Source organism: Streptomyces sp. NPDC029164, from assembly GCF_055563995.1.
Genome location: NZ_JBVHWW010000024.1, coordinates 1 through 55541 on the forward strand (window position 1 = coordinate 1; position 55541 = coordinate 55541).

General features: G+C 72.5%; 54 protein-coding genes. 37 read left to right on the forward strand and 17 right to left on the reverse strand.

The window, feature by feature from the left end; all coding sequences use genetic code 11:
• Positions 1-108: 108 nt before the first annotated feature.
• A complete protein-coding gene (locus tag ACZ4VT_RS22905) occupies positions 109-1095 on the reverse strand; it encodes an MTH938/NDUFAF3 family protein (protein WP_467952210.1) in 987 nt (328 codons plus the stop codon).
• A gap of 163 nt (positions 1096-1258) precedes the next feature.
• On the opposite strand from ACZ4VT_RS22905, the gene ACZ4VT_RS22910 reads away from it, so the two are divergent.
• Positions 1259-1645 (forward strand): VOC family protein, encoded by a 387-nt coding sequence (locus tag ACZ4VT_RS22910; RefSeq protein WP_362814835.1) that lies wholly within the window; start codon positions 1259-1261, stop codon positions 1643-1645.
• 23 nt (positions 1646-1668) lie between these two features.
• Here the strand turns inward: ACZ4VT_RS22910 and ACZ4VT_RS22915 are convergent, their stop codons facing one another.
• The 3 genes from ACZ4VT_RS22915 to ACZ4VT_RS22925 form a co-directional block, all read right to left on the reverse strand.
• The gene (locus ACZ4VT_RS22915) at positions 1669-2859 is read right to left on the reverse strand and encodes a GDSL-type esterase/lipase family protein (RefSeq protein ID WP_467952212.1); all 1191 of its coding nucleotides are present in this window, start codon (positions 2857-2859) and stop codon (positions 1669-1671) included.
• A gap of 280 nt (positions 2860-3139) precedes the next feature.
• Positions 3140-4759, reverse strand: coding sequence for a malate synthase A (gene aceB / locus ACZ4VT_RS22920; RefSeq protein WP_467952214.1), 1620 nt, complete (start codon positions 4757-4759; stop codon positions 3140-3142).
• Between the two features lie 252 nt (positions 4760-5011).
• Positions 5012-5623: a nucleotidyltransferase family protein gene (locus ACZ4VT_RS22925; RefSeq protein ID WP_467952216.1), complete on the reverse strand. Its 612-nt coding sequence runs from the start codon at positions 5621-5623 to the stop codon at positions 5012-5014.
• Positions 5624-5860: 237 nt separating this feature from the next.
• Here ACZ4VT_RS22925 and yczR point away from each other — a divergent pair, with 237 nt between their 5' ends.
• Positions 5861-7348, forward strand: coding sequence for a MocR-like transcription factor YczR (gene yczR, locus ACZ4VT_RS22930; RefSeq protein ID WP_467952218.1), 1488 nt, complete (start codon positions 5861-5863; stop codon positions 7346-7348).
• 43 nt (positions 7349-7391) lie between these two features.
• Here yczR and ACZ4VT_RS22935 read toward each other — a convergent pair whose 3' ends face one another.
• Together ACZ4VT_RS22935 and ACZ4VT_RS22940 are read right to left on the reverse strand one after the other, a co-directional pair.
• Positions 7392-8027, reverse strand: coding sequence for a response regulator (locus tag ACZ4VT_RS22935; protein ID WP_467952220.1), 636 nt, complete (start codon positions 8025-8027; stop codon positions 7392-7394).
• A 2-nt stretch (positions 8028-8029) separates the two neighbouring features.
• Positions 8030-9256, reverse strand: coding sequence for a sensor histidine kinase (locus ACZ4VT_RS22940; RefSeq protein WP_467952222.1), 1227 nt, complete (start codon positions 9254-9256; stop codon positions 8030-8032).
• A 134-nt stretch (positions 9257-9390) separates the two neighbouring features.
• On the opposite strand from ACZ4VT_RS22940, the gene ACZ4VT_RS22945 reads away from it, so the two are divergent.
• Both ACZ4VT_RS22945 and ACZ4VT_RS22950 read left to right on the forward strand, forming a co-directional pair.
• Positions 9391-10476 (forward strand): ABC transporter permease, encoded by a 1086-nt coding sequence (locus ACZ4VT_RS22945; RefSeq protein ID WP_467952224.1) that lies wholly within the window; start codon positions 9391-9393, stop codon positions 10474-10476.
• Positions 10473-11189: an ABC transporter ATP-binding protein gene (locus ACZ4VT_RS22950; RefSeq protein ID WP_467952226.1), complete on the forward strand. Its 717-nt coding sequence runs from the start codon at positions 10473-10475 to the stop codon at positions 11187-11189. The genes ACZ4VT_RS22945 and ACZ4VT_RS22950 overlap by 4 nt, the downstream gene beginning before the upstream one ends.
• A 121-nt stretch (positions 11190-11310) precedes the next feature.
• On the opposite strand, the gene ACZ4VT_RS22955 is transcribed toward ACZ4VT_RS22950, so the two are convergent.
• The gene (locus ACZ4VT_RS22955) at positions 11311-12114 is read right to left on the reverse strand and encodes an IclR family transcriptional regulator (RefSeq protein WP_467952227.1); all 804 of its coding nucleotides are present in this window, start codon (positions 12112-12114) and stop codon (positions 11311-11313) included.
• 337 nt (positions 12115-12451) lie between these two features.
• Here ACZ4VT_RS22955 and allB point away from each other — a divergent pair, with 337 nt between their 5' ends.
• The 3 genes from allB to ACZ4VT_RS22970 all read left to right on the forward strand — a co-directional run bounded on the left by allB (position 12452) and on the right by ACZ4VT_RS22970 (position 15643).
• Positions 12452-13786, forward strand: a complete 1335-nt coding sequence (gene allB, locus ACZ4VT_RS22960) for an allantoinase AllB (RefSeq protein ID WP_467952384.1) — start codon at positions 12452-12454, stop codon at positions 13784-13786.
• Between the two features lie 2 nt (positions 13787-13788).
• Positions 13789-14901 carry an allantoicase gene (alc, locus tag ACZ4VT_RS22965; RefSeq protein WP_467952228.1) on the forward strand — a complete coding sequence of 371 codons (1113 nt, stop codon included), beginning with the start codon at positions 13789-13791 and terminating at the stop codon, positions 14899-14901.
• A 265-nt stretch (positions 14902-15166) separates the two neighbouring features.
• Positions 15167-15643 (forward strand): pyridoxamine 5'-phosphate oxidase family protein, encoded by a 477-nt coding sequence (locus tag ACZ4VT_RS22970; RefSeq protein WP_467952230.1) that lies wholly within the window; start codon positions 15167-15169, stop codon positions 15641-15643.
• Between the two features lie 333 nt (positions 15644-15976).
• Here ACZ4VT_RS22970 and ACZ4VT_RS22975 read toward each other — a convergent pair whose 3' ends face one another.
• The gene (locus tag ACZ4VT_RS22975; protein WP_467952231.1) at positions 15977-16708 is read right to left on the reverse strand and encodes an SDR family oxidoreductase; all 732 of its coding nucleotides are present in this window, start codon (positions 16706-16708) and stop codon (positions 15977-15979) included.
• A 185-nt stretch (positions 16709-16893) separates the two neighbouring features.
• On the opposite strand from ACZ4VT_RS22975, the gene ACZ4VT_RS22980 reads away from it, so the two are divergent.
• Positions 16894-17508 carry a dihydrofolate reductase family protein gene (locus ACZ4VT_RS22980; RefSeq protein ID WP_467952233.1) on the forward strand — a complete coding sequence of 205 codons (615 nt, stop codon included), beginning with the start codon at positions 16894-16896 and terminating at the stop codon, positions 17506-17508.
• Position 17509: 1 nt separating this feature from the next.
• Here the strand turns inward: ACZ4VT_RS22980 and ACZ4VT_RS22985 are convergent, their stop codons facing one another.
• Positions 17510-17881 carry a hypothetical protein gene (locus ACZ4VT_RS22985; protein ID WP_467952235.1) on the reverse strand — a complete coding sequence of 124 codons (372 nt, stop codon included), beginning with the start codon at positions 17879-17881 and terminating at the stop codon, positions 17510-17512.
• A gap of 133 nt (positions 17882-18014) precedes the next feature.
• On the opposite strand from ACZ4VT_RS22985, the gene ACZ4VT_RS22990 reads away from it, so the two are divergent.
• Complete coding sequence (locus ACZ4VT_RS22990; protein ID WP_467952236.1) at positions 18015-18932, forward strand: DMT family transporter; 918 nt, start codon at positions 18015-18017, stop codon at positions 18930-18932.
• A gap of 63 nt (positions 18933-18995) precedes the next feature.
• Here ACZ4VT_RS22990 and ACZ4VT_RS22995 read toward each other — a convergent pair whose 3' ends face one another.
• Positions 18996-20009, reverse strand: coding sequence for a Gfo/Idh/MocA family protein (locus ACZ4VT_RS22995; protein ID WP_362805445.1), 1014 nt, complete (start codon positions 20007-20009; stop codon positions 18996-18998).
• A gap of 195 nt (positions 20010-20204) precedes the next feature.
• On the opposite strand from ACZ4VT_RS22995, the gene ACZ4VT_RS23000 reads away from it, so the two are divergent.
• From ACZ4VT_RS23000 to ACZ4VT_RS23040, 9 genes are all read left to right on the forward strand, one after another.
• On the forward strand, positions 20205-21215 hold the full coding sequence (locus tag ACZ4VT_RS23000; protein ID WP_467952237.1) for a substrate-binding domain-containing protein: 1011 nt from the start codon (positions 20205-20207) through the stop codon (positions 21213-21215).
• Positions 21212-22246 (forward strand): ABC transporter permease, encoded by a 1035-nt coding sequence (locus tag ACZ4VT_RS23005; protein ID WP_467952239.1) that lies wholly within the window; start codon positions 21212-21214, stop codon positions 22244-22246. Before ACZ4VT_RS23000 ends, ACZ4VT_RS23005 begins: the two co-directional genes overlap by 4 nt.
• Positions 22213-23106, forward strand: coding sequence for an ATP-binding cassette domain-containing protein (locus ACZ4VT_RS23010; protein WP_467952241.1), 894 nt, complete (start codon positions 22213-22215; stop codon positions 23104-23106). The genes ACZ4VT_RS23005 and ACZ4VT_RS23010 overlap by 34 nt, the downstream gene beginning before the upstream one ends.
• A complete protein-coding gene (locus tag ACZ4VT_RS23015) occupies positions 23103-24275 on the forward strand; it encodes an ROK family glucokinase (protein ID WP_467952242.1) in 1173 nt (390 codons plus the stop codon). Before ACZ4VT_RS23010 ends, ACZ4VT_RS23015 begins: the two co-directional genes overlap by 4 nt.
• On the forward strand, positions 24272-24865 hold the full coding sequence (locus ACZ4VT_RS23020) for a hypothetical protein (RefSeq protein ID WP_467952244.1): 594 nt from the start codon (positions 24272-24274) through the stop codon (positions 24863-24865). Before ACZ4VT_RS23015 ends, ACZ4VT_RS23020 begins: the two co-directional genes overlap by 4 nt.
• Before the next feature lie 46 nt (positions 24866-24911).
• On the forward strand, positions 24912-25544 hold the full coding sequence (locus ACZ4VT_RS23025; RefSeq protein ID WP_467952245.1) for an MBL fold metallo-hydrolase: 633 nt from the start codon (positions 24912-24914) through the stop codon (positions 25542-25544).
• 30 nt (positions 25545-25574) lie between these two features.
• On the forward strand, positions 25575-26360 hold the full coding sequence (locus ACZ4VT_RS23030) for an exodeoxyribonuclease III (RefSeq protein WP_467952247.1): 786 nt from the start codon (positions 25575-25577) through the stop codon (positions 26358-26360).
• A 95-nt stretch (positions 26361-26455) separates the two neighbouring features.
• A complete protein-coding gene (locus ACZ4VT_RS23035) occupies positions 26456-26896 on the forward strand; it encodes a DUF6278 family protein (protein WP_467952248.1) in 441 nt (146 codons plus the stop codon).
• A 111-nt stretch (positions 26897-27007) separates the two neighbouring features.
• Complete coding sequence (locus ACZ4VT_RS23040) at positions 27008-27751, forward strand: amino acid ABC transporter ATP-binding protein (RefSeq protein WP_467952250.1); 744 nt, start codon at positions 27008-27010, stop codon at positions 27749-27751.
• 26 nt (positions 27752-27777) lie between these two features.
• Here ACZ4VT_RS23040 and ACZ4VT_RS23045 read toward each other — a convergent pair whose 3' ends face one another.
• Both ACZ4VT_RS23045 and ACZ4VT_RS23050 read right to left on the reverse strand, forming a co-directional pair.
• A complete protein-coding gene (locus ACZ4VT_RS23045) occupies positions 27778-29373 on the reverse strand; it encodes a CocE/NonD family hydrolase (RefSeq protein WP_467952252.1) in 1596 nt (531 codons plus the stop codon).
• 133 nt (positions 29374-29506) lie between these two features.
• Positions 29507-30676: a L,D-transpeptidase gene (locus ACZ4VT_RS23050; RefSeq protein WP_467952386.1), complete on the reverse strand. Its 1170-nt coding sequence runs from the start codon at positions 30674-30676 to the stop codon at positions 29507-29509.
• A gap of 253 nt (positions 30677-30929) precedes the next feature.
• Here ACZ4VT_RS23050 and ACZ4VT_RS23055 point away from each other — a divergent pair, with 253 nt between their 5' ends.
• The 6 genes from ACZ4VT_RS23055 to ACZ4VT_RS23080 all read left to right on the forward strand — a co-directional run bounded on the left by ACZ4VT_RS23055 (position 30930) and on the right by ACZ4VT_RS23080 (position 37800).
• The gene (locus ACZ4VT_RS23055; protein WP_467952254.1) at positions 30930-32099 is read left to right on the forward strand and encodes a lipid II:glycine glycyltransferase FemX; all 1170 of its coding nucleotides are present in this window, start codon (positions 30930-30932) and stop codon (positions 32097-32099) included.
• Positions 32096-33763 carry a murein biosynthesis integral membrane protein MurJ gene (murJ, locus tag ACZ4VT_RS23060; protein ID WP_467952256.1) on the forward strand — a complete coding sequence of 556 codons (1668 nt, stop codon included), beginning with the start codon at positions 32096-32098 and terminating at the stop codon, positions 33761-33763. The genes ACZ4VT_RS23055 and murJ overlap by 4 nt, the downstream gene beginning before the upstream one ends.
• Before the next feature lie 40 nt (positions 33764-33803).
• A complete protein-coding gene (locus tag ACZ4VT_RS23065; RefSeq protein ID WP_467952258.1) occupies positions 33804-34487 on the forward strand; it encodes a response regulator in 684 nt (227 codons plus the stop codon).
• A gap of 6 nt (positions 34488-34493) precedes the next feature.
• Entirely contained in the window at positions 34494-35939 is a 1446-nt protein-coding gene (locus ACZ4VT_RS23070) for an ATP-binding protein (protein WP_467952260.1), read from the forward strand.
• The gene (locus ACZ4VT_RS23075; protein WP_467952262.1) at positions 35936-36469 is read left to right on the forward strand and encodes a hypothetical protein; all 534 of its coding nucleotides are present in this window, start codon (positions 35936-35938) and stop codon (positions 36467-36469) included. The genes ACZ4VT_RS23070 and ACZ4VT_RS23075 overlap by 4 nt, the downstream gene beginning before the upstream one ends.
• A 71-nt stretch (positions 36470-36540) precedes the next feature.
• A complete protein-coding gene (locus tag ACZ4VT_RS23080; protein ID WP_467952264.1) occupies positions 36541-37800 on the forward strand; it encodes a cytochrome P450 in 1260 nt (419 codons plus the stop codon).
• On the opposite strand, the gene ACZ4VT_RS23085 is transcribed toward ACZ4VT_RS23080, so the two are convergent.
• Positions 37760-38488, reverse strand: coding sequence for a hypothetical protein (locus ACZ4VT_RS23085; protein ID WP_467952266.1), 729 nt, complete (start codon positions 38486-38488; stop codon positions 37760-37762). The two genes, ACZ4VT_RS23080 and ACZ4VT_RS23085, sit on opposite strands and share 41 nt — an antisense overlap.
• Before the next feature lie 158 nt (positions 38489-38646).
• Between ACZ4VT_RS23085 and ggt the strand changes: the two genes are divergently transcribed.
• Entirely contained in the window at positions 38647-40452 is a 1806-nt protein-coding gene (ggt, locus tag ACZ4VT_RS23090; protein WP_467952268.1) for a gamma-glutamyltransferase, read from the forward strand.
• A 3-nt stretch (positions 40453-40455) separates the two neighbouring features.
• Here the strand turns inward: ggt and map are convergent, their stop codons facing one another.
• Positions 40456-41223: a type I methionyl aminopeptidase gene (map, locus tag ACZ4VT_RS23095; protein ID WP_467952270.1), complete on the reverse strand. Its 768-nt coding sequence runs from the start codon at positions 41221-41223 to the stop codon at positions 40456-40458.
• 65 nt (positions 41224-41288) lie between these two features.
• Here map and ACZ4VT_RS23100 point away from each other — a divergent pair, with 65 nt between their 5' ends.
• From ACZ4VT_RS23100 to ACZ4VT_RS23135, 8 genes are all read left to right on the forward strand, one after another.
• Complete coding sequence (locus ACZ4VT_RS23100; protein WP_030715317.1) at positions 41289-41540, forward strand: helix-turn-helix domain-containing protein; 252 nt, start codon at positions 41289-41291, stop codon at positions 41538-41540.
• 87 nt (positions 41541-41627) lie between these two features.
• Positions 41628-41828: a hypothetical protein gene (locus ACZ4VT_RS23105; RefSeq protein WP_467952272.1), complete on the forward strand. Its 201-nt coding sequence runs from the start codon at positions 41628-41630 to the stop codon at positions 41826-41828.
• A gap of 9 nt (positions 41829-41837) precedes the next feature.
• Positions 41838-42218: a PPOX class F420-dependent oxidoreductase gene (locus ACZ4VT_RS23110; RefSeq protein ID WP_351292618.1), complete on the forward strand. Its 381-nt coding sequence runs from the start codon at positions 41838-41840 to the stop codon at positions 42216-42218.
• A 99-nt stretch (positions 42219-42317) separates the two neighbouring features.
• Complete coding sequence (locus ACZ4VT_RS23115) at positions 42318-43841, forward strand: hypothetical protein (RefSeq protein ID WP_467952274.1); 1524 nt, start codon at positions 42318-42320, stop codon at positions 43839-43841.
• Positions 43842-44369: 528 nt separating this feature from the next.
• Entirely contained in the window at positions 44370-45212 is an 843-nt protein-coding gene (locus ACZ4VT_RS23120) for a nitrilase-related carbon-nitrogen hydrolase (RefSeq protein WP_467952275.1), read from the forward strand.
• Complete coding sequence (locus ACZ4VT_RS23125) at positions 45209-46504, forward strand: aspartate aminotransferase family protein (RefSeq protein ID WP_467952277.1); 1296 nt, start codon at positions 45209-45211, stop codon at positions 46502-46504. Before ACZ4VT_RS23120 ends, ACZ4VT_RS23125 begins: the two co-directional genes overlap by 4 nt.
• A 10-nt stretch (positions 46505-46514) precedes the next feature.
• Positions 46515-47915, forward strand: a complete 1401-nt coding sequence (gene hydA, locus ACZ4VT_RS23130) for a dihydropyrimidinase (protein WP_362805494.1) — start codon at positions 46515-46517, stop codon at positions 47913-47915.
• An 18-nt stretch (positions 47916-47933) separates the two neighbouring features.
• Positions 47934-48935, forward strand: a complete 1002-nt coding sequence (locus ACZ4VT_RS23135) for a TIGR03842 family LLM class F420-dependent oxidoreductase (RefSeq protein ID WP_467952280.1) — start codon at positions 47934-47936, stop codon at positions 48933-48935.
• Positions 48936-49026: 91 nt separating this feature from the next.
• Here the strand turns inward: ACZ4VT_RS23135 and ACZ4VT_RS23140 are convergent, their stop codons facing one another.
• Together ACZ4VT_RS23140 and ACZ4VT_RS23145 are read right to left on the reverse strand one after the other, a co-directional pair.
• Complete coding sequence (locus ACZ4VT_RS23140) at positions 49027-49344, reverse strand: hypothetical protein (RefSeq protein ID WP_467952282.1); 318 nt, start codon at positions 49342-49344, stop codon at positions 49027-49029.
• A 296-nt stretch (positions 49345-49640) separates the two neighbouring features.
• Positions 49641-51053: an MFS transporter gene (locus ACZ4VT_RS23145; RefSeq protein WP_467952284.1), complete on the reverse strand. Its 1413-nt coding sequence runs from the start codon at positions 51051-51053 to the stop codon at positions 49641-49643.
• Positions 51054-51194: 141 nt separating this feature from the next.
• On the opposite strand from ACZ4VT_RS23145, the gene ACZ4VT_RS23150 reads away from it, so the two are divergent.
• The 4 genes from ACZ4VT_RS23150 to ACZ4VT_RS23165 all read left to right on the forward strand — a co-directional run bounded on the left by ACZ4VT_RS23150 (position 51195) and on the right by ACZ4VT_RS23165 (position 55040).
• Positions 51195-52016: a helix-turn-helix transcriptional regulator gene (locus ACZ4VT_RS23150; RefSeq protein WP_467952388.1), complete on the forward strand. Its 822-nt coding sequence runs from the start codon at positions 51195-51197 to the stop codon at positions 52014-52016.
• A 110-nt stretch (positions 52017-52126) separates the two neighbouring features.
• Entirely contained in the window at positions 52127-52951 is an 825-nt protein-coding gene (locus tag ACZ4VT_RS23155) for an inositol monophosphatase family protein (protein WP_467952286.1), read from the forward strand.
• Positions 52952-53050: 99 nt separating this feature from the next.
• Complete coding sequence (locus ACZ4VT_RS23160) at positions 53051-54469, forward strand: phytoene desaturase family protein (protein WP_467952288.1); 1419 nt, start codon at positions 53051-53053, stop codon at positions 54467-54469.
• Positions 54470-54521: 52 nt separating this feature from the next.
• Entirely contained in the window at positions 54522-55040 is a 519-nt protein-coding gene (locus ACZ4VT_RS23165; protein ID WP_467952289.1) for an O-acetyl-ADP-ribose deacetylase, read from the forward strand.
• A gap of 19 nt (positions 55041-55059) precedes the next feature.
• On the opposite strand, the gene ACZ4VT_RS23170 is transcribed toward ACZ4VT_RS23165, so the two are convergent.
• The gene (locus ACZ4VT_RS23170; protein WP_362805508.1) at positions 55060-55539 is read right to left on the reverse strand and encodes an Lrp/AsnC family transcriptional regulator; all 480 of its coding nucleotides are present in this window, start codon (positions 55537-55539) and stop codon (positions 55060-55062) included.
• Positions 55540-55541 lie beyond the last annotated feature (2 nt).

Consider the following 55541-nt stretch of genomic DNA (forward strand, 5'->3'; position numbering starts at 1 on the left):
CCCCCCCCCCCCCCCCCCCCCCCCCCCCCCCCCCCCCCCCCCCCCCCCCCCCCCCCCCCCCCCCCCCCCCCCCCCCCCCCCCCCCCCCCCCCCCGTGCGCGCACCCGGTCAGCAGGTCGAGTGGAAGAGGCCGGCGACCCGCTCGGTGGCGGCCAGCCGGTTGTAGACCTCCACGGCCGCGGTCGTCTCCGCCACGTGCGCCTCGACCCCGGCCGCCCGGAGCACCTCCAGCGTCTGCGGGGCGATTCCGAGGCGCTTGTCCATGCCCTGGCTGAGCACCACGGCCGTCACCCCCAGGTCGAGGAACTCGCGCACCTCCTGCGGCCGGACGCCGGGCTCGTGCCGCGTGCCGTGCTCGGACCAGTCCCAGGGGCGGCCGCCACCCGGGTAGAGCCTGAAGTCCTTGCCGGGGGCGAGCCCTTCGGCCTCGACCCGGCCCCACGAGAGGTGCGTGATGCGCGGGGAGCGCTCCGGAGCCGGCACCGGCACCGGCACCGGCTCCGGGGGAGTCCACAGCATCAGGTTGCTCATCAGCTCGGCCTGTTCGATCGCGTCGTCCAGGGCGTGGTGCGTGTGGCGCCGCCGCGACAGCAGTGCGCGGGGCATCCGGCCCTTGACCGCGGCGCGCAGCGGCACCCGCGCCTTCGTCGCGTACAGGGTCTTCATGTCCAGGCAGCCCGAGTGGCCGAAGGGGCTGTCCCCGCCGAAGCGCATCAGGTACCAGTACAGGAAGGTCCAGTCGAAGGGGGCCGGGTAGCCGCACATCACCGGCTGGGCCCCGGCCTCGGCCGACACCTCCCGCACCCAGGTGCGGAACTCGTCCATGGCCGTCGCCGGGTCGGCGCCCTCCCGCAGCAGCCGGTCGCGGTCCAGCCCGCTGACGGCGAGCGCCTCGGGCACGTACGCCTCGCTGATCGGCCGCAGCTCCCGGTAGAAGGTCTGCCGTTCCGGATCGGCGGCCGTATACGACGCGCCGTCCTGCCGGCCGGCGACCGCCGCCCCGAAACTGATCATCGAGTAGGGGCCGGGGATGGGTCCGTCGGCCTCGACGTCGACGGAGATGTAGAGGCTGGGACGTGCGGTGCGGGCTGCCATGCGCGAGAGCATGCCAGCCCGCGCCGCGCCGTTCATCCGGATTCACGGGGGTCCCACGCGGAGTGACCGGCCGCGGACGGTCCGCGCACCCTCCCGTCGGTCGACGGCCGACGCCCTCGGGAGGAGGATGGAGAGCGGGGAGCGTCGGAGCGAAGGAACGGTCATGTTCGCAGACACCAAGGCATTCAGCGGATTCTCCGTCGACGACCTCGGCAGGGCCAAGGAGTTCTACGAAGGCACCCTCGGCCTGCGCGTCTCGGAGAACAAGGACATGGGCCTGCTGTCGCTGCACCTGGCGGGCGACAACACGGTCATGGTCTACCAGAAGGACAACCACGAGCCCGCGAGCTTCACGATCCTCAACTTCCCCGTCGACGACGTCGACCGGGCCGTCGACGAACTCACCGGCCGGGGCGTCCGGTTCGAGCGCTACGAGGGCTTCGACACGGACGCCAAGGGCATCGTCCGGGAGGCGGAAGGCGGGCCCACCATCGCCTGGTTCAAGGACCCGGCGGGCAACGTCCTCTCCGTGCTGGACGGTTCCTTCTAGCGCCTCCCGCCCCCGCGCGGGCCTCAGGAAGCCGGGGTCAGGAACATCCCGGTCTGGTCCCCGCCCGCGGTGTTCTTGCAGCTGAAGCCGGAGCTCGCGGGCTGGGCGACGACCAGCGCGAGGCAGCGGCCGGCCGCCAGCTGGCCGAAGTAGTTCGGATGCATGGACTCCTGGATCAGGCCCTGCGACTCGTTGTTGTCGATCCAGCGCGCCCACTCGCTCGTCTTCGCCGAGGCCGGCACCGTGGAGCTCACCTGCTTGCTCGCCTTGGCGCACACCTCACGGCCCTGCATCATGTCCCGCAGGTCCAGGAACTGCACGCCCTTGGCCGCGGCGACCCCCTTGATCCGGTTGGCCATCTGCGGCACGAGCGAGTCCCGCGCCCAGTCCGAGTCCCGGTTCCAGAACGGACAGCCGCCCGTGTTGAGCCGGCTCCAGTCGCTCTGGGTGTACCGGTTCTCCGCGCTCCGCGGGATCGGCGACGGGTAGGACTGCAGCACGATCCGGTACGAGGAGTCGGCGTACCCGGCCGCGCGCATCACGGCCCGCACCTCGTCGACGGACTTGCCGACCTTGCCCATGACCGCGTCGATCTTCTGGTCGACCCCGTACTGCTGATTGTCGTAGCAGTACGAGTTCCAGATGACGAAGTCGAGCGCGCAGTCCTTGATGATGTCGGCGAAGCCCAGGTCGTTGCCGCCGATGGACAGCGCGATGACCTTGACGTCGTGGCTCGCGGCCACCGCGGCGAGCTGGTCCGCCTGCGGCGCCTCGCCCTTGAAGGCGACGCCGCCGTTGGAGGCGCGGAACACGTTGTCGGAAACCGCCCCCGAACAGGCCAGATTCACGGCGACGTCGGCGATCGCCCCGGCGCTGCGCACCTCGGCGGAGTCGGAGCGGTGACACCCGCCGGCCGTGCTCCCGTACACCTTGCCGGGATCGTAGGTGCTGCCGCTGACCCAGCCCCGGTCGGTCCCGTTCCTGCTTCCGGTGTTGGTGAGGGTGTTGCCCTTCCAGCGTCCGGCCTCGCCGGAGATGTAGCTGTCGCCCATGGACACCACGGCGGTGGGTCCGGTCCCGGGGCTGGCCACGGAGGTCCCGGCGCCGCCGGCCACCAGCGCGCCCGCGGCGAGCGGCAGGACCAATCCGGCCCCGGCCAGTCGTCGCACCCGACTGCGGTACCGGTCCCTGCTGACGTTGCGGAATCCGATCACTGCGGAACTCCTGCGTTTTCGGCCATGCCGAAGTCGGCAACGACTCCGTTGCGTGGCTGGGAAAGTGGGGGTACCGCCGGCCGGTGGCATCGGAAAGGTGACACGGGCCCACTTGTTACCGCTAGGTACAGTGACGTTACGAACGAGTAACAACCGATCGGTCGTTCGGGAGTCCGCTCCTCCTGTTGTGGAACGCAAACGGCTCCGCCCCCGTGCCGTGAAGGCGACGGGGGCGGAGCCGGCGGGTTCGGCCGCTGTGCGAGTCAGCCGAATCCGGGGATCAGCCGACCAGCTGGTCGTACGCGGGGAGCGTGAGGAAGTCCGCGTAGTCCGCGTCCAGGGAGACCTGGAGCAGGAGGTCGTGGGCCTGCTGCCACTTGCCGGCCGCGAAGGCCTCCTCGCCGACCTCGGCGCGGATGGCGGTCAGTTCCTCGGCCGCGATCTTGCGGGTCAGCTCGGCGGTGGCGGTCTCGCCGTTCTCGAACACCACGCCGGCGTTGATCCACTGCCAGATCTGCGAGCGGGAGATCTCGGCGGTGGCCGCGTCCTCCATCAGGCCGAAGATGCCGACGGCGCCCAGGCCGCGCAGCCAGGCCTCGATGTAGCGGATGCCGACCTGGACCGCGTTGCGCAGGCCCTCGTACGTCGGCTTCGCGTCCAGGGAGTCGATCGCGATGAGCTCGCCCGCGGCCACCGAGACGTCCTCGCGCAGCCGGTCCTTCTGGTTCGGCTTCTCGCCGAGGACCGCGTCGAAGGAGGCCATCGCGATCGGCACCAGGTCGGGGTGGGCGACCCAGGAGCCGTCGAAGCCGTCGCCCGCCTCGCGGTCCTTGTCGGCCTTGACCTTCTCGAAGGCGACCTTGTTGACCTCGGCGTCCTTGCGGGACGGGATGAAGGCCGCCATGCCGCCGATGGCGTGCGCGCCGCGCTTGTGGCAGGTGCGGACCAGCAGTTCGGTGTACGCCCGCATGAACGGGGCGGTCATCGTCACCGCGTTGCGGTCCGGCAGGACGAACTTCTCGCCGCCGTCACGGAAGTTCTTCACGATGGAGAAGAGGTAGTCCCAGCGGCCCGCGTTCAGGCCCGCCGCGTGGTCGCGCAGCTCGTAGAGGATCTCCTCCATCTCGTACGCGGCGGTGATCGTCTCGATGAGGACGGTGGCGCGGACGGTGCCCTGCGGGATGCCGACGTAGTCCTGGGCGAAGACGAAGATCTCGTTCCAGAGGCGCGCCTCCAGGTGCGACTCCGTCTTCGGCAGGTAGAAGTACGGGCCCTTGCCGAGGTCGATGAGGCGCTTCGCGTTGTGGAAGAAGTACAGGCCGAAGTCCACGAGCGAACCGGAGGCCGGGCCGCCCTCGAAGCGCAGGTGGCGCTCCTCCAGGTGCCAGCCGCGCGGCCGCATCACGACGGTGGCGAGCTGGTCGGCGGGCTTCAGGGCGTACGCCTTGCCCGTGCGCGGGTCGGTGAAGTCGATGCGGCGCTCGTAGGCGTCGATGAGGTTGAGCTGGCCGAGGACGACGTTCTCCCAGGTGGGAGCGGAGGCGTCCTCGAAGTCGGCGAGCCAGACCCTGGCGCCCGAGTTCAGGGCGTTGATGGTCATCTTGCGGTCCGTCGGACCGGTGATCTCCACACGACGGTCGTTCAGCGCGGCCGGGGCCGGCGCCACCTTCCAGTCGCCCTCGCGGACCTGTGCGGTGTCCGGGAGGAAGTCGAGGGTGGAGGTCCGGGCGATCTCGGCACGGCGCTCGGCGCGGCGGGCGAGGAGCTCGGCACGGCGGGGGGCGAACCGCCGGTGGAGCTCGGCCACGAAGGCGAGAGCCGCTTCGGTGAGGACTTCGTCCTGCCGGGGCAGGGGCTCGGCGTCGACGATGGCCAGCGGGGACGGCGCTGGTGCGGACATATCTGTCACTCCTTCAGCGGCGGTGCCTGGCGGCCGCGGGGGAATGCTCGCGCGAGACGGCACGCAGTGCCGTCGGGTGTGGAGAGTTCCGGAATACGGTCGCGGGCGCCGTCTGGGGGTTCAGGGCGCTTCTGACCAGTGGATAGTAATTTCCTCATGGTGGAAGTTCAATGGTTTGTTGATATCGAGATTCTCTGAGTCGACAGATTCCACTTCCCGGTGGCCCTCAGTGCCATCGCCGTCACGCCGTGCTCAGAGGAGACGCACCAGGTCGGGCGGTGTGTCGATGTCGAAGGCCTCCGCGATGTCCGAGCACTCCACCAGCATGAGCTCTTCGGCGTGTCGTGCGAGATGCACGCGCGCGCCCCTGTCGCCCGTCGCCGTCGCCGCGATGTCCGCCCAGCGCTCCGCGCCGAACAGCACCGGGTGGCCGCGCACCCCGTCGTACGCCGCCGCCACCAGGCTCGCGGGGGAGCGGTAGGCCTCCCGGACCCGGGCCACGGCCGCCGGGCCGATGCCCGGCTGGTCCACCAGCGAGACCAGGGCCGCGCGGGCGCCCGTACCGGCCAGCGAGGTGAGCCCGACCCGCAGGGAGGAGCCCATCCCCTCCGCCCATTCCGGGTTGTCCACGACCACGCAGCCGGTCAGGTCGGCCCGCTCGCGGACCTCGGAGGCCGAGGCCCCGAGCACCACGTGCACCGGGCCGCAGCCCGCCTCGCGCAGCACCCGTACGGCGTTCTCGACGAGCGGGCGGCCGCGGTAGGGGAGCAGGGCCTTGGGCCGCCCGCCGAGCCGGCGGCCGCCGCCGGCCGCCAGGAGCAGGCCCGCGATCATGGGTGAAGCGGAGGGGGAGTTGGCTGGCATGCCACCGATTCTCGCTCCTGTACGGAGTCCCGCGAGCGCCGCGCCAGAGTGCGGCGTACGGAGTCCAGCACGGCCCCGATGCGCAGCGGCCGGGAGACCCGGTTCTCGGCGGCAGCCAGCAGGGCACGTTCGTCACGGTCGGTCAGCATCTCGCCGTCTCCTTGCCAATAGGGGGCCAATACGGCGAGTCTGGTCCTCGATTGGCCTGGCCGTCAGAGCCAATCAGGGGAGGTTGGCATGGCAAACGGGCGAGTGGTCCAGACAGCGGACAGAACCATCGGCAGCCGGCAGCTCGCCGCCCTGCTGCCCGCGGAGGTCCTGGCCCGCCCCGGCTACCGGGCGCTCGCCGACGCCGTCCGCACACTGATCCTCGACGGCCGGATCGCCCTGCACGTCAGGCTGCCCGCCGAACGCGAACTCGCCGAGGCCGTCGGCGCCAGCCGGGCCACCGTCACCGGCGCCTACGACCTGCTGCGCGAGAGCGGCTACGTCCGCAGCCGGCGCGGCTCCGGCACCTGGACCGAACTCCCCGACGGCCACCGCCCGGTCGGTGCGCACGCCATCGTCGGGGGGATCGGCGGCCGCCCGGACGGCGAACCGGGCATCGACCTCGCCATCGCCGCCATGGGCGCCCCCGAAGGCAGCCTGGCCGAGGCCTTCGCCTGGGCGGCGCCCCGCCTGCCCCAGCTCGCCCGCAGCCCCGGCTACCACCCGTTCGGCCTGCCCGACCTGCGGACCGCCGTCGCCGAGCGGTTCAGCCGGCGCGGACTGCCCACGCGCCCGGAGCAGATCCTGCTCACCTCCGGCGCCCAGCAGGCCTTCAGCCTGGTCGTCAGCCTGCTCTGCCGGGCCGGAGACCGGGTCGTCACCGAGAGCCCCACCTACGCCAACGCCCTCGACGCCCTGCGCCACGCGCGGCTGCGCACCGGTTCCATCGCCGTCTCCGACGCGGGCTGGGACATGGAGATCGCCGAGTCCACCCTGCGCCAGACCGTGCCGAGGATGGCGTACGTGATCCCCGACTTCCACAATCCGACGGGCGCGCTGATGCCGCCGGAACAGCGGCTGCGGCTGCTCGCGGCGACCCGTGCGACCGGGACGTGGCTGGTGGTCGACGAGACCATCGCCGACATCGCGCTGGACGTGCCGGCGCCCGCGCCGCTGGCCTCCCTCGCGCCGCGCGGCGGCGCGGACCACGTGATCACCATCGGCTCGCTCAGCAAGACGCACTGGGGCGGCCTGCGCGTGGGCTGGATCCGGGCCACCGCGAAGATGATCGCCGAGCTGACCGCGGTACGGGTCTCGGCCGACATGACCGGCTCGGTCCTCGACCAGCTGGTCGCGCTCCCGCTGATGGACGACATGGACCGGGCCCTGCCCGCCCGCCTGGCCCAGCTGAGGATCCAGCGCGAGGCCCTGGTGCAGGCCCTCCAGCGGCACACGCCCGAATGGTCCTGGCAGGTCCCGCCGGGCGGGCTCTCGCTCTGGGTCGACCTGGGCGAGGCGGTCAGCTCCGCCCTGGCCGAGCGCGCCGCGGCCGCCGGCGTGCACATCGGCCGCGGCGCCCGCTTCGGGGTGGACCCGGGCACCTTCGAACACCGGCTCCGGATCCCCTACACGCTCTCCGCGGACCGCCTGGACGAGGGCGTGCGCCGCCTCGCGGGCGCCTTCCACGACGGGATCCCGCTGCCGTCGGCGGTGGACCGCCCGCACTGGGTGGCCTGAACCCCGCGATCCGGCGGCCCGGGTCCGTCACGGCGTGCTCCGCTCACGGCGTCCGGATCAGGCGGCGGGTCGCGGCGGCCGCGACCGCCGAGGTGCGGGAGTCGACGCCGAGCTTGGCGTAGATGTGCACCAGGTGGGATTTGACCGTGGCCTGGCTGAGGAAGAGCTTCTTCGAGATCTGCTGGTTCGACAGGCCGTCCGCGACCAGCTGCAGCACCTCCAGCTCCCGCTTCGTCAGCGCCTCCGCCGGGGTCCGCATCCGGTCCATCAGCCGCAGCGCCACCGCCGGGGCCAGCGCCGACTGACCCGCGGCGGCCGTCCGTACCGCCGCCGCCAGTTCCTCCGGCGGGGCGTCCTTCAGCAGGTAGCCCGAGGCGCCCGCCTCCACCGCCGCCAGGATGTCCGCGTCCGTGTCGTACGTGGTCAGGACCAGTACCCGGGGGGAGCCCGGGCGGGCGGTGATCAGGGCCGTCGCGTCGGAGCCGTGCATGCCGGGGCCCGGCCCGAACTGGAGGTCCATCAGGACCACGTCCACCGGCTCGGAGCCGGCCAGCTCCACCGCCCGCTCGGCGGTCGCCGCCTCGGCCACCACCGCGAAGTCCGCCTCCGTGTCCAGCACCGCGCGCAGTCCCGCCCGGACCACCGGATGGTCGTCGGCCAGCAGCAGCCGGATCGTCATCGTCAGACCTCCAGGGGCAGCGGCAGGGTGACGGCCACGGCGGTGCCCTGGCCCGGGCCGGACTCCACGGTGAACAGCCCGCCCAGGGTCTCGGCGCGCGAGCGCATCGCGGGCAGCCCGAAGCCGCCGTCACCGGAGGCCGACGCGGCCGAGGCGGCCGGGGAGGGGTCGAAGCCGTGCCCGTCGTCCACGACGTCCAGCGTGACCGAGGCGTCCATGAAGGTCAGGGTGATCTCGGCGCGCCCGGCCCGCGCGTGCCGCACCACATTGGCCAGCGCCGACTGCGCGATCCGCAGCAGCGCCACCTCGTACGGGGTGGGCAGCACCCGCGGGCTGCCGCTCAGCGAGAACCGCACCCGCGGCCCCGGCACCCCCGCGCACAGCCGCTCCAGGGCGGCGGCGAGCGATCCGTGCTCCAGGTCCGGCGGGGTCAGGGCCCGTACGAAGCGGCGCGCCTCGGCGAGGTTCTCCTGGGCGGCCTCCCGGGCCCGGGCGATGTGCTCCAGCGCCGGAGCCTCCTCGGGCAGCGCCCGCTCGGCGGCCCGCAGCAGCAGCTGGATGGAGGACAGCCCCTGGGCGAGGGTGTCGTGGATCTCCCGGGCGAGCCGCTCCCGCTCGGCCAGGATCCCGGCGCCCCGCTCGGCCGCGGCCAGCTCGGCCCGGGTGGTGATGAGCTCCTCGATCAGCTCGCGGCGGCGCTCGCTCTCGCGGTACAGCGCCTGGTAGCCCAGTACGGTCGCCACCGCCACGGCCCCGCCCAGCAGCGGCCCCAGGAACGCCCCGGGGGTCGCCGCGCTGCTGTGCGCGAGGAACCCGCCGATGGCCGCGCAGGCGGTCAGCGCGACGGCCGCGACGCCCCAGCGCAGCCGCAGCAGGTGCAGCTCCAGGAAGTACAGCGGGAAGGCGATCCACAGCCCGTCGGGGGAGACCACCAGCAGCGCCGCCCAGGCCGCGCCGAGCCCCGCCAGCCACACCGCCCCGGCGCGCGGCGAGCTGTGCACGGCGGGGGCCCGTACGCCGCCCGCGTACACGGCGGCCAGCACCGCGCAGGCGGCGATCACCCAGCCGGCGCGGGGCGCGGAGTCGGTCACGGCCCGCCCGGCGGCGAGCGCGAGCAGCCCGAAGAACAGCGCGTGCAGGCACAGCCGCAGCACCTTCGACACCGGGGTGAGGGAGCGGGAAACGGGGAGGCGGGAAACGGAGGGAAGAGGGGCAGCGGCAGCAGTCATGGCGGGACCAGCGTAAGTCGGGCCCGCCCGGCCCCGGTCAACCGAAAGTTTGATGTACCGGTGCGCCCTTCGATACGAGGATCCCTCCTGTGGCGCGATGCCTTGTGTCCACGCGGAACACCAAGGTGGGGAACATGTTCGTCGCATGGAGAGATCTACGGTTCGCCAAGGGACGCTTCGCCCTGATGGGGTCGGTCGTCCTGCTGATCACGCTGCTGGTCGGCCTGCTGTCCGGGCTCACCTCCGGCCTGGCCCGGGAGAACATCTCGGCCATCACCGGCCTGCCCGCCTCGCACCTGGCCTTCGCCGCGCCCGCCGGGGACCAGAAGGTGTCCTTCACCAACTCCCAGGTCCCCCAGTCCGCCTGGCTGGCCTGGCGCAAGCAGCCCGGGGTGACCTCGGCGGAGCCGCTCGGCATCCGCACCACCAACGCCGTCTCGGGTGAGCGCACCGCCGCCGTCTCGGTCTTCGGCGTGGATCCCGCCGGCCGGCTCGGGCCGCGGAACGCGGGCCTCACCCAGGGCCGGGTGGTCCTCGCCGAGAAGGCCGCGAAGGAGCTCGGCGGCCTCACCGCGGGCGCCAAGCTCAAGATCGGGCCGCTGGAGCTGACCGTGGCCGCCGTCTCCGGGACCGCCGCCTACAGCCACACCCCGGTGGTCTGGATGGACCTCAACGACTGGCAGCGCATCGGCAACCCGGGCACCTCCATCGACACCCTCGCCACCGTCGTCGCCGTCTCCGGCGGCGGCCTGGACCTCGCGGCCGCCGACGGGGCCGCCGCGACCAAGGCCCAGACCGTCGACGAGGCCCTGGGCGCCATAGGCTCGTACCAGGCCGAGAACGGCTCCCTCCAGCTGATGCGCGGCTTCCTCTTCGTCATCTCCGCCCTCGTCATAGGGGCCTTCTTCACGGTGTGGACCATCCAGCGCAGCGGCGACATCGCCGTCCTGAAGGCACTGGGTGCCTCCACCCCTTACCTGCTGAAGGACGCCCTCGGCCAGGCCGTGGTGATCCTCGCCACCGGCACCGGGCTGGGCACCGCGCTGGCCGCCGGCTTCGGCGCGCTGATCAGCGGCGGGGACGTGCCCTTCGTGCTCGACGCCGCCACGGTCCTCGTCCCCGCCGCGATCATGATCGTGCTCGGCGCGCTGGGCGCGGCCCTGTCCATCCGGCGGATCACCGCCGTCGACCCGCTGACCGCCCTCGGGAGCGCCCGATGACCCTGCTCGTCCACGACGTCACGCTCACCTACCCCGACGGCGAGAGCCGGCTCACCGCCCTGGACGCGGTCCGCCTGGAGGTGCCCGCCGGCACCCTGACGGCGGTGATCGGACCCTCCGGCTCCGGCAAGTCCAGCCTGCTCGCGGTCGCCGCCACCCTGGTCACCCCGGACTCCGGCCGGGTCGTCGTGGCCGGCCGGGACACGGCGGGGCTCAGCGCCGCCGAGAAGTCGGCCCTGCGCCGGGAGGAGATCGGCATCGTCTTCCAGCAGCCGAACCTGCTGGCCTCGCTGACCGCCGCCGAACAGCTCCAGGTCATGGCGCACCTCTCCGGGCGCTCCAAGGCCCCGCGCCGCCGCGCACTGGAGCTGCTGGACGCGGTGGGGCTGGCGGACAAGGCCGACAAGCGGCCGCACCAGCTCTCCGGGGGCCAGCGCCAGCGGATCAACATCGCCCGCGCCCTGATGAACGAGCCCGCCGTGCTGCTGGTCGACGAGCCGACCAGCGCCCTGGACCACGAGCGCGGCGCGGCCGTGCTCGACCTGCTGGTCACGCTGACCCGCGAGCGCTCCACCGCCACGGTGGTGGTCACCCACGACCACGCCCACCTGGAGCGGATGGACCGTACGGCGACGATGGCCGACGGCCGCCTGACGCCGCTCCCGGAGCCGGGTGCCGAACCCGGCGCCCTGAGCGGCGTACGGGCCTCCTGAGGGGCGTACGAGGGCCCGCACGCCCTCACCTACGCCGCCACACGCCCGCCCGCACGCGAAGGCCCCGGCCGTTCCTCGATCCGAGGGACGGCCGGGGCCTTCGCGTCCGGGCGTGTACCGCCTAGGCCGGGGTCTGGTTGGACAGGGCCACCGACAGCTCGGCGGCGACGCCCTGCAGGATCGGCACGAAGGACTCGGCCACGGCCTCGGTGACCCGGCCCGCCGGGCCCGAGATGGAGATCGCGGCGGCGGTCGGCGAGTTCGGCACCGAGACGGCGAGGCAGCGGACTCCTATCTCCTGCTCGTTGTCGTCGACCGCGTAGCCCGCCTTGCGGACCTGCTCCAGCGCGTCGAGGAAGCCCTCGGGCGTGGTGATGGTCCTCTCGGTCGCCGCCGGCATGCCGGTGCGCGCGAGGAGGGCGCGTACCTCGTCGGCGGGGGTGTGGGCCAGGAGCGCCTTGCCCACGCCCGTGGAGTGCGGCAGCACCCGGCGGCCGACCTCGGTGAACATGCGCATGGAGTGCTTGGAGGGCACCTGGGCGACGTAGACGATCTCGTCTCCGTCGAGCAGGGCCATGTTCGCCGTCTCGCCGGTCTCCTCGACGAGGCGGGCGAGGTAGGGGCGCGCCCAGGTGCCCAGCAGCCGGGACGCGGACTCGCCGAGGCGGATCAGACGCGGGCCGAGGGAGTACCGTCGGTTGGGCTGCTGGCGGACGTAACCGCACGCCACCAGCGTGCGCATCAGGCGGTGGATCGTGGGCAGGGGCAGACCGCTGGCGGCGGAGAGCTCGCTGAGGCCGACCTCGCCCCCGGCATCGGCCATGCGTTCGAGCAGATCGAAGGCGCGCTCAAGGGACTGGACGCCACCGCTGGCGGCAGGGGTCTTTGAGGAAGCGTCGGTGGTGCTGGCGCTGGACGTCGGCACGGCGCGGTCCTTTCGGTGCTGGCAGGCAAGGGAGCAGCCTACCCGGCGGCCGGCGTCGGTCCCAGTGCTGGGGTCGGGACCGTCGCCGCCGGTCAGAGGCGGTTTGTCCTGGTGGCGGACGTCCTCGGGAAGTTACCTGCCCGGTTCCCGGTGGTGGTAGCTGCATTCTGGATAGTGAAATCTTAATTCCATCCTGTGGAAACATCCAATCGCTGTCCCGGTGTGTCAGTGGTCCGTCCGGGCGCTCTTGACTGCTCCCGGATCGCCGTGAAGACTCCGTCAACAGAACGTTGAATTTCGCTCTGTGGAAGTAGATGGGGAGGTTCCGGTGGCCGACGTGGCTGTGGAACTGGTACTGCGCTCGACGCGCGTCATCACCCCCGAGGGGACGCGTGCCGCCTCGGTGGCCGTCGCCGGCGGGAAGATCACGGCCGTGCTGGCGTACGAGGCCGAGGTACCGGCCGGAGCCCGGCTGGAGGACTTCGGCGACGACGTCCTGCTCCCCGGCCTGGTCGACACCCACGTCCACGTGAACGACCCGGGCCGCACCGAGTGGGAGGGCTTCTGGTCGGCCACCCGCGCCGCGGCGGCCGGCGGTATCACCACGATCCTCGACATGCCGCTGAACTCCCTGCCCCCGACCACCACGACCGACAACCTGCGCGTCAAGCAGGAGGTCGCCCGCGCCAAGGCGCACGTGGACGTCGGCTTCTGGGGCGGCGCCCTGCCCGACAACGTCAAGGACCTGCGCCCGCTGCACGACGCCGGCGTGTACGGCTTCAAGTGCTTCCTGTCGCCCTCGGGCGTGGACGAGTTCCCCGAGCTCGACCAGGAGCAGCTGGCCACCTCCCTCGCCGAGATCACCGGCTTCGGCGGCCTGCTGATCGTGCACGCCGAGGACCCGCACCACCTCGACGCCGCCCCCGTCGTCCCCGGCCCCAAGTACGCCGACTTCCTCGCGTCCCGTCCGCGCGACGCCGAGAACACCGCGATCGGCAACCTGATCGCCCAGGCGAAGCGGCTGAACGCGCGCGTCCACGTACTGCACCTGTCGTCCTCCGACGCGCTGCCGCTGATCGCCGCCGCCAAGGCCGAGGGCGTCAAGATCACCGTCGAGTCCTGCCCGCACTACCTCACCCTCACGGCAGAGGAAGTACCGGACGGCGCCAGCGAGTTCAAGTGCTGCCCGCCCATCCGCGAGGCCGCCAACCAGGACCTCCTGTGGGACGCGCTCGCCGACGGCACCATCGACTGCATCGTCTCCGACCACTCGCCCTCCACCGCGGACCTGAAGACCAGCGACTTCTCCACCGCGTGGGGCGGCATCTCCTCCCTCCAGCTGGGCCTGCCCGCCATCTGGACCGAGGCGCGCCGCCGCGGCCGGACCCTGGAGGACGTAGTGCGCTGGATGTCCGCGGCCCCGGCCGCGCTGGCCGGCCTGGCGCAGAAGGGCGCGATCGAGGCCGGCCGCGACGCCGACTTCGCCGTGCTCGCCCCCGAAGAAACGTTCACCGTGGACCCGGCCGAACTCCACCACCGCAACCAGGTCACGGCGTACGCGGGCAAGACCCTGCACGGCGTCGTGAAGTCCACCTGGCTGCGCGGTACGCAGATCGCCGACCACGGCACCCCGACCGAGCCCACGGGCCTCCTCCTCGAAAGGCAGAACTGACAGTGGCGATTCCTTCCTTCACCGGCAACGCGAACCCGTACGGAGGCGGCGACCCGTACGCGGACTACCGCACCGCGGACTTCCCGTTCACCCAGTACGCGAACCTCGCCGCCCGTGAGCTGGGCGCCGGTGTCATCGCCGCCAACGACGAGTTCTTCGCGCAGCGCGAGAACCTCCTCATCGCCGAGGCCGCGCACTTCGACCCCGAGCACTTCGGCCACAAGGGCAAGATCATGGACGGCTGGGAGACCCGCCGCCGCCGCGGCGTCTCCGCCACCCAGCCCTGGCCGACCGCCGAGGACCACGACTGGGCGCTCGTCCGCCTGGGCGCCCCCGGCGTCATCCGCGGCATCGTCGTCGACACCGCCCACTTCCGCGGCAACATGCCGCAGGCCGTCTCCATCGAGGGCACCTCGGTCGACGGCGCGCCGACCCCCGAGGAGCTCCTCGGCGACGACGTGAAGTGGACCACCCTGGTCCCGCGCACCGCGGTCGGCGGCCACGCGGCCAACGGCTTCGAGGTGAGCACCGAGCAGCGCTTCACGCACCTGCGCGTCAACCAGCACCCGGACGGCGGCATCGCCCGCCTGCGCGTCTACGGCGAGGTCCTGCCCGACCCCAAGTGGCTCGCCGCGCTCGGCTCGTTCGACGTGGTGGCCCTGGAGAACGGCGGCTCCGTCCAGGACGCCTCCAACCGCTTCTACTCCCCGCCGACCAACACCATCAACCCGGGCCGCTCCCGCAAGATGGACGACGGCTGGGAGACCGCGCGCCGCCGCGACAACGGCAACGACTGGATCCGCTACCAGCTCGTCACCGAGTCCGAGATCCGCGCCGTCGAGATCGACACCGCGTACCTCAAGGGCAACTCGGCCGGCTGGGCCTCCCTCTCCGTCAAGACGGGCGAGGAGGGCGAGTGGACGGAGTTCCTGCCGCGCACCCGCCTGCAGCCCGACACCAACCACCGGTTCGTCCTGGACGCCCCGGCCGTCGGCACCCACGTACGGATCGACATCTTCCCGGACGGCGGCTTCTCCCGCCTGCGCCTGTACGGCTCCCTGACGGAGACCGGCGAGGCCGCGCTGGCCGCACGTCACCAGGAGCTGGGCGGCTGACGCCACCCCGTTCGACCGCCCCGGGAGCCGACACTCCCGGGGTCACGCACGGCCCGAGGGGGGGGGGGGGGGGGGGGGGGGGGGGGGCGTCTCCTTCCCCCGCCCCCCCCCCCCCTCCCCCCCCCCCCCCCCGCCCCCCCCCCCCCCCCCCCCCCCCCCCCCCTCGGCATTCCCCCCTGCCGTACGAACTCCCGTACAGGTGCGGCACAGTGGAGCGCGGCGGCTCCGCCCGGGGGCCGGCCGTGACGGACAGGAGCAGGCCCGCATGACGGAGCAGACCATCCAGGCCATCCCCCCGCAGCCGCGCCCGCACGAGGAGCGCCTCAAGGACACCCTGGCCCGCTTCGAGAACGACGTGGACGTGTGGGTCGCCACCGCCGACGCGGACGGCGTCCCCTGCATGGTCCCGCTCTCCTTCCTCTGGGACGACGGGACCTTCCTCGTCTCGACCCAGCGCACCAACCCCACCGCCCGCAACCTGATCGCGAACGGCCGGGTCCGCCTGGCCTTCGGCGTCACCCGGGACGTGGTCCTGGTGGAGGGCACCGCGACCACGCTGGAGCCGGCCGACCTCGCCCCGGCCGTACGGGAGGCGTTCGCGGCCCACACGGGCTTCGACCCGGGCGACTGCGCCCCGCCCTACCCGTACTTCCGGATCACGCCGGTGTGGATCCAGGCGTGGCGCGAGGTCAACGAGATCGCGGACCGCCAACTGATGACGGCCGGCCACTGGCTCCCGTGACGGGTTGGCCGCCGGTTGGCTGCGCCGCTTGGGCGGGGCCGGGGTGGGGGCCGGTTGTGCCGGGGTCGGGCGCGCGCCGGGGTGTCTCCTCGGGCGCCGAACGTGGCGGGGGGTCGGATTGATCGGCCTTGTTGTGTTCGGCGCCCTACGGGGACACCCCGACACACACCCGACCCCGTCCCAACCGGCAAGTTCATCCATCCGGCCTCGCCGCACTACTCCAGCCCCTCCGGCGTTTGAGGAGCGGGTCCGGGCGGAGCCCGGCGGGGTCTGGGGCGGAGCCCCGGTTGCGGCGCCGCACCGGAGACGGCGGCATCCCCAGGCGGGAGCCGACTAGGCGGCGTGGCCGCCGTCGACCGCGAACTCCGCCCCCGTCACGTACGCCGCCCCCGGCCCGGCCAGGAAGGCCACCAGGTCGGCCACCTCCCCCGCCGTTCCGAAGCGCCCCAGGGCGGTCATCGCCGCCTGCGGCTCCGCGTAGGGCCCGTCCGCCGGGTTCATGTCGGTGTCCACGGGCCCCGGGTGGACGATGTTCGCGGTGATCCCGCGCCCGCCCAGCTCCCGGGCGACCGCCTTCGTCAGCCCGATCAGCGCCGACTTGCTCATCGCGTAGAGCGTTCCGCCGGGCCCCGGCACCCGCTGGGTCATGCAGGTGCCGATGGTGATGATCCGCCCGCCCGGCCCCAGCTCGGCGGACGCGGCCTGCGTGGTGGCGAACACCCCGCGCACGTTGACCGCGAGCACCCGGTCCACGTCGGCCGCGGTCAGCGCCTCCAGGGGCCCGAGCACGCCCACACCCGCGTTGTTGACCAGCACGTCGAGCCGCCCGAATTCCCGCACGACCCGCCCCACGACCTCGGCGCCGGCCCCCGGATCCCCGGCATCGGCCCGCACCGCGAGCACCCGCCGCCCCAGCGCCTCGACCTTCCCGGCCACCTCGGTCGCGGCCGCCTCGCCGCTGACGTAGGTGAACGCGACGTCCGCGCCCTCCTCGGCCAGCCGCAGGACCGTCGCGGCCCCGATCCCCCTGCTGCCACCCGTCACCAGTGCCACTGTGCCGTCCATGACGTTCCTCCCTCGTTTGGCCACCAGTTGGTTGCGAGTTCAATCAAACCTCGGGTGGGTCGACCCCGCTGGCAGGATTCCGACCTCGCGTTCCCGCGCGGCGGTGTGCGTGGCGGCGCGATGAGGTTCCGGGGGTCCGGGAGTCTGCATTCGTGTAGGGACGACCGAGCTAGGAGCGCAGAGCCATGGGCAAGCTGACCCTGACCACCTTCGTGACCCTCGACGGCGTGATGCAGGCGCCCGGCGGGACGGAGGAGGACCGCCGCGGCGGATTCGAGTACGGCGGGTGGCTGGTGCCGTTCGCCGACGAGGGCATGCTGGAGTTCGTCAAGGACGTCTACGGGCGGACCGAGGCGTTCCTGCTCGGGCGGCGCACGTACGAGATCTTCGCCGGGTACTGGCCGCACCACGACGATCCGGCCGATCCCATCGCGGGCAACCTGAACCGGCTGCCGAAGTACGTGGCCTCCACCACGCTCAAGGAGCCGGCCTGGGGCCCGGTCACCGTGCTCGACGGGGAGCACCTGCAGAGCGAGATCGTCCGGGTCAAGGACACGCTGGCGGGGGAGCTCCAGGTGCACGGCAGCGGGCAGCTCGCCCAGTGGCTGCTGGCCCGGGACCTCGTGGACGAGCTGAACCTGCTGGTCTTCCCGGTGTTCCTGGGCGCGGGGCGGAAGCTGTTCTCGACCGGCGGGCTGCCGACCGCCTTCGAGGTGACGGACTCCCGTACGACCTCGGCCGGAACCTCCATCCACACCTACCGGCCGAAGGGGCGGGCCGCCTTCGGCACGTTCACCTGAGTCAGCGAGGGTCGAGCGCGAGCTGGACCACGCGGCCCTCGCGCAGGACCAGCAGGTCGGGGGCCTCGTGCTCGTAGTGGCGGATGCGGCCGACGGGGCCCGGCGGGCGGATGTGGGGGGCCACGAGCAGCAGGAAGTCCTCCAGGTCCGGGAGCTGTTCCGCGTGGACCTCCTGGCGGGCCGTCAGCGCCCAGCCGCCGTGTTCGGTCGGGGCGAACTCTCCGACGAGGACGCCCCGGACGCGCCAGGCCGGGCCGCGGGCGCAGAGGAGCCCGGTGTCCGGCTCCAGCTGGCGCCGGACCTCCGCGAGCACGGCTTCCGGCGTGGTGTCGAGCAGGTCGAACGCCAGGTCCAGGGCGTAGAGATCAGCCATGTGCCCGATGCTACGGGTCGGCGCGGGCGGCCCGGAAAGGGGTCGCCCGCCATGATCGGCTCCGGTAGCGTGCCCCCTGCACCTGTGCGAGCCGCCGATGTCTCCACCCCTCATGAGCTGTTGGAGACCTGCGTTGACCGTGCTCTCGCCCGCCGTCGCAACCCCCCGCCGGGCCGCCTGGCTCGCCGACCTGCCGGTCCTGGCCGTCGCCGTCGTCTGGGGCGGCAGCTACCTCGCCGCCAAGGGCATCACCACCACGCACACCGTCATCGCCGTGCTCGTGCTGCGGTTCGCCCTGGTCCTGCCCGTCCTCGTCGTCGCAGGCTGGTCGCGCCTGCGGGCCCTGACCCGGGCTCAGTGGCGCGCCGCCGGACTGCTGGGGCTCGTACTCGCCGGGATCTTCCTCCTGGAGACGTACGGGGTCGTCCACACCTCCGCCACCAACGCCGGGCTGATCATCAGCCTGACCATGATCTTCACCCCGCTCGCCGAGGCCGCGGTGCGGCGGCAGGCGCCCTCCACCGGATTCCTCGGGGCCGCGGCCGTCTCCGTGGCCGGGGTCGTGCTGCTCACCCAGGGCGCCGGGTTCAGCGCGCCCGGCCTCGGCGACCTGCTGATCCTCGGGGCCGCCCTCGCCCGGACCGTGCACGTCCTGCTCATGGCCCGGACCGAGGCCGTCCGGGACGCCGACGCGCTGTCGCTGACCACCGTGCAGCTCGGCGGCGCCGTACTCGTCTTCGCACTGCTGGCCGCCGTGCCCGGGACCGGGGCGAGCCCGTGGGCCGCCGCGGCCGGTTTCGGGGCCGCCGAGTGGGCCGGGCTGGCCTTCCTCTCCGTCTTCTGCACCCTCTTCGCCTTCTTCGTGCAGATGTGGGCCGTACGCCGCACCTCGCCCTCCCGGGTCAGCCTGCTGCTCGGCACCGAGCCGCTCTGGGCCGCCGTCGCCGGCATCGCCATCGGAGGGGAGGATCCGGGGCTCCTCGGTTACGTGGGCGCCCTCCTGGTCCTGGTCGGCACCGCCTGGGGCCGGCGCGCCGTGACCACCGCCTGAGGGTGGCCGGAAAGCGTCGCAGCCACAGGTGATCACCCGGCTTAGTGTGGCCCCGTGCCCCGCTTACAGAACCGGCAGGTCCGGGAGTTCCTCCAGCCGGACCCGCCGCCGCTCCCGGCGCGAGAGTTCGCAGGCCTCCGCGATCCGGAAGGCCGCCAGCGCCTCGCGGCCGTCGCACGGGTTGGGCCCCTCGCCCCGCACCAGCTGGATGAAGGCCGCGAGCTCGGCCTCGTACGCCGGGGCGAAACGTTCCAGGAAGCCGGTCCACGGCTTGCTCGCCGGCGGCGGGCCGTGCGGTTCGGTGGAGGCGATCGGCGTCCGGTCGTCCAGCCCCACCGAGACCTGGTCCAGCTCCCCGGCCAGCTCCATCCGTACGTCGTACCCGGCGCCGTTGCACCGCGTACCGGTGGCCGTGACCAGGGTTCCGTCGTCCAGGGTCAGCACGGCGGCCGCCGTGTCGATGTCGCCCGCCTCCCGGAACAGAGCGGGTCCCGCGTCCGACCCGGCCGCGTACACCTCGACCACCTCGTGCCCGGACACCCAGCGGACCATGTCGAAATCGTGGACCAGACAGTCCCGGTACAGCCCGCCCGAGGTCGCCAGGTACGCGGCGGCCGGCGGAGCCGGATCGGCCGTCATCGTCCGCACGGTGTGCAGCCGCCCCAGGGCGCCCGAACGGACCAGCTCCCGGGCCGTGCCGTAGCCCGCGTCGAAGCGGCGCATGAACCCCACCTGGAGCAGCCCGCCCGCGGCCCTCACCTCACGCAGCGCCGCCAGGGTCCGGTTCAGGTCAGGGGCCAGCGGCTTCTCGCAGAACACCGGCAGCCCGCCGCGCACCGCCCGTACGACGAGATCCGCGTGCGCCTCGGTCGCCGACGCCACCACCACGGCGTCCACGCCCCAGGTGAAGACCTGCTCGACCGAGGGCGCGGCAGTGGCCCCGAGCCGGTCGGCGAGGCGCGCCGCCCGCGCGGGATCGGCGTCCGCGAGCAGGAGCGAGCCCGCATCCCGGTGGCGGGCGAGCGCCGCCGCGTGGAAGGACCCGATCCGGCCCGTTCCGATGAGCCCGATGCGCATGCACTCAACCTGACCCCGTCGGCGGAACCTGTCAATCCGCCCGCGCATGTCAACCTGACCCCGAGTGCCCCGATGACCCTTCATGGTCGACTGTGGCGGATACTGAGCGGCTGGACCGGAATGGAGCCGTAATGACCGGATTGGTGACCGGCTCGACGGCGGACCGAATTGGTGACGAGGGAAGGGCGCGGCGACGTGGCTAGGGTTCGGACAGGGGTACGCGTCGTGGGCGCCGTGCTCGCGGCGGTACTGGGGGCCTCGCTCGCGGGCTGCAGCAGTACGGGGGGCAAGCGCGCCGAGGAGCGGGCGAAGGCCGCCGAGGCGGGCCGGCCCGCCGTCTCCACCCCGCGCTGGACCTTCGCGATGGTCACGCACGCGGGCGACGGCGACACCTTCTGGGACATCGTCCAGAAGGGCGCCAAGGAGGCCGCGGCGAAGGACAACATCAACTTCGTCTACGCCCACGACGACCAGGCTCAGCAGCAGGCGCAGTTCGTGCAGAACGCCATCGACCAGAAGGTCGACGGGATCGTCGTCAGCCTCGCCAAGCCGGAGGCCCTCAAGGACGTCATCGCCAAGGCCGTGAAGGCCGGCATCCCGGTGATCACGGTCAACTCCGGCTCCGCCCAGTCCGCGGCGTACGGCGCGCTGACCCACATCGGCCAGGACGAGGAGATCGCCGGCGAGGCGGTCGGCACCGAGCTGAACAAGCGCGGCCGCAAGAAGGCCGTCTGCGTCCTGCACGAGCAGGGCAACGTCGGCCACGAGCAGCGCTGCGCCGGGGCGAAGAAGACCTTCTCCGGCACGATGGAGAACCTGTACGTCGAGGGCACCAACATGCCGTCCGTCCAGGCGTCCATCCAGGCGAAGCTCCAGGCCGACCCCTCCGTCGACGCGATCGTCACCCTCGGCGCCCCCTTCGCCCCGACCGCGATCAAGGCGAAGGACGCGGCGGCCGCCAAGGCCGAGGTCGACACCTTCGACCTCAACGCCTCCGTGGCCCGCGACCTCAAGTCCGGGGCCCTCGGCTTCGCCGTCGACCAGCAGCCCTACCTCCAGGGCTACGAGGCCATCGACCTGCTCTGGCTGTACCGCTACAACGCGAACGTGCTCGGCGGCGGCCGCCCGGTGCTCACCGGCCCGCAGATCGTCACCGCCGCCGAGGCGTCCAAGCTGGAGGAGTTCATCAAGCGGGGCAGCCGATGAGCACGCCCGCCGCCGTCGACGAACGGCTCGCGCCCACCTCCGTCGTGCGCAAGCTGCTCGCCCGCCCGGAGCTTGGCTCCGTGGTCGGCGCCGCCGCCGTCTTCGTCTTCTTCTCCTTCGCCGCCCCCAGCTTCCTGCAGGCCTCCAGCCTGAGCACGATCCTGTACTCGGCCTCCACCATCGGGATCATGGCCGCGCCGGTGGCCCTGCTGATGATCGGCGGCGAGTTCGACCTCTCCGCCGGTGTCATGGTCACCACATCCGCACTGGTGAGCTCGATGTTCAGCTACCAGATGACGGCCAACATCTGGGTCGGCGTCGCGGTGTCCCTGCTGGTCACGCTGGCGATCGGCTTCTTCAACGGCTTCATGCTGACCCGCACCAAGCTGCCCAGCTTCATCATCACGCTCGGCACCTTCCTGATGCTGACCGGCCTGAACCTCGGCTTCACCAAGCTGATCAGCGGTTCCGTCTCCACCAAGACCATCGCCGACATGGAGGGCTTCTCCTCCGCGCGGGCCCTCTTCGCCTCGCAGTGGAACGTCGGCTCGGTCACCCTCAAGGTCACCATCCTGTGGTGGCTGGCCATCGTCGCCGTGGCCACCTGGATCCTGCTGCGCACCCGCGCCGGGAACTGGATCTTCGCCGTGGGCGGCGGGGCCGACGCGGCCCGCGCGACCGGCGTGCCCGTCGTGAAGACCCGTATCGGCCTCTACATGGGCGTCGCCCTGTGCGCCTGGATCTCCGGGCAGCACATCCTCTTCTCGTTCGACGTGGTCCAGTCGGGCGAGGGCGTCGGCAACGAGTTCCTCTACATCATCGCGGCCGTCATCGGCGGCTGCCTGATGACCGGCGGCTACGGCTCCGCCATCGGCTCGGCGGTCGGCGCCTTCATCTTCGGCATGACCAGCAACGGCATCGTGTACGCGCAGTGGAACCCGGACTGGTTCAAGTTCTTCCTCGGCGCGATGCTCCTGCTGGCCACGCTGCTCAACGCATGGGTCCGCAAGCGGGCGGAGGCACGGGCATGACCGGCGACGCACTCGTGAAGCTGACCGACGTCAGCAAGTACTACGGCAACATCCGCGCCCTCCAGGGGGTCTCCCTGGAGGTCTCGGCGGGCGAGATCACCTGTGTCCTCGGTGACAACGGCGCCGGCAAGTCCACCCTCATCAAGATCATCGCGGGCCTGCACCGGCACGACGCGGGCACCTTCGAGATCGAGGGCGAGGAGACCGTGCTCGCCAACCCGCGCGCGGCCCTGGACCGCGGCATCGCCACCGTCTACCAGGACCTCGCCGTCGTCCCGCTGATGCCGGTCTGGCGCAACTTCTTCCTCGGCTCCGAGCCCACCAGGGGACGCGGCCCCTTCCGCCGCCTCGACGTGCCCCTCATGCGCGAGACCACCCGCGCCGAGCTGCTGCGCATGGGCATCGACCTGCGCGACGTGGACCAGCCCATCGGCACCCTGTCCGGTGGTGAACGCCAGTGCGTGGCCATCGCCCGCGCCGTGTACTTCGGCGCCAAGGTCCTCGTACTCGACGAGCCCACCGCGGCCCTCGGCGTGAAGCAGTCCGGCGTGGTCCTCAAGTACGTCGCCGCCGCCCGCGACGCGGGCCTCGGCGTGGTCCTGATCACCCACAACCCGCACCACGCGTACCTGGTGGGGGATCGTTTCGTCCTCCTCAAGCGCGGCACCATGGCCGGCAGCCACACCCGCGACTCGATCACGCTCGACGAGCTCACCCGGCAGATGGCGGGCGGCTCCGAGCTCGACGAACTGAGCCACGAGCTGGAGCGAGTGGCAGAATCGGGGGCAGACGCCCCACCCGGCGCAGCCGACCCGGCTTCCCGTACCACCCCACCCAAGAGGGACGACACGACTCGATGAGCACGTACCGGGACTTCACGCTCACCCACCGGGGGTCGGCGCGAGGCACCGTCCTGCGGACCATCGGAACCCGTGAGCGCCGGTCACACCTGACCGCCCCGCGCGTGCCGACCGTCGGCATCGACATCGGCGGCACCAAGGTGATGGCCGGGGTCGTCGACGCCGACGGCATCATCCTGGAGAAGATCCGCACCGAGACGCCGGACAAGTCCAAGAGCCCCAAGGTCGTCGAGGACACCATCGTCGAGCTGGTGCTGGACCTCTCCGACCGGCACGACGTGCACGCGGTCGGCATCGGCGCCGCCGGCTGGGTCGACGCCGACCGCTCCCGGGTGCTGTTCGCACCCCACCTGGCCTGGCGCGACGAGCCGCTGCGCGACGCGCTCCAGTCCCGGCTCGCGGTCCCGGTCATGGTCGACAACGACGCCAACACCGCAGCCTGGGCCGAGTGGCGCTTCGGCGCCGGGCGCGGCGAGGACCACCTCGTCATGATCACGCTCGGCACCGGCATCGGCGGGGCCATCCTGGAGGGCGGCCAGGTCAAGCGCGGCCGCTTCGGGGTCGCCGGCGAGTTCGGCCACATGCAGGTGGTCCCCGGCGGCCACCGCTGCCCCTGCGGCAACCGCGGCTGCTGGGAGCAGTACAGCTCCGGCAACGCCCTGGTCCGCGAGGCCCGCGAACTGGCCGCCGCCGACTCCCCGGTCGCGTACAACATCATCGCCAGGGTCGGCGGCAACGTCCACGAGATCACCGGGCCGCTCATCACCGAGCTGGCCCGCGAGGGCGACGCCATGTGCGTCGAGCTGCTCCAGGACATCGGCCAGTGGCTCGGCGTCGGCATCGCCAACCTCGCCGCCGCCCTCGACCCCTCCTGCTTCGTCATCGGCGGCGGCGTCAGCGCCGCCGACGACCTGCTGATCGGCCCCGCGCGGGAGGCCTTCCGCCGCCACCTCACCGGCCGCGGCTACCGGCCGGAGGCCCGGATCGCCAAGGCCCAGCTCGGCCCCGAGGCCGGTATGGTCGGCGCCGCCGACCTCGCCCGGCTCGTCGCCCGGCGCTTCCGCCGCGCCACCCGCCGGCGGGTCGAGCGCTACGAACGGTACGAGCGCTACGCGCAGCAGCTGGGCCGGCGCGAACCCGCCGGCTCCGAGGACCAGGAAAAACAGTGACACCGCCCTCCCTGCCCCACCAGGCCCCCGCACCCGACGCGGACGCCACGCCGCCGCCCACCGCCGAGGACCGCACGCACGTGGTCAAGCGCCGCTGGATCACCGCGATCATCATCGTCCTGCTGATCGGCGTACCCGCGGGCTACCTCGCGATCTCCACCCAGCAGAGCCGCGAGAGCGGCCGCGACAAGGCCGCCAAGGTCGGCGCGTCCGAGGTGCGCCCCGGCTGGCCCTCCAAGGTGCAGCGCAGCATCTACGAGGTCCCGATCCCGCCGAAGGCCTGGCGGGTCGGGTTCCTGGAGACGAACAACTGGCGCACCAGCCGGCTGTTCACCGCGTTCGCGGTGACCCCGGAGGACCTGGACGCCTTCCTCGCCGCCGTCGGCACCAGCCGGGCCGGGCTGAAGCAGGGCGAGGTCTCGATCTCCGCGCACGACTCCGAGGTGGCCGGCTGGAGCTGGAGCCCGGAGGCCATCTGGTACGGGACCACCCTGGAACAGCCGGACCCGCGCCCCAGCCGGGACATCACGGTGGACCTCACCGACCCCGAGAAGCCCAGGGTCTACGTGGTCTCCACGACCACCCCCTGACCACGCCCACCCCTGACCGGGGCCGGTGCACCGCTAGCCTGGGATCATGAAGCTCACCAAGCGGCTGCACTCCTGCGTCCAGTTGGAGAAGGGCGGGCGCACGCTCGTCATCGACCCGGGCGCCTTCAGCGAACCGGACGCGGGCCTGGGGGCGGACGCCCTGCTGGTCACGCACGAACACCCCGACCACTTCGAGGAGGGCCGGCTGCGGGCCGCCCTCGACGCGAACCCGGCCGCCGCGCTGTGGACCCTGCGCAGCGTCGCCGACAAGCTCGCCCCCGCCTATCCGGGCCGGGTGCACACCGTCGGCCACGGCGACACCTTCACCGCCGCCGGGTTCGAGGTCCAGGTGCACGGGGAGCTGCACGCGGTGATCCACCCGGACATTCCGCGGGTCACGAACGTCGGCTACCTCGTGGAGGGTTCCCTCTTCCATCCCGGGGACGCCCTGACCGTGCCCGGGGTCCCCGTGGAAACCCTGATGCTCCCGGTGCACGCCCCCTGGAACAAGGTCTCCGAGGTGATCGACTACCTCCGCGAGGTCAAGCCGCGCCGGGCCCTCGACATCCACGACGCGTACCTCTCCGACATCGCCCGGCCGGTCTACGACTTCGCCCTGGACGCCCTGGGCGGCACCGACCACGGCCGACTCACCGCGGGGGACAGCACGGACCTGTGAGTGTCGGTGCCTGGAGGTAGGTTGGAACGCATGCGTATCGCCACCTTCAACGTCAACTCCATCACCGCCCGGCTGCCGCGTCTGCTGGCCTGGCTGGAGAGCTCCGGCACCGATGTCCTGTGCGTCCAGGAGACCAAGTGCTCGGCGGAGCAGTTCCCGCACGCCGAGCTGCGCGAGCTGGGCTACGAATCGGCCGTCAACGCCACCGGCCGGTGGAACGGCGTGGCCCTGCTCTCCAAGGCCGGCCTGGACGACGTGGTCCTCGGGCTGCCCGGCGGGCCCGACTACGAAGGGGTCCAGGAGCCCCGCGCGATCTCCGCGACCTGCGGCGGGGTCCGGGTCTGGTCGGTGTACGTGCCCAACGGCCGCGAGGTCGAGCACGACCACTACGGCTACAAGCTGGACTGGTTCCGCTCCCTGACCACGGCCATCGCGCAGGACGCGGCCGGCCCGCGCCCCTTCGCGGTGCTCGGCGACTTCAACGTGGCCCCGACCGACGAGGACGTCTACGACCCGGCCGTCTTCGCCGGCCTCACCCACGTCACTCCCGCCGAGCGGGCCGCCCTGGAGGCACTGCGCGCCGCCGGGCTCTCCGACGTGCTGCCGCGCCCCCTCAAGTACGACCGCCCGTACACGTACTGGGACTACCGCCAGCTCGCCTTCCCCAAGAACAGGGGCATGCGCATCGACCTGGTGTACGGGAACGAGCCCTTCACCAAGGCCGTCACCGACGCCTACGTCGACCGCGAGGAGCGCAAGGGCAAGGGCGCGTCCGACCACGCCCCGGTCGTCGTGGACCTCGACCTCGACCGGTAGGCCGCGACGGACCGCCCTCCCAGGCCGTCATCCGGGCCGGCCGATCCAGGCGCGCCCTGTGGCCAGCGGCGGATCCTGGTGCGACGCTGGGCGGTATGAACATCCCTTTCCTGGACAACTGGCTGAACCGGCGTGAAACGGAACAGGGTGCGGGACTCGCCTCCGCCCTCGCGGACGATCCCGAGGGCGTCGCCGAGCTGTTCTCGGAGTGCGAGATGCTGCGCGTCCACGCGCGGGCGGCCGGCCTCGAACTCGACGAGAGCCAGGGCTCCTTGGAGGCGCTGGACCAGCTGATGCCCCGCTGGCGCCGGGACCCGGAGGTGGTGCCCTGGCTCGGCAACGACGCGGGCTTCTACCTGGGGACCGTGATCGTGCGGACCGTCCCGGGGGCCGGCTGGCAGGTGTGGCCCAACGGCCAGCCGGTGATCCTGCTGGCCTCGGGCCGCGAGCTGAACGTGATCGAGTCGGGGGTGTCCTGGGCGATGACGGGATCCCCCGAACTCAGCCAGGCGTACGCCGAGGCCTCCGAGGGCTGACGCCCCGGCGCCCGCCGCATGGCGCCCGGCGTGTCGTGGCGAAGTGCCCTTGCGCGGCTGGATAGTTTGCGCTGACCTCGACACACCGACACCCAGTGGGCAGGGCAGCGCATGACCGTCGATCCGTTGATCGAGCTGCGGGACGTCAACAAGCACTTCGGACAGCTGCACGTCCTGCGGGACATCAACCTCACCGTCGGCCGCGGGGAGGTGGTGGTGGTCATCGGCCCCTCCGGTTCCGGGAAGTCCACCCTGTGCCGGGCGATCAACCGGCTGGAGACCGTCGAGTCGGGCACGATCCTGCTGGCCGGGGAGCCGCTGCCCGCCGAGGGCAAGGAGCTGGCCCGGCTGCGCGCCGAGGTCGGGATGGTCTTCCAGTCCTTCAACCTCTTCGCGCACAAGACCGTCCTGGCCAACGTCTCGCTCGCGCAGGTCAAGGTCCGCGGACGCGGGAGGGGCGAGGCGGACCGGCGCTCCCGGGAGCTCCTGGACCGCGTCGGCCTCGCCGACCAGGCGGAGAAGTTCCCCGCCCAGCTCTCCGGCGGCCAGCAGCAGCGGGTGGCCATCGCCCGGGCCCTCGCCATGGACCCCAAGGCCCTGCTCTTCGACGAGCCCACCTCGGCTCTCGACCCGGAAATGATCAACGAGGTGCTGGAGGTCATGCGGCAGCTCGCGCGCGAGGGCATGACCATGGTCGTCGTCACCCACGAGATGGGCTTCGCCCGCTCCGCCGCGAACCGGGTGGTCTTCATGGCCGACGGGCGGATCGTCGAGGACCGCACTCCGGAGCAGTTCTTCACCGCTCCGGAGAGCGACCGGGCCAAGGACTTCCTCTCCAAGATCCTCAAGCACTGAGGGGGAGGGGCGGCGGCAGCCGTGGATCACTGCTCGCGCAGCGGTACCGAGACGTAGGACGGATCGGAGCGCGGCGAGGAGAAGGCCAGCTGCGCCCCGCTGGGGTTGTGCTCGATGTACAGCGGGTCGACGGTGTCGATGACGAGGGCGAGCCGGTGGCCGGCGGGCACGTCGTAGGCGGTGGAGAAGAGCTCCAGGTCCACGCCGAACGCCCGGCCCGGCGTACGGCCGTGGAAGGTGTACGGGGCGTTGCTGACGAGCTTGCCGATGCCGAGCGGGCCGACGTCGTAGAGGTACGCGACGAAGGTGCCGTCGGCCTTGGTGGGCGTGACGGTGGTGTGCAGGCCGACGGTGCCGCGGATCCGGCGCGCCGTGTCGTAGCGCTCGGACTGCCAGACGGCGGCGAAGGCGCGGGGCAGCAGCGGTATCGAGGCGGTCGGGGGCGCCTTGACGAACTGGTCGAGGATGCTGGAGAGGAAGATGATCCCGCCGTTGGCGCCGGAGTCGACATTGGCGAAGAGGTGCTCGCTGTCGGAGAGCGCGAGTCTCTCGTTGCCGCCCGAGCCGACCGACTTCCAGTCGGCGTAGCCCTCGTAGCCCTCGTCGCTGCGGGACTTGATCTGCACCGGTGCCTCGGTGTCGATGCCGTTGCGCTCGCCCTTGAGGTAACGGTCGAACCAGCGGTGGGCGTTGGTCCAAGTGTCGTTGGGCAGGCCGAGCAGGCCGGTGCCCTCGGCGGTGGCGTGGTCCCCGGGGCGGAACTCCAGGCGCTTGGGGCCGGTCAGCCGCTCGTAGAACTTGGCGTACTGGTTGGGCGGGAAGATGGTGTCGCCCCAGGCGTTGCCGAGCATGACCGCGGCGCCGTTGGCGTTGATCCGGTCCACCTGCTCGGCGGCCGAGCGCTTCCTGCCCCACTCGATCATCTGCTGCTCCCGGTCCAGCCGGGAGCCGAGGAAGTCGCCGAGGATCGACTGGAGTTCGGGTCCGGGGCGGCCGGTGAGGTACCCGGCGGCGCCGAGCATCCCGGCGGCCTGGAGGTGCTGGGTGCGGCCGGAGTAGATGGACTCGATGAGGTCGGCCCAGCCGCTCATCGCGACCACGGCCTTGATGCGCGGGTCGTGCGCGGAGGCCAGCAGGCTGATGCCGGCGCCGTACGAGACGCCGCCGAGGCCGATGCGGTCCGGGTCGGCGGGGGAGTTGGCCAGGGCCCAGTCGATGACGGCGCTGACGTCGGCGATGTCCGGTGGGCCGGCCACCTCGATCTGCCCGCCGGAGAGCCAGAAGCCGCGGGAGGTGTAACTGACCACGACGTAGCCGGAGTCGGCGAGCTTCCTGGCCTGGGCGATGTATTCGATCTGGGGCATGCCCCAGCTGGTGGGCAGCACGATCAGCGGGTACTTCCGGCCGCTCACCGCACCGGCCGGGGTGAAGACGTTGCCCTTGAGGGTGATGCCGCCGGAGCCGGGAATGTCGTGGAAACGCAGTTCCGGCGAGGCCGCCGGGGCCTCGGCGGCGACTGCCGCGGCGGGGGCGGGAGCCGCCTGGGCCTGGTGGGGGGCCAGGCCCAGGGCGGCTGCCGCCAGCAGGGCCGCCACGGCTGCGGCGGTGGTGGTGCGTTCCATCAATCGCTCCTCGCGTACGCCGGGGTTGTCAAAGTGACCCGACGGTAACGGGAGGGGATTACTGGAGGTAACCCATGAGTAAGTTACGTGGTGGTAACAATTGAACGAGAGTCAGTGGACGGGCGGTTGGCGCTCAGCCGTTCTGCGGGGTCCCGTTCGCGGCGCTCTTGGCCTTCCAGGCGTCCCAGGTCAGGTTCCACTCGCCGTAGCCGTTGCCGATGTCGGCGTTGCCCTTGGAGCCCGAGCCCACGACCTCGAAGGGGTCGCCGATCTGGGACTGCGCGAAGAAGCCCTTGGCGTCCGTGTCGCTCATCCCCACGCAGCCGGAACTGCTGTTGGCGCGGCCGAAGTTGCCGCTGTTCCACGGCGCGGCGTGCGCGTACATGCCGGACCAGGTGAGCCGCATCGAGTAGTCGACCATCTTGTCGTAGGCGTCGTCCAGGCCCACCGTCTGGGAGTCCATCCGGATGGTGCCCTCCTTCGTCATGATCACCATCTTCCCGGACCAGGACGCCTTCTTGCCCCCGGGAGTGCCGGCCGAGATCGGGATCGTCTTCTGCGCCTGGCCGTCCTCGGTCACCGACATCTTCTTGGTGTCGAGGCTGACCTCGATCCGGCGGTCCTTGCCGATCTTGAACTCGGTGTTGTAGTCCTTGGCGAAGAGGCCGCCGCCCTTGCCGGAGTCCACGCCGTTCAGGTTCATCTCGACCTTCACGTCCGTGCCGGACTTCCAGTACTCCTTGGGCCGCCAGTCGACGCGGTCGTTGCCGGAGTAGTCCTTGATCCAGCCCCAGGAGCCCTCGGTGTTGTTCGAGGTGGTGACCTTGAGCTGCTTCTCCACCTCGGCCTTGTTCGTCACCGGGTTGTCGAAGACGATCGACACCGGCATCGCCACGCCCACCGTGCTGCCCTTGGGTATGTTGATCGAGACCTTGTTCACCTTGTCGGCGGCGCTGGTCTTGAACTGCGTGGTGGCGCTCTGGCTCTCGGTGTTCTGAGCCTCCACCTTGTACTCCGAGCCGGGCGCCGCGTTGCGCTCCGAGGTCCAGGTCCTGCCGTCGTCGGCTATCTTCCCCGGCAGCTCCGCGCCCTTCGCGTCGGTCACCTTCACCTGGGCCAGCTTGCCTTCGGCGACGGTCACCGTGACGGGCTGGCCCGCCTTGACCTGATCGCCCGTGAGGTTCACCGAGACCGCCATGTCGGCCTTGGGCTTCATCTCCGCCTTGCCCGTCGCGCCGCTCCCGCTGTCGCTCCCGCCCGAGCAGGCGGTCAGTGCGGCGGCCAGAAGTGCGGTACCGGCCATGGCGGTGCGGCGTGTGCGGCTCAACTTAAACCCCTCCCAAGGATTAACCGTTCGCAAACCTAGATGCGAACAAGGCGACTCTAGGTTGCGTAATCCGCCGAAAATGTCGTCCCGCCGCTTGTGACATGGACCGCAGCAAAACGGTCACCGTCCGGTCACAATCGCCGCGCCGTCCGGTCATGGCCGGCTGTGAGAGTCCTGTGCATCCCGATCCCCACCGCCCGCCCCGGACGTACAGGAAGGCCGAACAGCCATGTGTGCACTGCTCGTGACCCCCGCCCAGCAGCACCACGACCAGGACCGGGAGCTGACGGTGCGCACCCTGTCCGACCTCGAATACCAGGCGTTCCTTTCCCGGCACGGACGGGCCAGCTTCCTCCAGTACCCGTCCTGGGCCGCGGTAAAGGACCTTTGGCGGTCGGAAAAGGTCGGATGGCACTACCCCGGCGGCGAAATAGAGGGCGCCGGTCTCGTTCTCTACCGGCAATTCCCCGGCACCCGGAAATACTTCGCCTACCTTCCCGAGGGTCCCGTCGCGGACTGGTCCGACCCGCGCATCGACCGCTGGCTGAAGCCCCTCATGCGCCACATGCGCTCCGCCGGCGCCTTCGCCGTCCGCATCGGCCCCACCCCCGCCTACCGCCGCTGGGACGCGGCCACCGCCAAGTCCGGGACCGGGACCGGCCGGCAGATATCCGACGTGCTCGCCACCGAGGTCGACCCGGTGGGCGCCGCCCTCGCCGACCGGCTGCGCACCCGCGGCTGGAAGCGGTGCGGCGGTGAGGACGACGGCGACGCCCAGCCCCGCCACGTCTTCCGCGTGCCGCTGGCCGGCCGCTCCCTGGACGACCTGTGGTCGGGCCTGAACCAGGAGTGGCGGCGCAACGTGCGCAAGGCCGCGAAGGCCGGCGTGGAGACGGTCCTCGGCACCTCCGCCGACCTGCCCGAGTTCTACCGGCTGTTGCGCATCACCGAGGAGCGCGACGGCTTCCGGCTCGGCCGCTCCCTCGCGTACTACGAGCAGCAGTACCGGGTCCTGAACGCGGAGCAGCCCGGCCGCATGCGGCTCTACCTGGGCATCCACCGCGGCGAGATCCTCGCCGCCCACACGATGATCGTCGCCGGGAAGCGGGTCTGGTACCAGACCGGCGCCTCCGCCGACCACCGGCGCGAGGTGCGCCCCAGCAACGCCCTGCAGTGGCGCATGATGTGCGACGCCCACGCCCTCGGCGCGGAGGAGTACGACATGCGCGGGGTACCCTCCACCCTTGACCCCGACGAACGTTCCTTCGGGCTGCTGCGCTGGAAGCTCGGCACCGGCGGGCAGGTCGTCGAAACGCTCGGCGAATGGGAGGCCCCGATGGACGGAGTGGCCAACGTGGCGCTGTACAAGGCGTTCCAGGCCTACCTGGCCCGCCGGTGACGGCCACCGACGCCCGGCATACCGCCGCCGCGACCGACGGCGGCCCGGCACCGGGCAAGACCTCGGTGCTGCGCAGCGGCGCGCTCATGGCGGCCGGTTCGGTCGTCTCCCGCGCCACCGGCTTCATCCGCTCCGCCGTCGTCGTCGCGGCGCTGGGCACCGCACTGCTCGGTGACGGATACGCCGTCGCCAACACGGTCCCGAACATCATCTACATGCTGCTCGTCGGCGGCGCGCTCAACGCCGTCTTCGTGCCCGAGCTGGTCCGGGCCGCCAAGGAACACGCCGACGGCGGCGCCGCCTACACCGACCGCCTGCTGACCGCCTGCACGGCGGCGCTCGTCGCGCTCACCGCCGTGGCCGTCCTCGCCGCCCCCCTGATCATCTCGACGTACACCGACTACAGCGGGGCCCAGGAGAGCACCACCGTCGCGCTCGCCCGCTACTGCCTGCCGCAGATCCTCTTCTACGGGCTGTTCACCCTGCTCGGCCAGGTGCTGAACGCCCGAGGCCGGTTCGGCGCGATGATGTGGACGCCGGTCCTCAACAACTTCGTGATCATCGCCGTCTTCGGGCTGTTCCTGTACGTCTCCCACGACGCCGCGGACGGCCTGACCGCCGGCGAGACCCGCCTGCTGGGCCTCGGCACCACCGCCGGCATCGTCGTCCAGGCCCTCGCCCTGGTCCCCTCGCTGCGCGCCGCCCGCTTCCGCTGGCGCCCCCGCTTCGACTGGCGCGGCAGCGGCCTCGGCCGCCCCCTGCGCAACGCGGGCTGGCTGGTCATGCTCGTCTTCACCAACCAGATCGCCTACTGGGTCGTCACCCGGCTCTCCACCACCGCCGGCGTCGAGGCCGACCTGGCCGGCCTCCCGGGCGCCGGGTACGCCGCCTACAGCAACGCCTACCAGCTGTGGATCGTCCCGCAGGGCATCATCACCGTCTCCCTCGTGACCGCCCTGATGCCCCGGATGAGCGCGGCCGCCTCCGACGGCGAACTCGCCACCCTGCGCGGTGACATCTCCTACGCCCTGCGCTCCAGCGCCGCCCTCGTCGTCCCCGCCGCAGCGCTCTTCGCCGCCCTCGCCCCGTGGCTGATGGGCGCCGTCTTCGAGTACGGCCGCACCGACGCCGCGGGAATCGAGGTCATGGCCGGCATGCTCATCGCCTTCGCTCCCGGCCTGGTCGCCTTCTCCGCACAGTACGTGCTCTCGCGCGGCTTCTACGCCCTCTCCGACACCCGGACCCCCTTCTTCCTGAACCTGGTCATCGCCGCGCTGAACGCCGGGCTGTCCGCCGCCGCCTACTTCCTGCTGTCCCCCCGCTGGGCGGTCACCGGCATGGCCGCGGCCTCCTCCCTCGCCTTCTTCGCGGGCGCCGCCGTGACCGCGTACACCCTCTCCCGGCGGCTCGGCCCGCGCACGGGGACCCGTACCGAGCGGCGCGCCACGGCCGTACGGACCCACCTGCGGCTCCTGATCGCCTGCGTCCCGGCGGCCGCCGCCGCGTACGGCGCCGCCCGGGCCGCCGAAGGCCTCGGCGATTTCGCGGCGGTCGGGGCGGGAACCGCGGCCCTGGCTCTCGTCGTCGTTGTCCTCGCCCGGCCGTTGCGCCTGACGGAGATCACCGACCTGCTGGACTCCCTGCGGCGGAAGGTCGGCCGATAGCGGGAGGAAGCGCAACACAACGACTTGGCATACTGACCGGATGCCACGTGTACTGCTGATCGAGGACGACCCGTCCATCCGGGAGGGCGTGGGGCTGGGCCTGCGCCGCCGCGGCCACGAAGTGAGCTCCGCCGAGACCGGTGAGGAGGGGCTCGCCCTGATGGCGGGCTTCCGCCCGGAACTCGTCCTCCTCGACCTGATGCTGCCCGGCATGAACGGGGTGCAGGTCTGTCACCGCATTCGCGAGAACAGCGAGGTGCCGATCATCATGCTCACCGCGCGCGGCGACGACTTCGACATAGTCATCGGCCTGGAGGCCGGCGCCGACGACTACATCGTGAAACCCGCCCGCACCGAGGTCATAGAAGCCCGCATCAAGGCCGTACTGCGCCGGCTCAGCGACCCCGTGGGAACCCGCAACGAGACCGCGGTCCACGGCGAACTCGCCATCGACCGCGCCGGGCTGACCGTCGCCAAGAACGGCGAGCGCGTCGCCCTCGCCCCCAGCGAGATCAAGCTCCTGCTGCACCTGTCGGCCTCGCCCGAGCAGGTCTTCTCCCGCCAGCAGCTCCTCGAGTACGTCTGGGACCACAGCTACCACGCCGACTCCCGGCTCGTGGACGCCTGCGTCCGCCGCCTGCGCCACAAGATCGAGGACCCCGCCGGCAGCCCCCGCTACATCCAGACCGTGCGCGGCTTCGGCTACCGCTTCGGTCCCCTGTAGGCCGCGGTGCGACGCATAGCACCGCTCGGGCTGCGCACCCGGCTGATAGCGGCCTTCCTGCTGGTCGCCGCGATCAGTGCGGTGACCACCGCCGCCCTGACCTACCAGCAGGCGCGCAACGCCATCCTCAAGCAGACCCAGGACACCGCGGTGAACACCCTGCGGGACCAGGTCGAGCAGCAGGAGATCCGCCTCCCCCTGACCCAGCCCGAGCTCCAGCGCATCGTCATCGAGCTCGGCAAGCGCGGCAAACCCCACCCGTGGATCATCTTCGGCGAGTACGGCGGGCTGCGCGTCTCCACCAACCCGGGCACGCCCACCTCCACCGTCATCACCGACAGCCTGCGCGAGAAGGTCCGGCACAACCAGTACGCAGCCTTCCAGCGCGCCGAGGACCAGCGCGGCAACCCGTGGCTGACGATCGGCGTCCCCGCCCTCTTCGAGCACAACGGCTACACCGAATCCACCGGGGCCGTCTTCTACGCCAGCGTCCCGCTCTCCACCGAGAAGCAGACCGTCGAAGCGATGGTCGAGGCCGCCCAGCAGGGCGCCGTCCCGGGGCTGGCCATCGCCATCGTTCCCGCGCTGCTGGCCGCCCGCAGCGTGCTGCGGCCGGTCCGCGACATGCGCCGGGCCGCCCAGCGCCTGGGCCGCGGCCGCCTCGACACCCGCATCGAGGTCCGGGGCGCCGACGAACTCGCCGGACTCGCCCGCACCTTCAACGAGACCGCCCGCGCCCTGGAGCAGTCCGTGCGCGAACTGCAGGACGCGGAGACCCGCGCCCGCCGCTTCGCCTCCGACGTCTCCCACGAACTGCGCACCCCGCTCGCCGGGATGCTCGCCGTGACCGAGGTACTCGACGAGGACGCCTCCCGCCTCGACGCCGACACCGCCAAGGCCCTGCGCCTGGTCAGCGCCGAGACCGGCAAACTCGCCGTCCTCGTCGAGGACCTGATGGAGATCTCCCGCTTCGACGCCCGCGCCGCCGAGCTCAACCTCGACGACGTCGACATCGCCGAAGCCGTGCGCAAGACCCTCGAACGACGCCACTGGGACGACGAGCGCGTCGTCACCCGGCTGCCGGACCGGGTGCGCGCCCGGCTCGACCCCCGCCGCTTCGACGTGGTCCTCGCCAACCTCGTGGGCAACGCCCTGCGGCACGGCGGCGCCCCCGTACACGTCACCGTACGGACCGCACCGGGCGCGGACGGCGAACGGCTGCTCATCGACGTCGCCGACAGCGGGCCCGGCATCGCCCCCGAGGTCCTGCCGCACATCTTCGACCGCTTCTTCAAAGCCGACGCGGCCCGGACCCGCTCCGCGGGCAGCGGCCTCGGACTCGCCATCACCCTGGAGAACGTGCGCCTGCACGGCGGCACCCTCCGGGCGGGCAACGGACCCACCGGGGGAGCGCTCTTCACCCTCGACATGCCGCTGGAGGCCCGCGAATGAGACCGCGGAAGACGAGAGCCCGGGCCACGGCGGCCACGGCCGCGCTGGCGGGCTGCGCCCTGCTGCTCACCGGCTGCGGGATCAAACGCACCGGGGTGATCGAGAGCGGCCACGCCGCCACCGTCAAGGTCCCCAACGGCACCAACGCCGCCGTCCTCTACTTCGTCTCCAAGGAGGGGGACCGGCTCGTCCCCGTCCCGTTCGCGATCAATCCCGAGTACACCCTCGCGCCCGTGCCGCTCGTGCGGCTGCTGCTGAACGGCCCCACCCCGCCGGCCCAGGAGGCCGGCCTCACCACGGCGCTGCCCAAGGTGCCCGAGGGGCAGGAGCAGACGGTGACCGTGAGCGCGTACGCGCCGGACAAGGGGCTGACGGTCCACGTGCCGTTCGCCGTGGGCAGCCTCTCGGACCTGGCCCGCAACCAGCTGGTGTGCACCGTCGGCACCTCCGCCGTGCGGGACGTCGTCACCCCGGTCACCCTGCACGGCCCCGACGCCATCCTCCCGGCCGCCGACTGCACCCAGCGGTGACGGGTGCGGCCGGCCGCGTCGGCCGGCCGCGCCCCTTGCGGACGGGGCCGCGCACCCGTCACCGTGACCCCATGGATCACGCCGCGGACGTCCCTGACGTCTTCGACCCCCGCATCTACGCCGAGGGCATCCCGCACGACAGCTACCGGCTGCTGCGCGAGCACCATCCGGTGGCCTGGCAGCCGGAGCCGGAGATCCAGGGCTGGCCGGCCGGCCCCGGATTCTGGGCCGTCACCCGGCACGCCGACGTCGTACGCGTCCTGCGCGACCACCGGACGTACTCCTCCCGGCTCGGCGCCACCCAGATCCGCGACCCCGACCCGGCCGACCTGCCGTTCCTGCGGCGCACCATGCTCAACCAGGACCCGCCGGAGCACGGCGGACTGCGCCGCCTCGTCTCCCGCGCCTTCACCCCGGCCCGCGTCGACGCCTTCGCCGCCCGGGTACGGGAACGCGCCCGCGCCCTGCTGGCCGGCGCGCGGGAGGGCGCCGAGGACGGCGCCGCCGACCTCGTGCGCACCGTCACCGACGAGTACGCGCTGCTGAACCTCACCGATCTGCTGGGCGTCCCGGCCGCCGACCGAGCCCTGCTGCTGGAGTGGACCGTACGGATCATCGGATACCAGGACCCCGAGGACGCCCCGGCGCCCGTGCCCGGCCCGGACGGCAAACCGCTCAACCCGCGCTCCCCGGCGCTGCTCGGCGAGATGTTCGCGTACGCCCGCGAACTGGCCGCCCACAAACGCGCGCACCCCGGCGACGACCTGATGACCGCCCTCGCCGAGGCCGGACTCGACCCGGCCGAACTGGAGATGTTCTTCTTCCTGCTGACCGTCGCCGGCAACGACACCGTGCGCAGCGCCGCCCCCGGCGGCCTGCTCGCCCTCGCCCTCGCCCCGGACGCCTACCGGCGGCTCGCCGGCGGACGGGTCCCCGTGGACCGGGCCGTCGACGAACTCCTGCGCGTCCACCCGCCGGTGCTCAGCTTCCGCCGCACCGCCGCCGTCGACACCGAACTGGCCGGGCGGCCGGTCCGGGCCGGGGACAAGGTGGTGGTCTTCCACGCCTCCGCCAACCACGACGAGCGGGTCTTCGCCGACCCGGGCCGCCTCGACCTCGGCCGGACGCCCAATCCGCACGTCTCCTTCGGGGACGGCCCGCACGTCTGCCTCGGCGCCCACTTCGCCCGGCTCCAGCTGCGCATCCTCCACGAGGAGTGGTGCGCGGCCATGCCGGCGCCGGAACTCGCCGGTCAGCCCAGGCGGTTGGTGTCGAACTTCATCAACGGGATCACGCGGCTGCCGGTTCGGGTGTCCGGGCCGGCCCGGTGACGTCGGCCAGCAGCTCCGTGACATCGGGCCCGTAGGCATCGGAGTTGATCACCTTCAGCATGAGACAGAACGACCCGTTGCCGTACTTGCGGGCCAGTCGCTCGTGGTGCCTGGCCAGGTAACGGGCCGCGGCCTGGTTGCTGATGGCGGTCTGCCCCGACAGCAGGAACACCGGCCGGGTGCCCTGCTCCGTCGTCAGCCGCGCCAGCAGGACGTGCTCGATCTCGCCCTTCACCCAGCGGTACGCCTCCCCGCCGACCCGGATGGCCCCGCGGTCCGGATGCCCCGAGGCGAGCCCGACGTCGGTCCGCACCCCCGGCAGCATGGAGGCCAGGTGCGCGGTCGTCCGCGCGTTGGAGGCCGGGCCGCCCACGCAGAACTCGGCGCGCTCGCCGAAGCCCTGGCGGGCCCCCTCCTGGGTGACGATCTGGACGGTCGCCCCGCAGTCCTTGATCAGGGAGGAGATCTCCAGCAGGGCGAAGGCGTCGTTGCGGTGCAGGGAGGAATCGGTGCCGCCCATCTGCCGGTTGACCACGAACAGACAGTCGGAGCCGGTCGGCAGGCCGAAGAAGGCCTGCTTGCGGCGGAGCGCGCGCCGCCAGAGGTAGGTGCGGGCGAACCAGCCGAGCCCGCCGCTGAGGGCGGTGGCTATCACCCCGAGCAGGATGTTGCGCACGTCGTCGTTCATGCGCGGGATGCTAGCGCCGTGACCGCGGCACCGGGACACCCCGTGCGGAAGATCGCAGCCCGTGCCCGGGCCGGGCCGACGCCGCGCGCCGCAAGGCGTCCTGACGGGGCGGGGGGCTCGGCGCTAGGCTCGGCGCCACGCTGCCACTGGAGGTCCGGATGCACCGTCCCGTCGCCCGCACGTTACCGCTGCTGGCCGTCGTCGCCGCACTCGTCTCGACCGGCGCCGCGCCGCCGTCCGCCGCCGGGTCCCCGGCCCCGCCGGCGAAGGTCCCGGTCGCCGCGGGCTACGGCGGGGCCGTCGCCAGTGTCGACGCGGACGCCTCGGCGGTGGGCATCGACGTCCTGCGCTCCGGCGGCAACGCCGTGGACGCCGCCGTCGCCACGGCCGCCGCGCTCGGGGTCACCGAGCCCTACTCGGCGGGCATCGGCGGAGGCGGCTACCTCGTCCACTACGACGCCACGTCCCGCCGCGTGCACACCATCGACGGCCGCGAGACCGCGCCGGCCTCGGCCACCGACACCCTCTTCCAGGAGAACGGGGTCCCCATCCCCTTCGCCGAGGGCCAGACCAGCGGCCTCGGCGTCGGCGTCCCCGGCACCCCCGCCACCTGGACGAGCGCCCTCGACGCGTGGGGCACCCGCCCGCTGCGCCAACTCCTGCGGCCCGCCGAGAAACTGGCCCGCGACGGCTTCACCGTGGACAGCACCTTCCGGGCCCAGACGGAGCTCAACGAGGCCCGCTTCAGGGACTTCCCCGACACCTCGAAGCTCTTCCTGCCCGGCGGCGCCCTGCCGGTGGTCGGCTCCACCTTCAAGAACCCGGACCTGGCCGACACCTACGCCGAACTGGCCCGCAAGGGCACGGGCGCGCTCTACCGCGGCCCGATCGCCGACGAGATCGTCCGGACCGTCCGCAAACCCCCGGTGGACCCGGCGGCGACGCGGATCGTCCGCTCGGGCGACCTGACCACCCGCGACCTGCGCACGTACGCCACCAAGCGGCAGGACCCGACCCGGGTGGGGTACCGCGGCCTGGACGTCTACGGCATGGCGCCCTCCTCCTCCGGCGGCACCACCGTCGGCGAGGCCCTCAACATCCTGGAGCGCACCGACGTCGCGAAGCTCTCCGAGACGCAGTACCTGCACCGGTTCATCGAGGCCTCGCGGATCTCGTTCGCCGACAGGGGCCGCTGGGTGGGCGACCCGGCCGCCGTGAGCGTGCCGACGCGCGAGCTCCTCTCGCAGCGCTTCGCCGACTCGCGCGCCTGCCTGATCAAGCCGGACCGTACGCTGACCAGCCCGCTCGCCCCCGGCGACCCGCGCAGCCCGGTGCCGTGCGCCACCACCGGGCAGGCCGCCCCGACCACGTACGAGGGGGAGAACACCACGCACCTGACGGTCGCCGACCGCTGGGGCAACGTGGTGTCCTACACCCTGACCATCGAGTCCACCGGCGGCAGCGCGATCACCGTGCCGGGCCGCGGTTTCCTGCTGAACAACGAGCTCACCGACTTCTCCTTCGCCCCGGCCGCGCCCGGGGTCCCGGACCCGAACCTGCCCGGCCCGGGCAAGCGGCCGCGCTCCTCCATGTCCCCGACGATCGTGCTGGAGGACGGCCGGCCGGTGCTCGCCGTGGGCTCGCCGGGCGGCGCCACCATCATCACCACCGTCCTGCAGACCCTCATCGGCCACCTGGACCGGGGCCTGCCGCTGGTCGACGCGATCGCCGCGCCGCGCGCCAGCCAGCGCAACCAGGCCACCACCGAGCTGGAGCCGGGTCTGTGGAACAGCCCGCTCCGCGCCTCGCTGGAGGCACTCGGCCAGGGCTTCCGGCAGAACCCGGAGATCGGCGCCGCCACCGGTGTCCAGCGCCTGCCCGACGGCCGCTGGCTGGCGGCGGCCGAGACCAGCCGCCGCGGCGGCGGCTCGGCCATGGTGGTCCACCCGCACGGCAGGCCGTAGCACTCAGAGGGCGGTGAGGATCCTCGGGCCCCCGGTGGTGATCGCGACCGTGTGCTCCGAGTGCGCGGCGCGGCTGCCGTCGACGGTGCGCAGGGTCCAGCCGTCCCCGTCGCAGCGGTAGTCGTCCGTACCGCCCGCGATCAGCATCGGCTCGATGGCGAGGACCATGCCGGGGCGCAGCTTCATGCCGCGTCCCGGCGGGCCCTCGTTGGGCACGCCGGGGTCCTCGTGCATGGCGCGGCCGATGCCGTGGCCGCCGAAGCCGTCCGGGACGCCGTACCCGGCGGCGCGGCAGACCGTGCCGACGGCGTGGGCGATGTCCCCGATCCTGTTGCCGGGCACGGCGGCGGCGATCCCGGCCGCGAGGGCCGCCTCGGAGGTCTCGATCAGCCGCAGGTCGGCCGGGCGGGCCCGGCCGACGGTGAAGCTCACCGCCGCGTCCCCGACCCAGCCGCGGAGCTTCGCCCCGCAGTCGATGCTGACCAGGTCGCCGTCGCGCAGCCGGTACCCGTCGGGGATGCCGTGCACGATCGCGTCGTTGACCGAGGCGCACACCACGCCCGGGAAGGGCACCGGCGCGAACCGCGGCCGGTAGCCCAGGAAGGGCGAGGTCGCGCCCTCCTCGCTCAGCACCCCGCGGGCCACCCGGTCCAGGTCCAGCAGGGTCATCCCGACGCGCGCGGCCTCCCGTACGGCGGCCAGGGCGCGGCCGACCACCCGGCCCGCGGCGCGCATCTCGTCGATCTCTCGGTCCGTCTTCAGTTCCACCATGCCAATAACTATACCGGTATAACAATGACGGGATAGTTATTGGCGTCCGGGGGTAGGATGACCGCATGGTCCGTACCCCCCTCACCCCCGAAGAGCGCGAGCGCGGCGAGCGGCTCGGCGCCCTGTTGCGCGAGGCGCGCGGCGGCCGCAGCATGGTCGAGGTCGCGGCCGGCGCGGGGCTCTCCGCCGAGACCCTCCGCAAGATCGAGACCGGCCGGGCGCCCACGCCCGCCTTCTTCACGGTCGCCGCGCTCGCCGGGGCGCTCGGGCTCTCGCTGGACGACCTGCTGACGCGCTGCGCCGTCGTTCCCGTCTGACGCCGGCCCGGTCCGTCCGGGCGGGCCGGCGGGCCGAACGGCCCAATCGGCGGTGGGAGCGCCGGGGCGCGGGGCAAGCGTGAAGGCGTGTCAGCCACGAACGCATCCCAGCGACTCGGTTTCGGAATCCTCGGCGCGCTCCTCGCGGGCGGCCTGCTGCTCGCGGCCTGCGCCGCCCCCGACGGCCCGGCACGCGCCGACGAGGAGGGCCGCGCCCCCTCGAAGACGGCCCGCGGTCCCGCCGGGGCGAACGGAAGGACGCCCCCGCCGGAAGGCCCCCGGGGCTAGGGTCGCGTCATGGATCTCGAGGAACTCGGCAGAGCCCGCTACATCAGTCTCACGACCTTCCGCAAGGACGGCACGCCCGTGGCGACGCCGGTCTGGGCGGTGGCCGACGGGGGTGAGCTGTACGTGTGGACGCGTACCGAAACGTGGAAGGTCAAGCGCATCCGCAACAACGGGCGGGTCACCGTCACCGCGTGCGACGTGCGCGGGCGCGTCCGGGAGGGGGCGCCGGTGCACGAGGGCGAGGCCCGGCTGCTCGACGAGACGGGGCTGCGGCGGGTGCGGAAGCTGATGTCGCGCAAGTACACCTGGCAGTACTGGTTGGTGGACGTGCCCGCCACCCTGGCGCGGCGCGGGAAGCGTCCGCACACCGCGATCGCCGTCAAGCTTTGAGACTCCCGTAGCCCGCCCGTAACACGGGTGGGGTCCAATGCGGTCATGGAGACCGCGACTTCACTGGCGATCAGTCAACTCTCCGGATACTTGCGGGGGTTGACCCAGAGGCTGGATCCCGGGGCAGGCTGGTACGGGGAGTTCCTGCGCCGGGATCCGGACGGCATGCGGGCCTGTCTGGAGGGGGCCGCCATGCCGCCGTGGGACGTGGTCGAGTCGCTGCTGAGAGACCTGGCGGGGGCGCGGGGCGCGGAGTCCGCGGCGCGGGAGACCGTATACGCGGCGCAGCTGCGGACGGCGGCCGTCACCGTGTGGGACCGGCTGCCGGGCGGCGAGCAGGAGCTGCGGACCCTGCTCGCGGCCTCCGCCGCCCAGCGCTCCGAGTCGGAGACGGCCCTGCGCAACCTCACGGCGCGGCTCTCCGTCTCCGCCGACCCGGCGGAGACGGACGCCCTGACCCGCGAACTCTCCTGGACCCAGGACGACGTGGCCCGCGCCGCGGCCCGCCACGAGGACCTGGCCGCCCGCCTGACCACTCTGCGGTCCGCCCACCCGGAACCCGCCTCCCCGCTGCCCGGCGTCCCCCGCCAACGGCCCGTGCCCCCCGAAGAGCCCCACTACCCGGTCGCCTGGTCCGAGGCGCCGGACGGGTGGACCGGAGCCCTGCCCCGGCGGCCCCGCCGGGCGGCCGAGCGGCCGCAAGCGCCGGCCGAGTGGTCCGAGCCGCCGGGCGGGCAGGCGCTCCAGGAGTCCGGCGCCGACGCGACGGACGGGCACGGGGCCGTGGGGCGGGCCGAGGGGCGGTGGCTGCGCGGGGGCCGGCGGGCCGGAGGCGCCCGGTACGCCGGGTCCGCGGCTCCCGAGGCGCCGGCCTTCACCCCGCCGCCCGGGCAGCCGGCCGACGCGGATGGGCCGGCGCCCGACGGCCCGGGGGCGGAGCACGGCCGGCCCGCCCCGCGCGGGGCACGCTTCGGGCCGCCGCAGGGGCCGTTGCCGCGCGGCGCCCGGTTCGGCCGCCCCCGGCCGGAGCCCGTGACACCGCCCCACGAGACGGCCGAGGCGGCCGGCGGCGAAGCCGCGGCCCACTCCGCGGCCGCGGCCGGGGCCGCGCGGGCCGTGGCCGCCGAACTGCTCGCGCTGCGCGCACAGGGCCGCAGCGGCGAGGCGCACGCGCTGTTGTGCGAGACCGCGGCCGGGCCCGCCGAGCGGCTGCCCGGGCTGGCCGCCGAGCTGGCCCGCGCCGGGCTCGCGGCCGACTGGGCCACCCTGCTGTGGGAGGCGGGCTCGCTCCCGCCCGCGCGGCTCGCGGCAGCCGCCGCGGCCCTCGGCGACGCCGGCCGGGAGGCCGACTGCGACGCCCTGCTGCGCCAGGGAGTGGCCCGCCCCGCCGCCGAGGTCGCGGACGCCGCCCTCGCCCTCGGCGACGCCGGCCGCGTCCGCGAGGCCGACGCCCTGCTCGGCGCGTTCGTCCGGGTCCGCACCGCCGAGGAGGCCGCCGGGCTGGCCCGCCGCGACCCGCAGTGGTTCGCCCCGCGCCTGCTCCAGGCGGCCCGCGCCCTGCCCGGCTCCCGCCACCGCGACCTCGTCCACGCCTTACGGGTGGCCGGCTTCGGAGCGGGCTAGGGCGGGCGCGGGTTGGCTGCGCCGCTCGGGCCGGGGTGGGGTGGGGTGGGGTGGGGTGGGGCCGGTTGTGCCGGAGTCGGGCGCGCGCCGGGGTGTCTCCTCGGGCGCCGAACGTGGCGAGGGGTCGGAGAGCGGAGCCTTGTTGTGTTCGGCGCCCTGCGGGGGCACCCCGACACACACCCGACCCCGTCCCAACCGGCCCGGCTGCTACCCCAGCCCCTGCGACCTTGCCGCACCATCCAGGCTGGCCGCCCAATTTCCAGCCCCGCCGCACCAAATTCAGCCTCGGCGGCGTTTGAGGCGCGGGGGCCGGGGCGGAGCCGCCGGGAGCCACGCCGCGGTCCGACAAGCTCCCCCGAACCCGCCCGTCTGCTGACCGCAATCGACCGAGGGGCGACGTAACCTGATCGACTGCTCCAACAGCGCACGGCGGTCTTGCCCCACGCTGTGACGGGGCCTACGTTCTACTCCCTACGGACATCATCTACGTGCGTAGAACTCGGCGTTCCCGTTCGCGAGGAGCAGCTCATGGCCCAAGTCGTCCGCGCCGCGCTGGTCCAGGCCACCTGGACCGGAGACACCGAATCGATGATCGCCAAACACGAGGAGCACGCCCGCCGGGCCGCCGCCCAAGGGGCAAAGATCATCGGCTTCCAGGAGGTGTTCAACGCCCCCTACTTCTGCCAGGTCCAGGAGCCCGAGCACTACCGCTGGGCCGAGGCCGTCCCCGACGGCCCCACCGTCCGCCGCATGCAGGAGCTCGCCCGCGAGACGGGCATGGTCATCGTCGTCCCGGTCTTCGAGCTGGAGAGCGAGGGCTTCTACTACAACACCGCCGCCGTCATCGACGCCGACGGCAGCTACCTGGGCAAGTACCGCAAGCACCACATCCCCCAGGTCAAGGGCTTCTGGGAGAAGTACTACTTCCGCCCGGGCAACCTCGGCTGGCCCGTCTTCGACACCGCCGTCGGGAAGGTCGGCGTCTACATCTGCTACGACCGCCACTTCCCCGAGGGCTGGCGCGCCCTGGGCCTGGCGGGGGCCCAGCTGGTCTACAACCCCTCCGCCACCCACAGGGGCCTGTCCTCCCACCTGTGGCAGCTGGAACAGCCCGCCTCCGCCGTCGCCAACGAGTACTTCGTCGCCGCGATCAACCGCGTCGGCCAGGAGGAGTACGGCGACAACGACTTCTACGGCACCAGCTACTTCGTCGACCCGCGCGGCCGGTTCGTCGGCGAGGTCGCCAGCGACAAGGAGGAGGAACTCCTCGTCCGCGACCTGGACTTCGACCTGATCAAGGAGGTCCGCGACCAATGGGCCTTCTACCGGGACCGCCGCCCCGACGCCTACGGAGGGCTCGTACAGCCGTGACCGACCCCACCCCGCTCCACAGCCGCCACCGCACCGTCCTGCCCGACTGGCTCGCGCTCTACTACGAGCACCCCATCGAGCTCACCCACGGCGAGGGCCGCCACGTCTGGGACGCCGACGGCAACCGCTACCTCGACTTCTTCGGCGGCATCCTCACCACGATGACCGCCCACGCCCTGCCCGAGGTCACCAAGGCCGTCTCCGAACAGGCCGGGCGGATCATCCACTCCTCCACCCTGTACCTGAACCGGCCGATGATCGAGCTGGCCGAGCGGGTCGCCGCCCTGTCCGGCATCCCCGACGCCCGGGTCTTCTTCACCACCTCCGGCACCGAGGCCAACGACACCGCCCTGCTGCTCGCGACGACGTACCGCCGCTCCAACCAGATCCTGGCGATGCGCAACAGCTACCACGGCCGGTCCTTCTCCACCGTCTCCATCACCGGCAACCGCGGCTGGTCCCCGACCAGCCTCTCGCCGCTGCAGACGTACTACGTCCACGGCGCCGTCCGCAGCCGCGGCCCCTTCGCCCACCTCTCCGACGCCGACTTCACCGCCGCGGCAGTCGCCGACCTGGAGGACGTGCTCGGCCAGGCCCGCGGGGGAGTGGCCGCCCTCATCGCCGAGCCGATCCAGGGCGTCGGCGGTTTCACCTCCCCGCCCGATGGCCTGTACGGGGCCTTCCGCGAGGTCCTGAACCGCCACGGCATCCTGTGGATCAGCGACGAGGTGCAGACCGGTTGGGGCCGTACCGGCGAGCACTTCTGGGGCTGGCAGGCGCACGCCCGGAACGGCCCGCCCGACATCCTCACCTTCGCCAAGGGCATCGGCAACGGCATGTCCATCGGCGGCGTGGTCGCCCGCGCCGAGGTGATGAACTGCATCGACTCCCACTCCATCTCCACCTTCGGCGGTTCCCCGGTCACCATGGCCGCCGGCGTCGCCAACCTCGCGTACCTGCTGGAGCACGACCTCCAGGGCAACGCCCGCCGTGTCGGCGGCCTGCTCCTGGACCGGCTCCGCGCCGTCGCCGCGCACGCACCCGCCGTACGGGAGGTCCGCGGCCGGGGCCTGATGGCCGGGCTGGAGCTGACGAAGCCGGGCACCGACGAGGCCGACCCGGACGCCGCCTCCGCCGTCCTGGAGGCGGCACGCGAACGCGGCCTGCTCCTCGGCAAGGGCGGCGGGTACAACACCAGCGTGCTGCGCATCGCGCCACCCCTGTCCCTCACCGTCGCCGAGGCGGAAGAGGGCGCCGAGATCCTCGAACAGGCCTTGCGCAGCATCGAGTAGGGGGACTCCCATGAGCATCCGCACCCTGATCCGCGGCGGCCTCGTCATCACCGCCGCCGACGAAGTGCACGCGGACGTCCTGATCGAGGACGGTCGCGTGGCGGCCCTCGCCGCACACGGCTCGGCAGCCGCCGAGGCCTGGACGGCCGACCGTACGATCGACGCGAGCGGGAAGTACGTGATCCCGGGCGGGGTCGACGCCCACACCCACATGGAACTCCCCTTCGGCGGCACCTCCGCCTCGGACACCTTCGAGACCGGAACCCGGGCCGCCGCCTGGGGCGGCACCACCACCATCGTCGACTTCGCCGTGCAGAGCGTGGGCCACTCCCTGCGCGAGGGACTCGACACCTGGTACGCCAAGGCCGACGGCAACTGCGCCGTCGACTACGCCTTCCACATGATCCTCTCGGACGTCAACGAGGGCACGCTGAAGGAGATGGACCTCCTCGTCGGGGAGGGCGTCACCTCGTTCAAGCTGTTCATGGCCTACCCGGGCGTCTTCTACAGCGACGACGGGCAGATCCTGCGCGCCATGCAGCGGGGTGCCTCCAACGGCGGGCTGATCATGATGCACGCCGAGAACGGCATCGCGATCGACGTCCTCGTCGAACAGGCCCTGGCGCGCGGGGAGACCGACCCCCGCCACCACGGCGAGGTCCGCAAGGTGCTCCTGGAAGCCGAGGCCACCCACCGCGCGATCCAGCTCGCGCGGGTCGCCGGCGCACCGCTGTACGTGGTCCACGTCTCGGCGGAGGAGGCGGTGGCCGAGCTGGCCGCCGCCCGTGACAAGGGGCTGCCCGTCTTCGGGGAGACCTGCCCGCAGTACCTGTTCCTGTCCACCGACAACCTGGAAGAGCCCGATTTCCAGGGCGCCAAGTACGTCTGCTCCACGCCGCTGCGGCCGAGGGAGCACCAGGCGGCGCTGTGGCGGGGGCTGCGGACCAACGACCTCCAGGTGGTCTCCACCGACCACTGCCCCTTCTGCTTCCGTGGCCAGAAGGAGCTCGGCCGCGGGGACTTCTCCAAGATCCCCAACGGGCTGCCCGGCGTGGAGAACCGCATGGACCTCCTCCACCAGGCCGTCCTGGACGGGCACATCAGCCGCCGCCGCTGGATCGAGATCGCCTGTGCGACCCCGGCCCGGATGTTCGGCCTCTACCCCCAGAAGGGCACCATCGCGCCGGGCTCCGACGCCGACATCGTCCTTTACGATCCGCACGCCGAGCAGGTCATCTCCGCCGAGACGCACCACATGAACGTGGACTACTCGGCGTACGAGGGCAAGCGGATCACCGGACGCGTCGACACGGTGCTGTCGCGCGGCGAACTCGTCATCGACCAGCGCGAATTCACCGGCCGGGCGGGCCACGGGGCCTTCATCCCCCGCTCCACCTGCCAGTACCTGTAAGCGTCAAGGAGCCGCCCCATGGACTTCGGCCTCGTCCTGCAAACCGACCCGCCCGCCTCGCAGGTCATCAGCCTCATGCGCCGCGCCGAGCGCAACGGCTTCCGCTACGGCTGGACCTTCGACTCCGCGGTGCTGTGGCAGGAGCCGTTCGTCATCTACAGCCAGATCCTGGAACACACCCGCAGACTGCACGTGGGCCCCATGGTCACCAACCCGGGCACCCGCACCTGGGAGGTCACCGCCTCCACCTTCGCCACCCTCAACGACATGTTCGGCAACCGCACCGTCTGCGGGATCGGCCGCGGCGACTCGGCGATGCGGGTCGCCGGGCGCAAACCCAACACCCTGGCCCGGCTCGGCGAGGCCATCGACGTCATCCGGGACCTCGCCGAGGGCCGCGAGGCGCTGGTCGACGGCAATCCGGTCCGGCTGCCGTGGGTCCGCGAGGGCCGGCTGCCGGTGTGGATGGCGGCGTACGGGCCCAAGGCCCTCGCCCTGGCCGGACAGAAGGCGGACGGGTTCATCCTCCAGCTCGCCGACCCGTACCTCACCGAGTGGATGGTCAAGTCGGTCCGCGAGGCCGCCGCCGAGGCCGGCCGTGATCCGGCGGAGATCACCATCTGCGTGGCGGCCCCCGCGTACGTGAGCGAGGACCTCGCGCACGCCCGCGACCAGTGCCGCTGGTTCGGCGGGATGGTCGGCAACCACGTCGCCGACCTCGTGACCCGCTACGGCGAGCACTCCTCGATGGTGCCGGATGAACTCACCGAGTACATCAAGGCCCGTCAGGGCTACGACTACAGCCACCACGGCCGCGCCGGGAACCCGTCCGCGGACTTCGTCCCCGACGAGATCGTCGACCGCTTCTGCCTGCTCGGCCCGGCCGAGGCCCACATCGAGAAGCTCCGGGTCCTGCGCGACCTCGGCGTCGACCAGTTCGCCGTGTACGACATGCACGACGCGCGCGAGGCCACGATCGACGCCTACGGTCAGTACGTCATCCCGGCCATGGACCGCTGAGGCGGCTCGGTCCTCTTCGACGGTCGTCCACCCGGTCCGGGGGCGCCGGGCCGGGTGGCGGCCGCGTGGTGGCGGGACCGGGCGGTCGGCGTCAGCCGCAGGCGACGTTGTCCACGGGCGTACCGGCCTGGTAGGAATTGTCGGGGCTGTTCTCCCACAGGATCATCGAGATGCAGTAGCCGTTCGTGCCGGTCTGGGTCACCGGTCCCGCGTACGAGACGAACTGGCCCTCGTTCTCCTTGGGGCCGCTCTTGCCGGGCACCTTCATGGATATCGACATGTAGTGCCGCGTTCCGGCCCACTTCTTCGCCACGAGGACGGCGCAATTGGTGCCGCCGTTGGCGCTGGAGTAATAGAGGTAACCCGTGGACCAGACGCCACCGGACCCCTGTAGGTCATAGGATCCCACCTGGGAACCGGAGCATCCGTATCCGCCCGCGTAAGCGCTGGGCGCCGTCGCGAGAATCGCGCTTCCGGTCATCGTGGCGAGAGCCGCCAGTGTGGCGAGAGATCTACGCATGGGGAACCCTTTGCTCCAGTTACTGGGAATTTCCGGTTCCATATAGTGGCTGACCGGCTATGACAGCACCCTAGGCTTGCGAACGCACAAGAGGAAAAGGCCCCAGCGAACCTGACGCGAATCCGCTGTATGAATCAAGCCAACCGGTACGCCGGCGGCTCGGAATTCCGAACCGCCGGACCGGTCTAGCCCTTGCGGCGCCCGAGGCCGAGGCCCACCAGGAGGGCCGCCGAGATCACGATCGCCGCGTCGACCGCGAGGACCGTGCGCACCCCGTCGAAGAGCGAGGCCCCGGTGGTGGCCAGCACCCCGAGCAGCGGGATGCCGATGGTGATGCCGACCTGCTGGGTGGTGGTGACCAGGCCGGTCGCCAGGCCCTGCTCCTCGTCGGGCACGCCGCTCGTCACCACCACTCCGTACGAGACGATCGCGCCCAGGTGGCACATGCTGGCCAGCGAGACGGCCGCGGTCGCCAGCAGGGCGCCCGACCCCGTGCCCACGCCGAGCAGCGCGACGCCCAGCAGGCCCTGGCCGAGCAGCGAGCCCACCAGGGTGCGGCGGGCACCGAAGCGGCCGATCACCTTCGAGGCGTACGAACCGGCGAGGACGGAGGCGACGCCCTGGACGCCGAAGACCAGACCCGTCCGGAAGGACGACAGCTCCAGGGTCTCCTGGAGGTAGAGGGTGAGCACGAAGACGACCGTCGACATCATCGAGAACGTCACCAGACCGCCGATGTTGCCCCACGCGATCGTGCGCCGCTTCAGCATCGGCAGCGAGACCAGCGGGGCCGGGGACTTCGACTCCACCGCCACGAACGCGGCGAGCAGGGCGACTCCGGCCACCAGCGTGCCCCAGACGTCCGGGTCGCCGAAGCCGCGCTGGGCCGCCGTCGTCAGGGCGTAGATCAGCGCGAGCAGTCCGCCGGTGACGGTGACGGCGCCGGGCACGTCCAGGCGCGGCCGCTCGGCGGTGCGCGATTCCGGCAGCAGGCCCGGCGCGAGGGCCAGGACGACCACCGAGGCGACCGCGAGCAGGCCCATCGTGGAGCGCCAGCCCAGGGTGTCGGTCATGACACCGCCGAGCACCATGCCGACGGTGAACCCGAGGGACAGCAGGGTGCCGGAGATGCCCAGCGCCTTGTCGCGCAGCGGGCCCTCGGGGAAGGTCGTGGTCAGCAGGGACATGCCGGTGGGCACGATCACCGCCGCGCCGAGCCCCTGCAGGGCGCGCCCGGTCAGAAAGGACGCCGGGTTCCAGGCGAGGGTCGCGAGCACCGAGGCCGCGCCGAAGAGCGCGAGGCCGGTGAGGAACAGCTTCTTGCGGCCGTACAGGTCGGCGATCCGGCCGAACAGGAGGAGGAAACCGCCGGAGGGCAGCGCGAACGCGGTGACCGCCCACTGGAGGGCGGACCGGTCGAGGCCCAGGTCCGCGCCGAGCACCGGCAGGGCCACGTTCAGGACGGAGAAGTCGAGCGCCACCATGAACTGGGCGGCGCAGAGGACGAAGAGGACCAGCCGGGCCCGTCCGGAGAGCCGGGTGTCGCCGGGGGTCGCCGGGCGCGGCCCGGTGGTCGTGGGGTGTGTGTCGATCGCCATGGCCACCACCTTCGTGGCCTGGGAATGTCCGTGCAGAGTGGGAACTTATCCTGTTGGCGGCACCACCAGGCAGCCGGACAGGGAGACTTCGTGGCCACAGCGACCGATGCGCACCGCCGGACGGAACTACGCGAGTTCCTGATGAGCAGGCGCGCGCGGATCACCCCGACCGAGGCCGGCCTGCCGGACGGCGGGGCCCGCCGGCGCACCCCGGGCCTGCGCCGCGAAGAGGTGGCCGTGCTCGCCGGGGTCGGGGTCTCCTGGTACCAGTGGCTGGAACAAGGCCGCGACATCACGGTGTCCTCGCAGGTCCTGGACGCGGTGGGCCGGGTGCTGAAGCTGACCAGCGCCGAGCGCCGGCACCTGTACGTGCTCGCCGGGCTCAACCCGCCGGCCCTGGAGGTCGCCCCCGACGACCAGGGGATGTGCGACGGCCTGAAGCGGCTGATCGAGGCCTGGATGCCGTTCCCCGCGCACATCATGGACGTGTACTGGAACACCGTGGCGTACAACGACGCGGCCGCCCTGGTGTTCGGGATGCGCCCGGAGATCGTGCAGAACTGCCTGATCGCCTTCTTCACCGACCCCATCTACCGGTCCCGCGCGGCGCACTGGGAGCGGATCGCCTGCGTGGTGGTGGCCCAGTACCGGGCGGCCTGCTCCGAGAACCCCCACGACGAGGGCTTCCGGGCCGTGATCGAGGAGGCGCGGGAGCTCAGCCCGGAGTTCGCCGAGCTGTGGGACCGGGGTGACGTCCGGCCCGGCGGCCAGATGGAGAAGCAGATGGACCATCCGGTCGCCGGCGCGCTGTACGTGGAGTCGACGCAGCTGCGCGTGCCGGCCCGCCCCGACCTGGCGATCGTGCTCCACACCCCGCTGCCCGGCACGGGCACGGCCGAGAGGCTGGAGTGGCTGGCCTCGCCCGAGGGCCGGCGGGCGTCGATGTTCCCGCTCGCCGGCTGAATCCCGCAGGGGGCCGGCCCGGGGCGATTCACCCCGCGGCCACCCGGTGGCCAGGCGGACGACCGGGAATGGCAGTGGGGTTTGTCGGCCGGTCGTGCTTTGCTGGGGGCATGATCGATGAGTTCCTGGCCCATGGCCTGTCCGATGTGGAAGAGGCCGTCCGCAAGGCGGCGGCCATCGAGATCATGCCGAGATTCAGGCAGCTCGCCGAGCACGAGGTCGACGAGAAGAGCGGCCCCCACGACCTGGTGACCGTCGCCGACCGCCGGGCCGAGGAGCACCTCACGGCCTCCCTGACCCGGCTGCTGCCCGGTTCGGCCGTGGTCGGCGAGGAGGCCGTGCACGCCGATCCCACGGTGTACGAGGCGCTGCGCGCGGACGCCCCGGTGTGGATCGTCGACCCCGTGGACGGCACCCGCCAGTTCGTGAACGGCGACCCGGCCTTCTGCACCCTGGTGGCGCTGGCCGTGCGCGGCGAGATCCTCGCCTCCTGGACCTTCGCGCCGGCGCTGGAGGAACTGGCGACCGCCGTGCGCGGGCAGGGCGCGTACGTCAACGGCGAGCGGATCCACAGCGGTTCGCCGGAGGCCGGCGCCGCGCTGCGGGTCGCCATCGCGCACCCGCTGTACACCTCCGACGAGAACAAGCGGACGCTGGCCCGGCTGGACGTGCCCGGGGTGGCGGCCAGGCCGTGCGGTTCGGCGGGCCTGGAGTACCTGAAGGTGGCCCGCGGCGAGATGGACGGCCTGGCCTTCACCTGGCCCTCGGCCTGGGACCACGCGGCCGGACTGCTGCTGGTCGCCGAGGCCGGCGGGGCGCAGAGCACGGTCGACGGGGTCCCCTTCCGGGTGGACCGCGACAACGCGCTGCCGTTCGCCGTCGGACGCGACGAGGCCACCGCCGTACGCATCCGGGAGCTTCTGCGGGGCGCCTAGGGACCGGACAGGGCCCCGGCCGTCCCAGGGGTGTCCGGCCCCTGGCGCGGGGCGCAATATCCTGGAGGCGCAGGGCCGCCGGAGACGAAGGAGTCGCAAGTGCCGTCGATTTTCGATGTGGTCGTGGTGGGGGCGGGGCCCAACGGGCTGACCGCAGCCGTCGAACTGGCCCGGCGCGGCTTCTCGGTGGCCGTCTTCGAAGCCGCCGACACGGTGGGCGGCGGCGCCCGGACCGAGGAGCTCACCCTCCCCGGCTTCCGGCACGACCCGTGCTCGGCGGTGCATCCGCTCGGCGTGGGCTCCCCGGTCTTCGCCACGATGCCGCTGAAGCGGTACGGGCTGGAGTGGCTGCACGCGCCGCTGCCGATGGCGCACCCCTTCGACGACGGCACGGCCGCCGTCCTCTCCCGCTCGGTCGCGGAGACGGCGGCGTCGTTCGGGCCGCGGGACGCGGGGGCCTACCGCCGTCTGGTCGGCCCGTTCCTCGGCAAATGGGACACCCTGGCCCGGGACTTCATGTCCCTGCCGAACACCGCGCTGCCGCGCGACCCCGTCACCCTCGCCCGTTTCGGGCTCGCCGGGCTGCCGCCGTCCACCTGGCTCCTGCGCCGCTTCCGCGACGAGCGGGCCAGGGCCCTGTTCGCGGGGCTCGTGGCCCACGTCATCGCTCCGCTCGGCGGGATCGGCACCGGAGCCGTCGGCCTGGTCTTCGCGCTGGCCGCGCACGCGAACGGCTGGCCGATGGCGCGCGGAGGCTCGCAGTCCGTCTCCGACGCGCTCGCCGCGTACCTGCGCGACCTCGGCGGGACGATCCACACCGGTTTCGAGGTCAAGCGGCTCGACGACCTCCCGCCGGCCCGGGCGTACGTCTTCGACACCTCGCCGACCGCGCTGGCCCGGATCGCCCGGCTGGGCCGCGCCTACGACGGCTACCGGTACGGCGCCTCCGTCTTCAAGCTCGACTACGCGCTGGACGGCCCGGTCCCGTGGACCGCCGAGGAGCCGCGCCGCGCCGGCACCGTCCAGATCGGCCCGCGCACCCGCGACATCGACGCCGCCCTCCAGCTGGCCTCGGGCGGGCGGGCCCCCCGCACCCCCTTCCTCATCACGGCGCAGCCCAGCCTGGTCGACCCCGGCCGGGCCCCCGAGGGCAAGCACGTCTTCTGGGCGTACGGGCACGTCCCCGCCGGCTGGGACGGCGATCTCACCGACGCCGTCGAGAGGCAGCTGGAGCGCTTCGCCCCCGGCTTCCGCGACCTGGTCCTGGCCCGGGCCACGGCCGGCCCGCCCCAGCTCGCCGCCCGCAACCCCAACTACATCGGCGGGGACATCGCCTGCGGGGCCGCCTCGGGCCTCCAACTGCTGCTGCGCCCGAAGATCTCCCTCTCCCCGTACACGACGGCCCACCCGGCGGTCTTCCTCTGCTCCTCGGCGACCCCGCCGGGCCCCGGGGTGCACGGCATGTCCGGCCACAACGCCGCCAAGGCCGTCTGGCGCCACCTGCGCAACGACAGCTGAGGCGGTTCGGTACCGCGTTCCGGGCGCAGCGCCGCTCGCGAAAGGAGCCCCGATGGTCCGCATCACCCTGGTGCTCGGCGACATCACCGCCGAGAAGGCCGACGCGATCGTCAACGCGGCCAACTCCTCGCTCCTCGGCGGCGGCGGGGTGGACGGCGCCATCCACCGCCGTGGCGGGCCGGAGATCCTCGCGGCCTGCGAGGATTTGCGCCGCTCGCACTACGGCAAGGGACTGCCGACGGGCCGGGCCGTCGCCACCACGGCCGGCCGGCTCCCCGCCGGGCACGTCATCCACACGGTGGGCCCGGTCTGGTCGCGCGAGGAGGACAGGTCGGAGCTGCTGGCCTCCTGCTACCGCGAATCGCTGCGCATCGCCGACGAGCTGGGGGCCCGTACCGTCGCCTTCCCGGCCATCTCCACCGGCATCTACGGCTGGCCCATGGACGACGGGGCGCGGATCGCGGTGGAGACGGTGCGGGCGGCCCGGACCGAGGTGCAGGAGGTGCGGTTCGTCCTCTTCGACGCGGCCGCCTACGCCGTCTTCGAGGCGGCGGCCGAGGGCTCCGGATAGGCCGTCGCGCCGGGATCGGTCACGCGCGCCGCGAGGCGCCCGGGGCGGGCCGCGGATAGGTCCGGGACTGTTTGACGCTGCCGTACGCGAAGCTCGACTCGATCGAGGCGATCCCGGGGATGGCGTGGATGCGGTGGCGCACCAGGGCCTCGTAGGCCTCCAGGTCCTCGATGACGACGCGGAGCAGGTAGTCGCTGCTGCCCGCCATCAGGTAACAGTCCTGGATGTGCTCGATGACGGCCACGTGCTCCTCGAAGAGCCGTACCGCCTGCGCCGTGTGGCGTTCCAGGCGGATCCGGACGAAGACGGTGACCGGGAGCCCGAAGGCCACCTGGTCGACCATGGCCGTGTAGCCCCGGATCAGGCCCGCCTCCTCCAGCCGCCGGACCCGGCGCAGGCAGGGGGAGGGGGAGAGCCGCACGCGGTCGGCCAGGTCCTGGTTGGACAGGCGTCCGTCGGCCTGCAATTCCCGGATGATCTGGAGATCGACTGCGTCCACGG

Coding starts and splice junctions, on each gene's coding strand:
- ACZ4VT_RS22950 (WP_467952226.1), top strand. CDS start 10,473: ATGACCCTGCTCGTCCACGACGTCACGCTCACCTACCCCGACGGCGAG.
- ACZ4VT_RS23035 (WP_467952248.1), top strand. CDS start 26,456: ATGAACATCCCTTTCCTGGACAACTGGCTGAACCGGCGTGAAACGGAA.
- ACZ4VT_RS22980 (WP_467952233.1), top strand. CDS start 16,894: ATGGGCAAGCTGACCCTGACCACCTTCGTGACCCTCGACGGCGTGATG.
- ACZ4VT_RS22925 (WP_467952216.1), bottom strand. CDS start 5,623: ATGCCAGCCAACTCCCCCTCCGCTTCACCCATGATCGCGGGCCTGCTC.
- ggt (WP_467952268.1), top strand. CDS start 38,647: ATGCACCGTCCCGTCGCCCGCACGTTACCGCTGCTGGCCGTCGTCGCC.
- ACZ4VT_RS23110 (WP_351292618.1), top strand. CDS start 41,838: ATGGATCTCGAGGAACTCGGCAGAGCCCGCTACATCAGTCTCACGACC.
- ACZ4VT_RS23145 (WP_467952284.1), bottom strand. CDS start 51,053: ATGGCGATCGACACACACCCCACGACCACCGGGCCGCGCCCGGCGACC.
- ACZ4VT_RS23150 (WP_467952388.1), top strand. CDS start 51,195: ATGAGCAGGCGCGCGCGGATCACCCCGACCGAGGCCGGCCTGCCGGAC.
- ACZ4VT_RS22940 (WP_467952222.1), bottom strand. CDS start 9,256: ATGACTGCTGCCGCTGCCCCTCTTCCCTCCGTTTCCCGCCTCCCCGTT.
- ACZ4VT_RS23065 (WP_467952258.1), top strand. CDS start 33,804: ATGCCACGTGTACTGCTGATCGAGGACGACCCGTCCATCCGGGAGGGC.
- ACZ4VT_RS22975 (WP_467952231.1), bottom strand. CDS start 16,708: ATGGACGGCACAGTGGCACTGGTGACGGGTGGCAGCAGGGGGATCGGG.
- ACZ4VT_RS22905 (WP_467952210.1), bottom strand. CDS start 1,095: ATGGCAGCCCGCACCGCACGTCCCAGCCTCTACATCTCCGTCGACGTC.
- ACZ4VT_RS23155 (WP_467952286.1), top strand. CDS start 52,127: ATGATCGATGAGTTCCTGGCCCATGGCCTGTCCGATGTGGAAGAGGCC.
- ACZ4VT_RS23010 (WP_467952241.1), top strand. CDS start 22,213: ATGGGTCCGCAAGCGGGCGGAGGCACGGGCATGACCGGCGACGCACTC.
- ACZ4VT_RS23005 (WP_467952239.1), top strand. CDS start 21,212: ATGAGCACGCCCGCCGCCGTCGACGAACGGCTCGCGCCCACCTCCGTC.
- yczR (WP_467952218.1), top strand. CDS start 5,861: ATGGCAAACGGGCGAGTGGTCCAGACAGCGGACAGAACCATCGGCAGC.
- hydA (WP_362805494.1), top strand. CDS start 46,515: ATGAGCATCCGCACCCTGATCCGCGGCGGCCTCGTCATCACCGCCGCC.
- ACZ4VT_RS23100 (WP_030715317.1), top strand. CDS start 41,289: ATGGTCCGTACCCCCCTCACCCCCGAAGAGCGCGAGCGCGGCGAGCGG.
- ACZ4VT_RS23085 (WP_467952266.1), bottom strand. CDS start 38,488: ATGAACGACGACGTGCGCAACATCCTGCTCGGGGTGATAGCCACCGCC.
- ACZ4VT_RS23120 (WP_467952275.1), top strand. CDS start 44,370: ATGGCCCAAGTCGTCCGCGCCGCGCTGGTCCAGGCCACCTGGACCGGA.
- ACZ4VT_RS22935 (WP_467952220.1), bottom strand. CDS start 8,027: ATGACGATCCGGCTGCTGCTGGCCGACGACCATCCGGTGGTCCGGGCG.
- ACZ4VT_RS23045 (WP_467952252.1), bottom strand. CDS start 29,373: ATGGAACGCACCACCACCGCCGCAGCCGTGGCGGCCCTGCTGGCGGCA.
- ACZ4VT_RS23165 (WP_467952289.1), top strand. CDS start 54,522: ATGGTCCGCATCACCCTGGTGCTCGGCGACATCACCGCCGAGAAGGCC.
- ACZ4VT_RS22910 (WP_362814835.1), top strand. CDS start 1,259: ATGTTCGCAGACACCAAGGCATTCAGCGGATTCTCCGTCGACGACCTC.
- ACZ4VT_RS23015 (WP_467952242.1), top strand. CDS start 23,103: ATGAGCACGTACCGGGACTTCACGCTCACCCACCGGGGGTCGGCGCGA.
- ACZ4VT_RS22945 (WP_467952224.1), top strand. CDS start 9,391: ATGTTCGTCGCATGGAGAGATCTACGGTTCGCCAAGGGACGCTTCGCC.
- ACZ4VT_RS23080 (WP_467952264.1), top strand. CDS start 36,541: ATGGATCACGCCGCGGACGTCCCTGACGTCTTCGACCCCCGCATCTAC.
- ACZ4VT_RS23040 (WP_467952250.1), top strand. CDS start 27,008: ATGACCGTCGATCCGTTGATCGAGCTGCGGGACGTCAACAAGCACTTC.
- aceB (WP_467952214.1), bottom strand. CDS start 4,759: ATGTCCGCACCAGCGCCGTCCCCGCTGGCCATCGTCGACGCCGAGCCC.
- ACZ4VT_RS23030 (WP_467952247.1), top strand. CDS start 25,575: ATGCGTATCGCCACCTTCAACGTCAACTCCATCACCGCCCGGCTGCCG.
- ACZ4VT_RS23025 (WP_467952245.1), top strand. CDS start 24,912: ATGAAGCTCACCAAGCGGCTGCACTCCTGCGTCCAGTTGGAGAAGGGC.
- map (WP_467952270.1), bottom strand. CDS start 41,223: ATGGTGGAACTGAAGACGGACCGAGAGATCGACGAGATGCGCGCCGCG.
- ACZ4VT_RS23075 (WP_467952262.1), top strand. CDS start 35,936: ATGAGACCGCGGAAGACGAGAGCCCGGGCCACGGCGGCCACGGCCGCG.
- ACZ4VT_RS23135 (WP_467952280.1), top strand. CDS start 47,934: ATGGACTTCGGCCTCGTCCTGCAAACCGACCCGCCCGCCTCGCAGGTC.
- ACZ4VT_RS23050 (WP_467952386.1), bottom strand. CDS start 30,676: ATGGCCGGTACCGCACTTCTGGCCGCCGCACTGACCGCCTGCTCGGGC.
- ACZ4VT_RS23055 (WP_467952254.1), top strand. CDS start 30,930: ATGTGTGCACTGCTCGTGACCCCCGCCCAGCAGCACCACGACCAGGAC.
- ACZ4VT_RS22995 (WP_362805445.1), bottom strand. CDS start 20,009: ATGCGCATCGGGCTCATCGGAACGGGCCGGATCGGGTCCTTCCACGCG.
- ACZ4VT_RS22970 (WP_467952230.1), top strand. CDS start 15,167: ATGACGGAGCAGACCATCCAGGCCATCCCCCCGCAGCCGCGCCCGCAC.
- ACZ4VT_RS22985 (WP_467952235.1), bottom strand. CDS start 17,881: ATGGCTGATCTCTACGCCCTGGACCTGGCGTTCGACCTGCTCGACACC.